We start from the raw sequence: 57,671 nt of genomic DNA on the forward strand, positions 1-57,671 counted from the left end.
GCAGTTCTGCCACTTGGTGCGCGCGAAGTTGTTGTCGATGGCGACCTCGAAAAACCACGTGATCGCGACGACGGCGAGAGCGACCACGATGGAGATGGGCGAATCCCAGATGAAGAACATGCCCACCCACATGAGGAACAGGACGCTCTCGCACCAGTGCATGATCTCGATCTTGGCGAGCGTGCGGCCGGTCATCTCGGTCGTAATGCCCTTGAGCAGCTCCTGGTGCGCATGATGGCTGTAGGACAGGTCGAACGGGCTCTTGCGCAGCTTGATGGTCAGGATGAACAGCAGACCCAAGAAGATGGGGATGAGGGTGGTGACGATCGGCGCATCGATCTGGAACAGGCGCGCGATGTCGAACGACTGGGTCGCCGTGAAGAAGCCGACCGTCATGATCAGCAGCATGGGCTCATAGGACATGACCTGCAGGCACTCGCGATCGGCGCCGGCGTCGGCCCACGGGGAGCGCGAGGAGTACGCAGCGATGATCACGAACAGGGTGGCGAGCGTGACCAAGAAGACGCACATCAGCAGGTTGGAACCGGAGATGAACATGCCGCCGGCGAGGATGCAGAAGACGAGCGCGCAGGTGACGTACGCCTCGTCGATGGCGTTGACGCTCGTCTGCTCCTTGGACAGCAGCTTGCGCACGTCGTAGTAGGGCTGCAGCAGCTTCGGTCCCACACGCCCCTGCATGCGCGCGCTGACCTTGCGGTCAAGACCGTCGAGCAGGCAACCGACGATGGGCGCGCAGACGCCGAAGACGACCACGCCGACGAGGATGCCCACAAGGCCGGGACCGACCAGCAGCACCTCGCGCTCGACGAGGAACGCGCCGCCGGAGAGCAGGCCGGGATTGAAGATGAAGCAGGCGGCGAACGCCATGAGCAGCACCGACGTGCAGACGATCAGGCCGACGTTCGTGAGGATGCCCTCGGGGAAGATGTCGTTCAGATACCAGTTGCGCTTGGTCGAGCGCATCGTGCGGCCCATCGATCCCAGGTAGGTGCGCGAATCGGCGTCGATGCACGTGCCGGACAGATACACGTGCTGACGGGCCTTCGAGGAGCGACCCCACGGGGTCAGCAGCACGATGGCGATAAACAGGACGATAGCGACCATGATGAGCATGTTGTCGATATCGATGAGGCGCGGGACCTTGTTGTAGGTGAACTCGAGATAGGGCCCGATCACGTACTGGGAGATGATCGGCAGCAGCACGCAGCACATGACGAGCAGCGCGGAGATGAACCCAATGGCCGCCCACTCGGTCGCATGGACGCCGCCCTCGACGTTCTCGGCCTTCTGGGACACGCCGGCGAGCTTGCCGAGCCACTTGGCCCAGAAGAAGAACGTCGCGGCGGAGCCGAACGCGAGCAGGATCAAGAAGATGACGTTGCCCGTCTCGGCAAACGACACGAGCGTCGCCCACTTGGAGATGAGCATGCCGAAGGGGGCCACGAACATGCCCATGATGCCGAGCATCATGAAGCGGGTCAGATGCGGCAGGCGGCTGAACAGACCGTCCATATCCTCGATGTTGCGGCTGCCAATACGGTGCTCGACCGTGCCGACGCACAGGAACAGCACGGACTTGGACACCGTGTGGAAGATAATCAGGAAGATGGCGGCCCACACGGCCTCGGCGGTGCCCACGCCCGCGCAGGCGGAGATCAGGCCGAGGTTGGCGATCGTGGAGTAGGCGAGCACGCGCTTGGCGTTGCTCTGGGAGATCGCCAGAAACGAGCAGAGCACGAACGTGATGCCGCCGATGCCGACGACCATGGCCGACGCGGCCGGATAGATCAGGTAGAGCGGGGCGAGCTTCACGAGCAGGAAGACGCCCGCCTTGACCATGGTGGACGAATGCAGAAGCGCGCTCGTGGGGGTCGGCGCGACCATGGCGCCGAGCAGCCACTTGTGGAACGGCATCTGGGCGGCCTTGGTGAGGCCGGCGACCGAGAGCAGCATGAGCGGCAGGATCATCAGGTCGGGCTGCTCGCCCGCCGCGAACTCGATAAGGCCGTTGATGGACAGCGGGATATGGACCACGTGCATGATCACGAGCGCGATATGGAACGCGATGCCGCCGACCATGTTGAGGTTGATCTGAAGCAGGGCGCTCTTCTTGGCCTCGTCGGTTTGCGTGAACCCGATCATGAGGAAGGAGCACACCGTCGTGATCTCCCAGCCGGCGACCAGCCAGTCCATGTTGTCGGACGTCACGATGATGAACATCGCGGACAGGAACAGGAACATCAGGGCGATGAACTGGTGGCGGCGATCGGACACGGGGGTGCCCAAGCGCTTGGCCGCCTCCTCCTCATGATGCTGGAAGTCCTTCATGTAGCCCAGCGCGTAGACGCAGATCGCGCTGCCGACCAGGCCGACAATGAGGACCATGATCACCGACAGGGTGTCGATGTACATGGGCTCGGGCATGGCGTCTTCGGGGTGGATGGCCATGGAGCCGCACCAGACGGAGATGACGAGCTGGACGGTCGCGAGCACCAGCGCGATGGCGTTACGCGAGCGAACCGCGAACACGAACACGAATCCGCACAAAAACAGGTCCGTCGCCGTCGCCAGGTAGTTACCGATAAGCGACGTTTCGCTGGAAAACGCGAAGGTGGTCGGGTTTCCCATGAAGGTGACGGCGGTGATGATGCTTGCGATGCCGATGATCACCGCGGAGCCGATCACGAGCGGATCGCGAACCGTGTCGGTGCGCAGAAACATCAGCGCGATCGCCACGACAAGGGGAAACGCGATCAAAAAGCCCAGTAAAGCCATAAGCACCCCTCTTCATATAAAGCTTTTCAATCCCATTAACGGTAACACTCGGTGCACATTTTCGCCACATCTTGTCCACAGGAGGAGACGCGCGGGGAAGCAGCGGCGAGAGCCCGACAGAGCATCGCATGCCCCGAACGAAAAGCGCCCCGCCCGCAGAAGCGGACGGGGCGCGATGCAGGCCGAAGCTCTACTCCTGAGCGGCCTCGATCATCTTGCAGACGGTGTCCTGAAGCTCGGCCAGGTTCTCCTCGGAAGGAATCCACTGCTGAGCCACGACGGGCACGGGCAGCTGGAATTTGGCGTTCTCCAGCTCGGCGTACACCTGCTTGGGGCCGAGCGGCGCCCAACCGTAGGAGCCGAACGCCAGGCCGATGCGCATGCTGTTGTTGGGCGACAGGCCGCGCATGTAGGTGAGGAAGCCCGCCACGGTCGGCATCATGTTGGAGTTCAGGGTCGGCGAGCCCACGGCGACGTACTTGGCATCGCACATCTCGAGGATGATGTCGGAGACATGCATGTGCTTGACGTCGATGAGCTCGGCGGGGATGCCCTCCTTGATGAAGGCGTCGGTGATCTCGCGCGCCATGGCCTCGGTGGAGTGCCACATGGAATCGAACACCACGACGGCCTTGTCCTGCATCTGATACGTGGTCCAGGCCTCGTACTTGTCGAGGATGTCGGCGATGTGGCTGCGCCAGATCACGCCGTGGCTCGGGCAGATCATGTTGAGGTCGAGCGTCTTCACGACGTCGAGGGCCTTCTTCGCCTGCATGCCATAGGGCCACACGATGTTCGCGTAGTACTTCTTGGCCTGCTTGTAGACCTCGCACAGATCGTTCTCGTCATCGAAGCGCTTGGTCGAGGCGAAGTGCTGGCCGAAGGCGTCGTTGGAGAACAGAATCTTGTCCACGTCGGAGTAGGTGACCATGTTGTCGGGCCAGTGGACCATGGGCGTGGTCACGAAGGTCAGCGTGCGCTTGCCGATGGAAAGCGTCTCGCCGGACTTGACCGGGGTGGCCTCGATGCCGAAGTGGGCGCGGACCTCGTTCACGCCGGCGCCGGCGGATGCGTAGATGGTCGCGTTGGGGGCGATCTTGTGGATGGCGGGCAGCGAACCGGAGTGGTCCATCTCGACATGGTTGGTGATCACGACATCGATCTTGGAGGGGTCGACGACCTGCGAGATGCGCTGCAGGAACTCATCGGTAAACGTTGCCTTGGCGGTATCGATGAGCGTGATCTTCTCATCCATGATGAGGTACGCGTTGTACGTGATGCCCTTCTCGGTGGTGTATCCGTGGAACGAGCGCTCGTTCCAGTCGATGCCACCGACCCACCAGATATCGGGAGAGATCTCGATTGCGTTGAGCATGCGGCTTCCTTTCACCTGTGCTCGCAGATACCGATAGGTACCTGCAGTTCTTTAAGAATCTGCTACATGATAGCACGCAGATATGCGACAAAAGGGAGCGAGCGGATTCGCCTGCGAGCGAAACGCTGAATAATTCACTCCGCGCCAGGCGCCCGCCACGGGGACGCACGGCGCGGAGTGAATTGGCTGGCGTTTCCCTAGGACTTGGGATGCTTGGGCTTGCGGCCGCGCGGCTTGTTCACCAGCGCCTCGGGACCGCCGTCGCGATACTGGCGGCACCACGTCTTGACCGACGACTCGCTCGGGACCCCGTGCTTGATCATGACCTCGCGCACGGACATGCCCTGCTCGATACGGTCGCGAACGACCGAGAGCTTGAGCTCATAGGGGTACACACGGTGCGTGGACCCGGCATTCATGACAGCCGCCTGTCCGCCCACGGCATACGAACGAGCCCACTGGCGCGCGGTCGCCTCGGGAATACCCAGCTCGACCGCAAGGGCGCGATGCCCCACTCCGGTGGCCAAAATCCGGGCCGCACGCTTGCGGATCTTTGCGTCATACTTTCTGGCTTGCGTGTTCTCGGTCATGTCCCACCTTGATCTGATGACGTACCATAATCTGCCCACAATACAGCAGTTTTGATGGTAGCACGGAAATAGTTTGTCACCACGCTATTTACAAAAGGCAATGATGACTCCTTATCTGATGCCCACCTAGGTACGGTACTATACCGTTCTCCATCGCACTGCCATATATTCCAACCAACATACTAGGAAACTGCACGAATGCACGCGCCCAATCCCCGTCGCGTCATCGGAAGGCTGATATAAGACGAGGGGACGGATGATGCGTCCGCCCCCTCGTCGTCAACGTCTTGTCCGCGCCAGAGCTTACCTACCCTGTGCGCGAGACTCCTCGTAGAACTCGATCAGGTGCTTCTGCACGTCGTAGGGAACCTGCTCGTAACCGGCGGGCTCCATGGTGAAATCACCGGTGCCGCGCGTCAGCGAGCGCAGGCGGGTCGCGTAATCGACGAGCTCGGCGTACGGGACGGTCGCGGTGACCACGGTGTTGCCGCGATCATCGGTATCCATGCCGGTGACGCGGCCGCGGCTGGCGGACACGTCGCCCATCACGGCGCCGGCATAGCTCTCGGGGATGGTCACGGTGATGTTCTCCATGGGCTCGAGCACCACCGGGTCGGCCTCGGCGCAGGCCTTCTTGAGCGCGATGCGCGCGGCGGCGCGGAACGCCATCTCGTTGGAGTCGACCGGATGATAGGAGCCGTCGTAGCACGCCACGCGGATGCCCGTCAGCGGATAGCCGGCGATGACGCCTTCCTTCATGGTCTCCTGGACGCCCTTGTCGACCGCGGGGATGAGGGCGCGCGGGATGCGGCCGCCCACGACCTCGTCGACGAACTCGTAGTCGCCGTCGGCCAGCGGCTCGACGCGCAGGTAGCAATCGCCGAACTGGCCCGCGCCGCCGGTCTGCTTCTTGTGGCGGCCCTGGGCGCTCGCCACGCGGCGGATGGTCTCGCGGTACGGAATGCGGATGGGGACGATGTGCGCCTCGACCTTGGTGCGCTCCTCGAGGCGGTTGAGCAGGACGGACACCTGGGCCTCGCCCACCGCGGAGATGATGGTCTGGCCGGTCTCCTCGTCGCGCTCGATCTTCATGGTCGGGTCCGCCTCGCACGCCTTGTCGATGAACGTGAAGAGCTTGTCTTCCTCGCTGCGGTTCACGGCCTCGATGGCGATGCGATACTGGCTGTTCGGGAACTTGAACGCAGCGGCCTCGATCTTGCCGGACACCGACAGCGTGTCGCCGGTATCGGCGGAGATCTTGGTGGTGACGATGATGTCGCCCGCCTCTGCCTTGCCGACCTCGTTCATGTCGCGGCCGCACATGACGTACAGGTGCGCCAGGCGCTCGCTCTTGCGGGTGCGGGCATTCACGAGCTCGATGCCGGGGGTGAGCGTGCCGGTCAGAACCTTGAGGAAGGAGATGCGGCCCTGCTGGGCGTCGTTCAGGGTCTTGAACACGAAGGCCACGGGGCGATCGTCCTCAGAGGAGATCTTGAGGGTGTCGCCGTCCATGAGCGGCATCTCGCCGTAATCGGTCGGCGTCGGGAAGTAGGTGGCGATATCGTCCATGACGGAATGGACGCCGAGCTCCTTGGTGCAGGAGCCGACGAACACCGGGACGAACAGGCGCTGGGCGATCGCCTTGGAAAGCAGGCTCTCGACCTCTTCCTGGGTAAGCGGCTCGCCGTCGAGATACTTCATCATGAGCTCATCGTCGGCCTCGGCGACGGCCTCGCACAGCTGCTCGCGCGCGGCCTCGGCGGCGGGCAGGTACTCCTCGGGGATGTCGAACTCGGTCTGCGTGGTGCCCTCGCAGTGGCGCGCCTTCATGCGCACAACGTCGATGACGCCCTCGAACGCCTCGCCCGTGCCCCACGGGAGGGTGACGGCGCCCAGGCGCATGCCGAAGCGCTCGCGCAGCTGCTCCATGCAGGCGTCGTAATCCGCCGTTTCCTTATCGATGCGGTTGATGAAGACGGCGCGCGCCAGGCGCAGGTCCTCGGCGGCGTACCACAGCTTAACGGTCGTGGGCTGCGGCCCCTCGGAGGCGTCGACCACGAACAGCGCCGTCTCGCTGACGGCCATGGCCGCATACGCGTCGCCGATGAAGTCGGGGTAGCAGGGCGCATCGAGCACGTTGATGCGCGTGCCCTTCCAGTCGATGGGGGCGATGGAGGTGGAAATGGAGACGCCGCGCTTTACTTCCTCGGCGTCGTAATCCAGCGTGGGCTTGGTGCCCGCGTGACCGCCCAGACGGGTGGTCTTGCCTGAAAGATGCAGCATCGATTCTGCCAGGGAGGTCTTTCCTACTCCTCCCTGGCCAACCAAGACGACGTTCCTCACATTGTTCGTCTGAGGTGCACCCATGATGACCATCCTTTCTTCGGCACGCGTGGCGCCGACGAGCAGCGAGGCGGCATATCGCCCCGCATTTCAGCCGTATGGCTTGAGACTACCCCGGAGAGCTCCGGTCATAACTGACGTATCGCCAGACGGCGCACTGCAGCGCGCTAAAGGGTTGAAAGGGTGAGGAGACATGTGCCTTATCGTCTTCCCGCAAAAAACGTCGCGACGGATTTTGCGGGAAGACGGAGCCCGTTGTGCATAACGGCCAAATCGATATAGCTGTTTACCTGCGATGTTTTCATTATGCTTTATCAGCTGTGAATATTTCTTGCGCGCTTCCCGCAAAATCCGTTACTTCGTAATATATCGACAAAAATACTTTCTACATATATACAATATTGAGTGCTAATGATACTCTATTTGCTATGAAAGACTGGATACTGCATGGCATATCGGCTCTTGAATTCCTACGCACACCACCGTGCATCAGAGAGCTTGAATTTCCTCCCGAGGTGCTGGAGTCGCTGAATCGCGCTTCGCCTTCATATCGAGAACGCTTGAATACCCCACAGCTCATCTTGGAGATCCGCCACGAAATCTTCCGCTCGCTTAAAGGGGTCTCGATTCCCGTTCACGTGCTAACCGACGGAATCCCACGCGGCGCGTCGCCCTATGCCGTATGGCATACCAGGTCGAATGATATCTCCGACGATGATCTTGAGCAGATTTCCGACAACCTCTACGCCACCTCACCGCGGGTGGCGCTCCTCCATATGGCTCGCGACTGCACGCCCGTGCAATTGGCTATGGTCATGATGGAGTGCTGCGGACTCTACGCCACCTGTCCTGGCACGTCTCGCATGCAGCGCGCCATAAGCCTGCTCGACACTACATGCGGGCTGCCCGACACGACGCGACAACTCGCGGCGTTCTACGGACTCGACGGGAAACCGCTTGCGTTCACCGACAACCACGGCGCCCCCTTGCCTTGGAGCCCCTGCAGAACGCGCGACGGCACCATCTCCAATCTCTGGAAACGACCGCCGCTGTGCAGCATCGAAGAGCTTGCGGAGTTTTCCAAATCGCTGGGACCGGTGCACGGGGCAAAGACCTTCAGGCGCGCACTCGAGATGGTCGTCGCGGGTGCCGCCTCTCCGCTGGAGGCCCAGGCCGCTCTCCTCATGGGCATCAACAGGAAGCTTGGGCTCGAGGGGCTTCCACCGTTTCAGCTCAATCGTCGTGTCAAGCTATCGCCCTCTTCGGCATCGGCGTGGGGATCGCCCATCTGCGTCGTCGACATCGGATGGTTCGACGAGGGGAGCCACACACCAAGTCTGTGCTGCGAGGTGGAGGGAGCGGCATTCCACGGCATCGCGCTCGAAGATAGCAAAGGGACGCAACGGGACGACTCAGCGCGCAAAACGGCTCTGCGCAGCATGGATATCGCCGTTGAAACCATCACACACTCCCAGATCAAGAACATCGAGCGATGGGACGTGCTGATGGACGTGCTCTACCGGCATCTCGGCATCGAACGCCCGGAGCGCACCAAAAGGTTTATGGAGCAGCGGGTAAAGCTTCGCAAAGACCTGTTTGGGAGGCCTCGGCTCTGAGCGCTCATATGAAATCGGTGCCTGTCCCCGTTTTCTTTTGGGAAAACGGGGACAGGCACCGATTTCTCACCTACAATCGAGGCGCATTGTTATTTGGCCAGATGGATGGTGCGGAGACGCACGGGCGCAGGCGAGATGCCGAACGCCCAGGGGAACGGGGTGAAAAACCCCAGCTGTACCAGCAACCGTGAGTTCAGCTGCCGCGAGCATATCGTCGTAGATCGGGCGACGAGACGCGGTGTGGGAACGAGCCGGATCGCCTCTCCATCGGTATGGGCCCTGGGGAGAAAGGCATGTATCATGCTCGAAAACCTGTCTCGCGCACTGTCCGCACTTTCGCGCCGCACCGTTGCAATCGGTGCGCTGACCTGCGCGCTTGCCGTTGCCTGCCTGGGCGGCTGCACGCAGACCACCGCCAGTGATGGCGGCTCGGGCGCAAGCGACGCCGCCGTCGTCGCCGACACGGGATCTGCCGCGGCGCCCGCTGCCGACGACGCCCAGATCGCCGTGCAGGTGGTCGTCGACTCGAGCGCGGCCGACGGCAGCGTGACCTATGACGACACCGTTGAACTGGACGAAGGTGCCACCGTGCTCGACGCGATCAAGGCAACCGGCCTTGAGCTGGACATCCAGGACTCCGACTACGGTTCGTTCGTGAACGGGATCGGAGGGCTCGCCTCGTTCGACTTCGGCGATTCGAGCGGTTGGGGCTATGACCTCAACGGCGAGACGGTGATGGATTCCGCCGACGTGGCAACCGTATCGGATGGCGATGTCCTCACCTGGACCTACCTCGTCTAGTCGCCACCATACGCGCCCGCGCCGACCTTGCAGACTGCGGTCGGCGCGGGCGTTTTTTGCAAGAGGCATCCTGATGCACGTTCGATACAATCCTTTTTCCGATTTCCATCCTGCGGTGGTCGTCGTCTACCTCGTCTGCGCCGCCGGCTTTGCCATGGCTGCCTCGCAACCGGTCTATGCAGCGCTCTCGTATGCAGGCGCGGGCGCATGCGCCTGCTGCGTGCGCGGAATACGCGCCGGATTGCGCCAGATCGGCTGGACGATCCCCGTGGTAGGGGTGGTCGCCGTGGCGAACCTCCTGTTTGTAGGCCGCGGAGCCCACGTTCTGTTTTCGCTATTCGGCCGCGCGTTCACCGCGGAGGCCCTGTTTTTCGGCGTGTGCACGGGCATCATGCTCGCTTCCGTCCTGCTGTGGATGACCACATGCCTCGCCTGCATCGATAGCTCCGCGGCAACCGAGATGCTCGGCGGCATCGCACCGACCGTCGCCCTGATGGTCACGCAGGCCATGCGCTTGATCCCCCAACTCGTTTCGCGCGGGCGCACCGTGGAGGCCGTCGCACAGGCGACGCCCGCGATCGCTCCGCGCACGACGCGCGAACGGGCGACCGGCCACCTGCGCACCAGCTCGGTCCTCATGGGCTGGGCGCTGGAGGACAGCCTGGTACGCGCCGATGCCGTGCGCGCGCGTGGATACGCCTGCGGGGCGCGCCGCACGGTCTACCGCCAGTCGCGCGTCCGAAAGGCCGATGCCGGGCTGATCGGGGCCATGTGCGCGCTCGCGGCGGTCAACGTGCCGCTCGTCGCCATCGCCTGTTCCCAATACGCGTTCTACCCCACCCCTCCCCAACTCGTGTTGTGGTGGGGATATGCCCCGTTCGCCGCACTCATGCTGGTGCCCGTCGCACTGTCGATACGGGGGTGGTGGCTATGGCGAACGCTCTGAGCGCCCGCGCGGTGCGAATCTGCGATCTCACCTTCGCCTACCCTGAACATGAACCGGTCCTCGAGCACATATCCCTCGAGGTGGATGCCGGCGCGTTCTGCCTTGTGAACGGACCCACCGGATGCGGGAAGACCACGCTTCTGCGTCTGCTCAAACCCGAATTGGCGCCCGAGGGGATCAAAACGGGCACCATCGAGGTACTCGGCGAGCAGGCGACGGATTCTCGACGATCGGCGACCGATATCGGCTTCATCATGCAGGATCCCGCAGCTCAGATCGTGTGCGACACCGTCTGGCACGAGATCGCGTTCGGGCTGGAAAACATCGGCATGGCGCAAAGCGAGATGCGCAGGCGCGTGGCGGAGGTCGCGCACTTCTTCGGCATCGAGCCGCTTATGCACACATCGACCGACGAGCTCTCCGGGGGACAGCAGCAGCTGGTGAACCTTGCCGGGGTGCTCGCGCTGCAGCCACGGCTGCTCGTGCTCGACGAGCCGACCGCGAGCCTCGATCCCGATGCCCGTCGGCAGTTTTTGTACCTGCTCAGTCGGGTGCACCGGGAACTCGGCATCACCGTCATCATGTCGACCCATCTGCCCGAGGAGGCCGAGCATCTGGCGACCCAGACGTTCGCGATCGGGCCCGTGCCGCCCGCCGTCCCGCGCGCCGAGCTCGACCGTCGGCTTGCCGTTCGCTGGAGCACCTTCCGTCGGGGCCTGCCGGTCCTGTCGGCGCACGACCTGTTCGTCCGCTACGACCGCGATGCCCCCTGGACACTGCGGGGCCTCGACCTCACCGTCTGTCAGGGCGGCGTGCACGCCATCGTCGGCGGCAACGGCTGCGGCAAGTCGACCCTGCTCAAATCGCTCGTCGGCATCTTGCGACCCCAGCGTGGGCATGTGGGGAACACCTGTCATGAAACCCAAAGCTACCTGCCGCAGGACCCGAAGGCGCTTCTGGTGTGCAACACCGTCGCCGACGAACTCGACGAATGGCGCGAGCGGGCGGGATATAGCGCCGACGACATCGCGCGCATGATCGAGCGCATGGGGCTTTCCGGCCTTGAGGCCCATCACCCCTTCGACCTCTCCGGAGGGCAGCAGCAAAAGCTCGCCCTCGCAAAGGTGCTGCTCACCAGGCCCCGCCTGCTCGTGCTTGACGAGCCCACCACGGGACTCGACGCGAGCGGGGCGGCCGAGATCGTCACCATCCTGCGCGGCATCGCCGAGCGTGGCTGCACCGTTTTGCTCGTGACGCACGACCTGGATGTCGCCTACGCCGTCGCCGACGAGGTGTCGCTCATGTTCGACGGGCAGATCGCCTGCACCGAGCCTGCACGGGAGTTCTTCGGCCACAGCCTCATGTATCGCCCCCACGAGCGCGCGCGGCTGTTCGGCATGCTGCTGCAACGCGAGGAGGCACCGATGGAAGCGGTCGATCAGCCTCCCTCAGATGTGCGCACCTCCGTTGAAGAGGCCCCGCTCGAGCAGCCCCGACCCCGCAGGCTGAAGGGAAATGTAGCGATTGAGGCAATCGCCCTGGCCGCCGTGCCGGCCGTGCTCGTCATTGCGGGCTTGTGCGGGTTCAGGCAGACCGCCCTGCTGTCGTTTACCGTGGTGCTCGCCGCGCTCGGCATCTTTTTCGCCTCATACGAGATGGGCGAGATGCACATGCGCGAGATCATGCCCACCGTGGTGCTCGCCGCGCTCGCCGCCGCCGGCCGCGTGCTGTTCGCCGCGGTGCCGAGCGTGAAGCCGATAAGCGCCGTCGCGATCATCGCCGGCGTCTGCCTGGGAAGGCGTTCGGGCTTTATGGTTGGAGCACTTGCCGCCCTGACCTCGAATTTCTTTTTCGGACAGGGCGCGTGGACCCCATGGCAGATGTACGCTTGGGGACTCGTGGGCTATGGCGCGGGCGCGCTTGCGCAGATCGGCGTGTTCGGGCATCCGGACGCGAGCGGGCAGGAACGCAAGGGCATGCCGGCGCTGCTCATCTACGGATTCGTGGCCTCGGTGCTCTATGGGTGGATTCTCAACGCGTGGTCGATCATCGGCTACCTGCACACCGGGCTCGGTTTCAACCTGCTCGCGGTCTACGCCGCCTCGTTCCCCTTCGACGCCGCCCACGGAATCGCCACCGTCGCGTTCCTCGGCGCCCTTTACCTGCCCTGGCGCCGCAAACTCGCCCGCATCGTGCGCAGGTACGGCATAGAGCGCGGCGAAAACCGCTGACCGGGCTTGCGCAAAAAGGCGGCCCGCCATCCGACGGGCCGCCTTGCAGCACCTATGCCTTTGCTCCCGAGGCCGGCACGGTCACCTCGGGCATGAGCTCCTCGCTCATGACGGTCAGGATCTCCCCCATCTTCGTCAGGTCCTCCTCGGAGAACCGCTGACGGATGCGATCCATGACATCGTGGATATACGAGGAGCTGATGCGATAGTAGTCCAGGTACTTCTGCGTGGGGCGCAGATGGTACTCGCGCCCATCGCTTTCCGATTGGACCTTCTCGACATACCCCTTGCGGATAAGGCTCCCGATCTTGTAGGCCGCGTTCGAAGACGAGATGCGCATGAACTCGGCGAACTCGTGCACCGTCGGTGAACCGAGCGCGTAGATCGCTTCCATGGCGAACGCCTCGACCGTCGTCAGGCTCGCCTCGCGATCCTGAAAGCGCGAGAAGGTCTCCTGGTAGAAATGGAGCTTGAACTTGTTATATATGCTCTCAAACATCTCTTCCAACTCTTGATGCTCCCTGCGCGCTGACATGGCGCACTAGGCCTCGTCGGCGGAACCGAGGGCGAGCGTCAGCGTGGCGCTGCAGGCGACCTCGCCATCGACACGGGCCTCCGCCTCGACGAACGCGAACGAACGGCGCGTCTTGACGATGCGGCTCTCGAGCTCGAGCACGTCACCGGGACGCACCTGCTTGCGGAACTTCGCATCCTTGATGGACGCGAAGAAGCCGAGCTTGCCGCGGTTCTCGGGAAGCGACAGCATGGCGACGGCCGCGACCTGCGCGAGTGCCTCGACGATCAGCACGCCGGGCAGGACATGGTACTGCGGGAAGTGGCCGCAAAACACCGGGCTCATATTGCTCACGCACAGGCGACCGCGGGCCCAGGAGCCCTCCTCACCATCGGTGATGCGATCGACGAGCGCAAAGGGATAGCGATGCGGCAGGATCTCCGCGATCTGGTTGGAATCAAGCTGCATGGGAATGCTCCTTTTGATTCAGGGGAGAACGGAGGGTGAACTTTTAGGGACTGTCCCTAAAAGTTCACTAGCCTGCCCACTTCTTGAGCAGGACGCAGGCATTGTGGCCGCCGAAACCAAGCGAGTTGGACAGCGCGTACTCGAAATCGGCCGCACGGCCCTCGTTCGGCACGTAGTCGAGATCGCACTCAGGGTCGGCCTCGACGTAGCCGATGGTGGGCGGCAGGAACTGATCGCGCAGGGCGAGCGCGGTGAAGATGGCCTCCACGGCGCCGGCCGCACCGAGCATATGACCGGTCATTGACTTGGTGGAGGAGACGGCCATGTGGTAGGCGTGATCGCCGAACACGGTCTTGATCGCCGCGGTCTCGCCCTTGTCGTTGAGCGGGGTGGAGGTGCCGTGCGCATTGATGTAGCCCACGGCCTCCGGGGCCACGCCGCCGGCATCGGCCAATGCCTGCTCCATGGCGCGTGCGCCGCCCTCGCCGTTCGGCGCGGGAGCGGTGATGTGGTAGGCGTCGCAGGTCACGCCGTAGCCGACGATCTCGGCGATGATGTTCGCGCCGCGGGCCTGAGCGTGCTCGAGCTCCTCGAGCACCAGCATGCCGGCGCCCTCGCCCATGACGAACCCGCTGCGACGGGCGTCGAAGGGCACGGAGGCGCAGGTGGGGTCGTCGCCGACGTGCAGGGCGCGCATGGTGGTGAAGCCGCCGATGGAAAGCGGGGTGATGGCCGCCTCGGTGCCGCCGGTGAGCATGATGTCCGCATAGCCGTCACGGATATGGCGGAAGGCGTCGCCCACGGCGTTGGAGCCGCCGGCGCACGCGGTCACGGGGCAGGTGCACATTCCCTTGAAGCCGAACTCGATGGCCACCTCGCCGGCCGCCATGTTGGAGATGCCCATGGGGATGTAGAACGGGGAGCAGCGGTCGAATCCGCGCTTGAGGCAGCTGGTCTGCTGGGTCTCGGTCTCGCGGACGCCACCGATGCCGGAGGACACGATCACGCCGGCGCGGGTGAGGTCCTCGGAATCCAGGTCGAGACCGCTCTGCGCGATGGCCTCGCGCGCCGACACGATCGCGAGCTGCGTGAAGCGGGACTTGTGCTTGGCCTCGGGAGCGGAGAAATGCTCCTTGGGCTCGAAGCCCTTCACCTCTGCCGCGATCTTGACCTTCTGGGCGCTCGCATCGAACTGCGTGATGGGCGCGATGCCCAGCTTGCCGGCGCGAGCTGCGTCCCAGCTCTCAGTCGCGGTGTTACCGATGGGCGTCAGGGCTCCCATACCGGTGATAACAACCCTGCGTTTGGACATATGAAAGCTCCTTTCGGGAGATGAATTCGAACAATTGGAGGCGGGTCACTTTTGGTCGAGATACCCGCGATGCGCTGTCCCAGGTGCGCCAGGTTGTCCTGAAAGAGGAGGGCATAGACCTTAGAGTCATGACCGACGATTGAAGGGCAAGATGGCGCGCCTGGGTCAGCGAGCCTACATGGCCATGCCGCCGTCGACGGCCAGCACCTGGCCGGTGATGTAGGCCGCGTCATCGGAAACCAGGAAGGCGACGGCACGCGCCACGTCCTCGGGCTTGCCGGCGCGGGCGGCGGGAATCATGGAGCACATGGCCTGCTGGGCGGCCTCGGGCATAGCCGCGGTCATATCGGTCTCGATGTAGCCGGGAGCGACGGCGTTCACGCGGATGCCCGCGGCGGCCACCTCGCGCGCGACGGACTTGGTCATACCGATGAGGCCGGCCTTGCTGGCGGCATAATTTGCCTGCCCCGCGTTGCCCATGATGCCGACGACGCTCGCCATGTTGACGATGCTGCCGCTCTTGGCGCGCATCATGGGGCGCAGCACGGCCTTGGTCATGAGGAAGGCGCCCTTGAGGTTGGTGGCGATCACAGCATCGAAATCCTCCTCGCTCATGCGGGCGGCGAGCTTATCGCGCGTGATGCCGGCGTTGTTGACGAGGATGTCCACGCCTCCGAGCTCGCGCGCGGCCTCCACCAGCTCCTTTGCGGAGTCGGCGCTGGTCACGTCGCCCTTCACGGAGCGAGCGGCCACGCCCTCCGCCTCGACGAGCTTCACGGTCTCGTCGGCAGCGGCCGCGTTGCCGGCGTAGGAGAACACGACGTTGGCGCCGCGACGGGCGAGCTCGATGCAGATGGCGCGTCCGATACCGCGGCTGCCGCCGGTCACGATGGCGGTCTTACCGGTCAAATCCATGGGTAGTTCCTCCTTGGAACAAAACGTTAGGCGGTTTGGGGACGATAGGCCCCGCAGCAGGTCGCCGGGACCGAGCGCGCTGCCGCGCGGACGGACCCGGCTCCTCGCCCTACTCGGCGGTCAGCTTGGCGAGATCCTCGACGGTCTCGACGGGAGTGCAGGAGAGCTCCTTGGCGGTCTTGCGAACCAAGCCGGAGAGCACCTTGCCCGGGCCGATCTCGATGATGCGATCGACACCCAGGTCGGCCAGACGGCAGATGGTGTCCTCCATGCGGACGGAGGACTGCACTTGGCGCTCGAGCAGGCTGACGATGGTATCGCCTTCGCCCATCTCACGCCCCAGCGTGTTGAACAGCACGGGCACGCGCATCTCGCCCAGCTCCAGGCCGGAGAGGCGCTCGCGCAGGGCATCGCCGGCGGGCTTGAGCAGCGAGGTGTGGAACGGGCCGCTCACCTTGAGCGGGATGCAACGGCGGGCGCCGGCCTCCTTGGCGGCGGCAGCGGCGGCCTCGACCGGCTCACGGTCGCCCGCGATGACGATCTGGCCGGGGCAGTTGTAGTTGGAGACCTCGACGGTCAGGCCCTCGGCGACGGCCGCAGCGGCAGTCTCGACCACGGACTCCACGGTCTGGCGGTCAAGGCCGAGGATGGAGATCATAGCGGTGTCGCGCCCGGCGGCGGCGCTGGCCATGGCCGCTCCGCGGAAGGCAGCGAGCTTCACGGCCTCGACGGGATCGAACACGCCCGCGGCGGCAAGTGCGGAGTACTCGCCCAGCGACAGGCCGGCGACGTAGTCGGGCGTGAGGCCGAGCTCGGCCAGCACCGCAGTCATGCCGCAGGCGAAAGCGACCATGCACGGCTGGGTGTACTCGGTCTGGTTCAGCTGGTCGTCGGGACCCTCGAACATGAGCGTCTTGAGATCGAAGTCGACGGCCTCGTCCGCGGCGTCGATCATGGCGGCGAACGTCGGATAGGCCTCGTACAGGTCACGGCCCATGCCCGCGTGCTGCGAGCCCTGGCCGGCATACAGAAACGCGGTCGTCATTATGCGCTCAACCCCTCGATCGTTGCCTTGCAGCCGGCAACCATATCCTCGAGAATCGCGCGAACCGGACGGACCTCGTGCACCATGCCGGCGATCTGGCCGCACATGAAGCTACCGGTGTCCACGTCGCCATCGAGGACGGCGCGACGCAGGGAGCCGAGGGTCAGCGCCTCGAGCTCGTCGCGCTTGGTGCCCTCCTGCTCGAGCTCCAGATACTTCTTGGTCATCTTGTTCTTGAGGCAGCGAACGGGAGCGCCGGCGGGACGGCCGGTCACCACGGTGTCGTTGACGCCCGCCTTGACGACCTTCTCCTTGTAGTTCGCGTGGATGGGGCACTCCTCGCTCGCAAGCAGGCAGGTGCCCACCTGCACGCCGCACGCGCCCAGCGCATAGGCGGCCGCCATGCCGCGACCGTCGGCGATACCGCCGGCGGCGATCACGGGCAGATCGACCGCGTCGACCACAGCGGGGACGAGCGCCATCGTGGTCGCCTCGCCCACATGGCCGCCGGACTCGGTGCCCTCGGCGATGATGCCGTCGATGTCCAGGCGCGCCAGGCGCTTGGCGAGAATCGGGGCGGCGACCACGGGGAAGATGCGGATGCCCGCTTCCTTCCAGGCGGCAACGTACTTAGCGGGGTTGCCCGCGCCGGTGGTGACGACCTTCACGCCCTCCTCGACGACAACCTGCGCGCACTCGTCGATATGCGGGTTCATGAGCATGAGGTTAACGCCGAAGGGCTTGTCCGTGAGCTCCTTCGCGCGGCGGATCTGAGCGCGCAGGCTCTCGCCGTCCAAGCCGCCGCCGGCCACAAGACCGAGGGCGCCGGCATTGGAGCACGCGGCAGCGAACTCGCCGGTGGCGATATTCGCCATGCCGCCCTGGATGATGGGGAACTCGGTCCCCAAGATCTCGTTGAGCTTCTTCATGTATCTCTTCCTTTCGAAGGTCAGTTGCGTCTATCGATCTGATGCCCGGCGCTACGCCAGCTCGGCGAGGGCGCCGGCCCAGGTGAGACCCGCGCCGAATCCGGCCATGAGCACGCGGTTGCCGGGCACGATCTTGCCGGCGCGCACGAGCTCATCGAGCAGGATCGGCACGCTGCCGGCCGACGTGTTGCCCATATGGTCGATATTCCCCTCGCACTTCGCGGGGTCGAGGCCGAGCTTTTTGACCGAATAGTCCACGATGCGCTTGTTGGCCTGGTGGTACACGAAGCGGTCGACCTCGTCTGCCGTGATGCCGGCGGCGTCGAGCACCTCTTTGGTGGCGCGCGGCATCACCTCGGTGGCGAAGCGGATAACGGCTCGGCCGTCCATATGCAAATACGACGGCTCGTCGCACCCCACGCCCGGCGCGTACAGGGACGCATCGTCGCCGCGCGAGCCCCAGACCGCATACAGCTGCGGGTAGCCCTCGCGGCACTCGAGCACCGCCGCGCCGGCGCCGTCGCCGAACAGCACGCACGTCGTGCGGTCCGTGAAATCCATGACGCGCGACAGCGTATCGATGCCGACCACGAGCGCATAGGGGCGCTTGGCGCCCGGAAGCAGGCACTCGGCGACGTGCAGGCCGTACACGAATCCCGCGCAGGCCGCGTTCAGGTCGAAGCACAGCGTGTCCTCGGGCATGCCCAGATCGGCCTGCAGCACGCACGCCGCCGACGGGGTGCAGGTGTCGGCGGTGAACGTGGCGACGAGGCACACGCCGACCTGGTCGGCGGTAAGACCGGCGGCCTCGAGCGCGCGGGACGCCGCATCGCGCACGAGCGAGCGGTGGGTCTCCCCCGCCTCCGCGTCGCAATAGTGACGCGATCGGATGCCGGTACGCGAGCTGATCCATTCGTCCGACGTATCGACGATCTTCGCCATGTCGTCGTTGGTCATCACGCGCGACGGCACCGCCGATCCGGTTCCGACGATCTTCACTCCGCTCATACGCGACCCCTCTTCACGGCCGTCGTGCCCACGGCACGGAACTTGCGATACCGGTCGTTGGCGAGCGCGGTGGGGCTCATCTTGGAAAGCTCCTCGAGCTCGCGCGAAAGCTGCGTGTCGAGCACCTGGAACAGCGCCTGCGGGTTCTCGTGGGCGCCGCCGGCGGGCTCGGGGATGATTCCGTCGATAACGCCGAGCTCGAGCAGGTCGTCAGCCGTGAGCTTCATGACCTCGCAGGCCTCGTCGGCACGGCTCGCGTCCTTCCAGAGGATCGATGCGAAGCCCTCGGGCGACAGCACCGAATACACGGCGTTCTCGAGCATGATGACGCGGTTGCCCACGGCGAGCGCCAGCGCGCCGCCGGAGCCGCCCTCGCCGCAGATGACGCTGATCACGGGGACCGTCAGCGAGCTCATAAGCTCGATGGAGCGCGCGATGGCCTCACCCTGACCGTGCGCCTCGGCCTCAAGACCCGGATAGGCGCCGGAGGTGTCGACGAACGTGAAGATGGGGCGGCCGAACTTCTGCGCCTGGAGCATGATGCGCTGCGCCTTGCGATAGCCCTCGGGAGACGCCATGCCGAAATTGAACGCGATGCGGTCCTCGATCTCGGTGCCCTTGCGGTTACCGAGAATCGTGACCGGGCGGCCGTGGAAGCGCGCGATACCGCCCATGATGCTGCGGTCGTCGGTGGCGGCACGGTCGCCGCGCTGCTCGAAGAAGTCCGTGAACAGGGCGTCGACGATCTCGGCCACGCCCGGACGGCCGGGATGGCGCGCGATGGCCACGCGCTGGGCTGCGGTGAGCACGTCGACCGGGACAAGGTTATCCGACATGTTCGGCACCCCCCTTCTTGTGGAGAGAAAGCAGACGGATGAGCGTGGTGCGCATGCGGGCACGCGGCACGACGGCATCCAGGAATCCGTGCTCGACCTGGAACTCGGCGCTCTGGAAGCCCTCGGGAAGCTTCTCGCCGATGGTCTGCTCGATCACGCGCGGACCGGCGAAACCGATGAGCGCACCGGGCTCGGCGAGCATGATGTCGCCCAGGCTGGCAAAGCTCGCGGTCACGCCACCCGTGGTGGGATGGGTCATAACCGAGATATACAGGCCGCCGCGGTCGGAGAAGCGCTGGATTGCCGCGGAGGTCTTCGCCATCTGCATCAGCGAGATGATGCCCTCCTGCATGCGGGCGCCGCCGCTGGCGGAGAAGATGATCAGCGGAAGGTGCTGCTTGGTCGCGCGCTCGATGAGCCGCGTCAGGCGCTCGCCGACCACAGCCCCCATGCTCGCCATGAGGAAACGCGTGTCGAGCGCGGCGATGGCGACGCGGATGCCGCCGATCTTGCCGATACCCGTGACAACCGCGTCGCCGGTATGCGTCTTGGCGCGCAGAGTGGAAAGCTTGTCGGGATAGCCCGGGAAATCGAGCGGATCGGTCGAGACGAGCGAGGCGTCGAGCTCGCGGAACTGACCGTCGTCGACGACCATGCGGATACGGTCGCGCGCGGGAATGCCGAAATGATGGCCGCAGTATGGGCAGACGAACTGATTCGCCGCCAGGTCGCTATCCGCGAGCGCGCGCCCGCAGCTGGGGCACGTCTTCTCCTCAACCGTCGGGGCGCTGCCCTGCTCGCGCATCTTCTTGAGCGCTATGAGCCGGTTGCGGCGCTCGGCAAGAATTCCTGCCATGCGTTACGCCTCCTCTTGCACGTCGGCGGCGTTGGTCCACGCGAGCAACGTGTCCAGGTTCTCGTCGATAAACGACGTGTTGTACGTCGCGCGGATGAAGCCGGGGTGGTACATGATCTGATGAAGGACGTCGATGTTGGTCTTGGGACCGTCGATAACGAACTCCTCCAGGCAGCGACGCATGCGGCGAATGGCCTCCAGACGCGTCGGCGCCCAGACGATGAGCTTGGCCGCCAGCGAGTCGTAGTAGGGCGGCAGCTCGCAGCCGGCATACAGGCCGGTGTCGACGCGCACGCCGTAACCGCCGGGCAGGTGCACGAAGTCGACGAGGCCCGGCGAGGGCATAAAGCCGTGAGCCGGATCCTCGGCGTTGATGCGGCATTCGATCGCATGCCCGCGCAGGTTGATATCGTCCTGCGTGAAGGACAGCGAGAGGCCCGAGGCCACGCGCAGCTGCTCGCGCACCAGGTCGATGCCGGTCACGCACTCGGTGATGGGATGCTCGACCTGAATGCGCGTGTTCATCTCGATGAAGTAGAACTCGCCGGAGGGATCGAGCACGAACTCGATGGTGCCCGCGTTCACGTACCCCGCGGCGCGGGCCGCCTTGACCGCCGCCTCGCCCATGCGCTCGCGCAGCTCGGGCGTGAGCACGCGCGAAGGGGTCTCCTCGATCATCTTCTGACCGCGACGCTGGATGGAGCAGTCGCGCTCGCCCAGCTGCACGACGTTGCCGCAGCTGTCGGCCATAATCTGGAACTCGATGTGGTGGGGGTTCAGCACGAGCTTCTCGAGGTACATCTCGTCATCGTTGAAGCAGGCGCGCGACTCGGCACGGGCCTCCTCGAACAGGTCCTCGAACTGATCCGGGTCGAACACCTTGCGCATGCCGCGACCGCCACCGCCGGCAGCGGCCTTGATGAGCACAGGGTAGCCGATCTCGTCGGCGATGCGCTTGGCCTCCGCCGCGTCGGCGACCGAACCGTCGGAGCCGGGCACGACCGGCACGCCGGCGTTCTTCATGAGCTCGCGCGCGGCGGCCTTGTTGCCCATCATGCGGATGACGTCGCCCGACGGGCCGATCCACGTGATGCCGTTCTTCTCGCACTCGTCGGCGAACTCCGCGTTCTCGGAAAGGAAGCCGTATCCAGGGTGGATGGCGTCGCAGTGCGCGGCCTTGGCCACCGTGAGAATGGCGTCGGTGTTGAGGTAGCTTTGGGCCGACGAGGCGGGACCGATGCAGTAGGAATGCTCGGCGAGCTGCACGTGCAGAGCCTCGCGATCGGCCTCGGAATAGACGACCACCGGCTCGATGTCGAGCTCGCGGCACGCGCGGAACACGCGCACGGCGATCTCGCCTCGGTTGGCGATGAGGATTCGCTTGAACATAGGCCCGCTTCCCTTACGCCTCGTGGTAGCGGATCAGCGGGGCGCCGAAGGACACGAGCTCGCCGTCGGTCGCCATGATCTCGTCGATCACGCAGTCGACCGGAGCGGTGACCTCGCTCATCATCTTCATGGCCTCGAGCAAGCAAACCGTATCGCCCTTCTTGACGCGGTCGCCGGGCTGGACATAGGGGTCCTTATCGGGCGACGGGGCGACGTAAAACGTACCGACGAGCGGAGCGGTGATGCAGGGACCGTCCGCCGCCGCGGGCTCCTCGGACGCAGGCGCGGGCGCAGCGGGTGCCACGGAAGCGGCAGGGGCAGCAGGCGCGACCGGAGCGGCAGCGGGGGCGGCAGCGATCGTCGCGGGCGCCGGCACGCAGCCGGGCTTTTCGAGCTCGATGGTGGTGTCGCCGCTCGTGATCTTCATGCGGCCGATGCCGCTCGTGTCAAAACGACCCATGAGGTCGATGATGTCCTGAGTTTTCATAGCCATGTGCATGGACCTCCTTTGTTCGGGAAACACTGGTCGTTTGCCTCCGGGGAGCGGCGCCCGTCTGCGGCGCCGGCTCGGAACCAATCGATCAGCGCATCCCGCGAAGCATAAATAAAACCGGGCAGAGCGCACGGCCCTGCCCGGTTCTTGGCTCGGATTTGTTACTGAGCCTTGTTCTCCAGGTAGTCGGCCAGATCGCCAACGGTCTTGAACTGGTCGAGCTCGGCGTCGTCGATCTCGCAGTCGAAGGCCTCCTCGAGAGCCATGACGAGCTCCATAGCGGCCAGGGAGTCAGCGCCCAGGTCCTCCTCGAGCTTGGCCTCGCGGGTGACCTTCTCAAGGTCGCAACCGACGGTCTCGGAGATGACCTCGCGCATCTTCTCGAAATCCATGACAACTCCTTCCCGAGCGCGCCATTCGTCTGCGCTCGAATCCGAAACGCACGCAGCGCGCACGCCCCTGTCTGCAAAACTCGCTAAAGCATTTTAGTTAAAAATTTTGAGATGTTGACGACGCAACATCTCTACGCAGGAACTGCACAATCCGGCATTGTGGCTGGTAAATATTGGTAAACGAATCGTAAGGAGGTATACGGAAAGGCCGCGTACGGGACAGCTCCCGCACGCGGCCCTGAAACCCTTGCGTTGCGATGGGGTTCTATTCGGTGCGCAGCGCCGTGACCGGGTCCTTCTTCGCGGCCATGCGGCTGGGAGCCACGCCGGCGACGAGCGAGAGCACGACCGAGATGAGCACCAGCGCGACACCGGCGCCGACGGGCACCGCCGCGAGATCGGCCACGCCCGCCACCTGCTCGATGATCATGTTGGCGGGGATGTCCAGCAGGACCGTGACCGCGATGCCCAGCACGCCGGAGACGAATCCGATGATGAACGTCTCTGCCGTGAAGATGCGGCTCACGTCGCGCTTGCTCGCGCCGATAGCGCGCAGGATACCGATCTCCTTGGTGCGCTCGAGCACGGAGATGTAGGTGATGATGCCGATCATGATCGAGCTCACCACCAGCGAGATCGCTACGAACGCGATGAGGATGTAGGTGATGGCGTTCACGATATCGGTCACGCTCGACATCAGCGTCCCCACGATATCGGTGTACTGGATCTCGGTCCCCTCGCCCGATGCGGCGATGTCGTCGTTGTACTCGGCGATGAGGTTGTCGACGTACTCTTTGGCCTCGAAGTCGTTGGGGTAGATGTTGATGGAGTACGGATCGTCCAGGTCCGCGACGCCGAGCTTCTCCAGATTGCCGTCATAGGTCGCGTTGTCGGTCTGTTGGGACATCTGGCGCGAGAAGGCGGAGACGATCTCCTCGTCCGACAGGCCCTCGCTCCTCAGCTGGTCGACGTAGGCCTGCAGCTGAGCACCCTGCTCGGCGGGCATTTGGGAGATCAGGGCCTCGATGCCCTCCATGGTGAGCTCGTCGGTCGAAGAATCCTGGAAGGGCATGCCGGTGAAGATGTCCGTCGAGGGATTGCCCTGCTGGGCCTCCACGACGGCGCTGTCGTTAACGAGGCCGACCATGTGCTCCATGAGCTCAGGTGTATACAGGACGGCGCCCCAGTTGCTACCCGAATCGTTGTCCTCCGAAGGGCGCACGATGCCCACGACGCGCACCTCTTCGGCGCTGTTGACCACATCGGTCATGTAGGCGTCGTCATCCTCCATATCAAGCCAGGTGCCGTCGTCCTGCTCTGCGTACTTGGAGCTCTCGGGCACGAGCTTGAACGCGAGATCCATGAGCTCGTCATAGGTGTAGCTCGTCTGCTCGACCTCCTCGACACGCTTGCCGGCGATGACGTCGGCCATCATGCCGCGCAGGTCGGACTGATCGAGCAGCCCGAGCGCGTAGAGCGTGTAGTCCGAGATGCGGTCGTTACGGTCGACGTAGATGACGACCTCGTTCCAGCTCTCGGGCATGCGGCCGGCAACGATGTCGTAGTCGCGATCCCACAGCTCGCGGTTGGGGAGCAGCGCCGTCCATACGTCATAGCTCGAACCGCTCGTCCCCGACATGGAGCTCATCATCTCGGTCTGTGTCGAGCCGGAAGTCGAGAAGCCGAGCGAGTCCATCACGGTCGCGGGGTTGACCTGCACCGGGCCATCCGACGTATCGGACTTGTAGACGTTGAGCGGAGTGTCGTAGCTGTACTCTATCGCGGTCACGTAATCGTTGATGTCACCGGGGTTGGAGTCGAGCCACTTCTTGATGGCCTCCATGTCGTTCTCGTTGGCACCGTCGGCGACGCTGGTCACCATATCGGTCACCAGGTCTTTCGACTCGACCTCGCCCGATGTGTTCTCGGATGCCGCCTCTCCGGCGGTCCCCATCATGGACGTCATCATGCTCGCGATGTCGATCGAGGTCTCCTGGATCGTGAGCGGGTAGTCGCCCATCGTCGATTCCTCGGTCTCGGCGATATAGTTCTGCGCTCCATCCGACAGCGACAGAATCAGCGCGATGCCGATGATGCCGATCGACCCCGCGAACGCCGTGAGAAACGTGCGCCCCTTCTTGGTCATGAGGTTGTTGAACGACAGCATGATGGCCGATAGATAGCTCATGCCCCGCTTGCCCTTGCGCGCATCGGCGACGGCGTGCTCTTGGATCTGTTCTTCGGTGAGGTACTCGACCTGGGAGTCGACGGGATTGGAATCGCTTATCAGAACGCCGTCTGAGATGCGAACGATGCGATCCGAATACTCCTCGGCAAGCTGAGGGTTATGGGTCACCATGATGACCAGGCGATCGCGCGACAGACGCTTCAGGATCTCCATGACCTCGACGGAGGTGTCGGTATCGAGCGCGCCCGTCGGCTCGTCTGCCAGGATGATCTCGGGATCGTTGACGATGGCGCGCGCGATGGCGACGCGCTGCATCTGACCGCCGGAGAGCTGGTTGGGGCGCTTGTGCATATGCTCAGCCAAGCCGACCTGTGCCAAAGCCTCCTCGGCGCGCTGCCGGCGCTCCGCCTTGGGTGCACCCGAGAGCAGCAGCGCCATCTCCACGTTCGCGATGACGTTCTGATGGGGGATCAGGTTGTAGCTCTGGAAGACGAAGCCCACGGAATGGTTTCGATACGTGTCCCAGTCGCGATCAAGGTAGCTTTTGGTCGATCGTCCGTTGATGACGAGGTCGCCGCGGGTGTACTGGTCGAGTCCGCCGATGATGTTGAGCAACGTGGTCTTGCCGCAGCCGGACTGGCCGAGGATACTCACGAATTCCTGGTCACGGAAGGTAACCGATATGCCCTTCAGCGCATGGACGACGGAATCACCTGCCGGATAGTCCTTGGTAATGCCTTTGAGTTCGAGCACCGAATCTCCTTTGGGATATGTGGATCGGCGAAAGGCCGCCTCGAGTTCCGAATGCAGATATCCTACCCACTCGATGCGGCAGCATACGAAAAAGAATGGGGCCACGGCAGCAAAGTGGCCACATCGGACACATGGGGCAGGGGCCGGATGCGAATGGCGCTGGAATCAAGGGTAGTATGCCGGAAAACCCGGCATACCACCCTTGATGTAATGTTTTTCTATAATTATTATTTATTTAAATATGTTGCTCAAGCAAAAAAGGACTTTTGGGTACATCATTCATGGGTCCGTAAGTAGATGGCCTGATAGATATCTTTATGTATATTCTTAACAGTATTGAATATGATCTACCTATAGGTCTACACAGAGGGTCTCAAAATATGTACCCAAAAGTCCCGTTTTCGTTTTGGCCTCCCCTCTCATCGGCACCTCGCACCCCTTGAGACGTGTTCATTTTGCTGAAGGCGGGCGCGGACCGCTTTCATGCAGCACAATGGTTCTGTTTTGACCCACACCCAGCGCTCGATTGGATCGTTTATGCCAAAGCCCTCCGCCCCGCTCAAGCAAAAGCGCGTCACAGCCGACGGGCCGTGCCCGGTTATGCGTTCGTGCGGCGGCTGCACCTGGCTTGGCATGCCCTATCGCAAGCAGCTTGCCCGCAAGCAGCAGGCCACCGAGGAGCTCTTCGCCCCGCTCATCGCACGCCATCAGTGGGATGTCTCCATCGATCCCGTGCGAGGCATGGGCGGTTGCGCCGGTGAGGGGTCGCTTCCAGCTCCGCGCGCATTCCGCTACAAAGCGGTCACCCCGTTTGCACCCAGCCAGCACGGAGGGGTGCGCTGCGGGTTTTTCGCACGGGGCACCCACCGCATCGTGCACGTTCCGGACTGCATCGTCGAGGCGCCTGACGCCCGGCATATCCTCAACGCGGTGGCGCACGCAGCAGAATCCTGCCGCATCCCCGCCTACAACGAGGACACCCACCGCGGCCTGCTGCGCTACGCCGTCCTCCGCATGGGATGGCGCACCGACGAGGCCATGCTGACGCTCGTGACGAGTCAGCGACAGCTGCCACGCTATCGAGCGTTCATCGAGGCCCTTCAGCGTATCGACGGGCGCATCACCACGATCGCCCAAAACGTCAACCCTCGCGTCACCAACGCGATCCTGGGCAACGACACGCACATCCTTTTCGGACGCACCCACCTGCGCGATCAGCTGCTCGGATGCACCTTCGACATCTCCCCCACCGCGTTCTACCAGACGAACCCCGCACAGACGGAGGTGCTCTATCAGCTCGCCATCGAAGGCATGGGGCTTGAAGAGGGGGACGTTCTGATGGACGCCTACTGCGGCAGCGGCACCATCGGCCTGTGCGCCGCGCAGGCAGCATCGGATGCAGGGGTCAACGTTCAGATCATCGGCGTCGAGCGCAACGCCGCCGGCATCGCCGATGCAAAGCGCAACGCGCAGCTGAACAGCCTTGAGCAGCGCGCGCGATTCATCAACGATGACGCCACCTCGTATATGAAGCGCGCCGCCGAGCGAGGCGAGCGCGTCGACGTGCTGTGCTTCGACCCGCCGCGAGCGGGCTCTACGCCCGCATGCCTCGACGCGGCGTGCGCGATGGCTCCCCGCCGCATCGTCTACGTCAGCTGCAACCCTCAGACACAGGTGCGCGACATCGAGCATCTCGCACGCGGGGGATATCGTCTAACGCGTCTGACGCCCGTTGACATGTTCCCCCACACTGAGCATGTGGAGACGGTCGCGATTTTGAACAGGGTATTATAAAATAAGTTGATAATGATACTGATATTATAGTATTATTATATTTTTGATATGATAACACTAAAACTAGATATATATGCTGCACCTAGAGCCACATTTTCTTCCAAGAAGTGTAGTATCATTTTGTTGTTGAAAAAGGCATCGTTCGTGTAGTAGTCGGGTGCTACGCATATGAACTTCTTATTCGTTGGAGCCTGTGACACGGCGGGTAGCTCCATCGCCACGCGCATGTACCGTGAGGGCCATCACATCGCATGGCTCACGGATGAACCCACGCTGCCGCTCTGGGGAGACAAGATCCATGGAAAGGTCTTTCGCAGCAGCATCACCCCAAAAACGTGCAAGCAAATCCTCGAAGGAGAGGCAGCCGACTACCTCATTTTTCTGACCGCCCCTTGGCGTGAAAAGACAAGTAGGAGCAAGAACGCATACGGATCGCTCCTGAGCACCCTGAACGTCGTGCTGAGGACAGCCGCGGCGGCCAAAACGAAGCGAATCTGCCTCCTTTCGAGCGACCAGCTGGCTGACGACCATCTCCTCAATCCCGAACTTGAAGAGCTGCGTGCAGCCGAACGCATGGCAGCCTCGTTCAGCAAACAGAACAACATGAGCCTGCTCATTTTGCGCATGGGCCTCTTGTTCAGCGATGACATCACAACTGCCACGCTTGTTGAACAGCTGATACACGACATGACAGAAGACGATGTCCCTCGCATCCCCTTCACCGCCGATTCCGAGCTTGACCTGCTGTGCGCATCTGATTTAGCAGAGGCGTTCCTTCGACTCGTAAACCTCAACACCATGGGAACGCACACCGTGTTGACCGGGTCCCCTGTAACCGCGCGCACGCTCTGCACATCGGTCGCACACGTCGCTCATTACAGCGGGGAGATTGAATACGGAGGCACACAATACCTTTGCGACGAACGGCCTTCAGACGAGATACGCCTCCTCACCGGCTGGATGCCTTTCTATCTGTTCACCGAGAAAGGCGAGTTGTTTCTACAAAAGAGCCTCTCTCGCAAGACTGTGGTTCAAGAAGAGGAAGAAAGACGCACCTGGTTGCAGGTGCTCCGAAGCCATTCGTTTGCCTGGGCAACCATCCAGAACTTTTTGCTCTTCGCCGTCGCCGCAACAACTTCAGCGCTAACCGAAGATTGGAGCGACCTGCGATACGTCGACGTCCGCCTTCTCTATGTGGTGATCATCGCCATCACCTTCGGCATGCGGCAAGGACTGATAGCTACGGCGCTCGCCTGCTGCAGCTACGCCGTGAGCCTACTGCACTCAGGAATCGACTTGTCGTATCTGCTCTACAACGTCGGCACGTGGATTCCGTTCATCATTTTCGGTGTAGCTGGTGCGTTCGGAGGCTATTGGAGCGATAAGAAAAACGATGAATACGATACGCTTCAAAGAGAGAAAGATGAGCTTAATCAACGCTATGACCTGCTTAAGCGGCTGTATCGAGAGGTTGTGTCGCTCAAAAACCAGCTGCAGAAGCAAATCGTTGTTTCCAAAGAGAGCTTCACTCGCATGTACTCCATCATGTCGGAATTGGATTCCACCGATCAGCGCATGCTCATGGCACGCACCGTGCGCGTAGCAGAGCAAGTCATGAATTGCGAGGGCGCGGCATTCTACATCCTCGCAGGGAAGCGCCATCAGTGGGCTCGCCTATCGGTTTGCTCAGCAGCATGGTCTCCCAATCTCCAGCGAAGCAAAGACCTTACCTCCATGCCAACACTGTACACCAGAATCATGGATGGAAAGATTTTCGTAAACACCGATCTTATGGCCGGATACCCATCCATGGCCATGCCGGTTATGCAAGGCAGCACGCCAAAGGCACTGGTCACCATCTACAACATTCCTTTGGAAAACTTCACGACCGACTATGAGAACCGTTTCCAAACACTCGTGCAGATGATTCAAGACTACCTGGTCAAAGCACTTGAGTACGAGCGAAAAAATCGCGACAGGCTCTTTCTGCCCGGCACGCGCATCTATAACGCAAAGGCGTTCTCTAAGGAGCTGGAAACCCTACGCACCATCGACAAAGAATTCGGCTGCCCGTTTTCCCTGGGCCGCCTGAATTGTACCGACGGGGCGACCAGCCTTAAGGCGCTCTATAAACGAGCTGAACCGCTTCTGCGCAGCACCGATCTCATCGGCGTCGGACCAGACGGCAGCGCACATGCCCTGTTCTTATATGTCGACGACTCCGCCCGTGCCCAACTGAGCGCGCGTCTCGCATCCAAAGGCCTCTCGGTAACGTGGGAGGACTAGGTTATGGACATGATCTTATGCATACTTCTGGCAATACATGTCATTCTCTCCCTCGTCTACCCATGGGACTGGTTCCAGACCTATGGCCGAATTCAAGAAGCCATCGTTCGCATGGTGATCAGCCTCTTCCTCCCACTTGTGGGAGTTGTCACCATGAAACTCGTTGACTACTTCTATGAGCAGAACCCATACGCCCAGATGGATGAACTCTATTTGGGTCGAGGAGAATTGACTGACGAACTGCAGCTTCTTCGCGCCGTCGATTCGCAGCAAGCCGCCAAAACCGCCCCAGGCGTAGACGTGCTCCAGCTGGAAAACTATGACGAGCGTCGCCGAATGGTTATGAACACGCTGCGTCAATCCGATACCGCCGACTACATGGACGTACTGCGCCGAGCACTTGTCAACGAGGATCGTGAGACGTCCCATTATGCCAGCGTCGTGATCATGGACCTTCAGGAGCGCATGCAGAGACAGCTCGTCGCCGTTGAGCGGCGTCTTCGCGAGGATCCCGACAACCCTGATGCGCTTTATGCACTTGAAGAGGAGCTATACAGCATTATCCGCAGCGAGGTCATTGACGAAAACAGCCTGCCGCGATATTACAACCGCTATATTCAGGTTTCCGATGAGCTCTTAGCACAGGCTTCGCCAAGTGCTGAGTGCTTCCATCGACGCATCAAAGTCGATCTCAAGACGCACGATAGCACCCATGCCAAAGAGACCGCCGAGCGGTTCCTTACGAGCAATCCGGACAGCGAAGATGCGGTTGTGGACATGATCAATGTGTGTGTCCAACTCAATGATCGCGCCGGACTGGACAGACTCCTTGACAACCTTGGCAGCATGCCCGTAGTGCTCACTGAACGTTCCCTGCAATACATCAGGTATTTGAGGAGGTAGATGAATATGGAAAAATACTATCGCAAGATCTACCTCTATATCTTCGGAGCTATCGCTATCGCCGTGGTGCTGTTTGCCATGAATAGTGGGCTGCTCATCAGGTCTGACGAGCAGAGCGTATCGTTTCAGCGCTCCGAACCCGTGGATACGCTATCCCAAGCGGATATGGAAGCCTCAACCACCTCCGCATTGGTGCTCTATGATCCCGGTGACGAAAACTCCAAAAAATACCAAACCAACCTGGAACGCGTGTTTGGTTGGCTCCGTATCGACGCGAAATACCTCTCCGCTGAGCGCAAGGACTCCGTCTCGTACCAAGACTACGACATGGTGATGGTTGCGTTTTCCGATTGGGAGGGATTGATCGGTCAGGACTGCACGCGTCTTCTGCATTACGTCAACGACGGAGGCAAGCTGTTCCTTGGTTTGCTTCCAGATGATCCGGGCGGCGTATATCAGACCCTTTACCGGCACATGGGCATCATAGATTATGGCAACTATCAGCAATCAGACGGCATTCGATTCACTAACGAGCTGATACCGGGATCTACAAGCCAAACGTTCAAAGATGCCGACATATTCGGAGATGCCGTGCTCGGCGTTCAGGTGGAAGACAGCTGCCCCGTCTACGCCACGGCGCTCGTGGGCGATCGAGAAATCCCCCTGGTATGGCGCAGCGATTCGGGAGAAGGAGAAATACTCACCTATAACGCCACGGCAATCGTAGGCGACAGCTGGACAGGCTTTGCCGCGGGCTGCATTGCAACCCTGCTCGGCAACTACATGTATCCGGTCATCAACACCAAGACGGTGTTCATCGACGACTTTCCGTCGCCGCAGTACAACACCCAAAGCGATGTCATAGAGGAAGGCTACAACAGAACCGTGCAGGAGTTCTTCCGAGATATCTGGTGGCCGGATATGCAAAACGCCGCCCAACAATACAACTACGATTATGTTGGGTTGTTCATCGCGACCTACGACGACGTCGTCGATCCGGACGACTTCTTCTACCAGAAAGACACGGTGGAACAGTACTTCGGCAACAGCTTGCTCGACAACAACTTTGAAATCGGCGCGCACGGCTACAACCATCAGTCCCTTGCCCTCGATGGCGAGGTGCCCGCCGACCTCGGATACAATGCCTGGGATAACGAAGGCGATATGGAGGCCAGCCTGACCGAGCTGCTCGACATCACCGCAGATCTGTTTCCCGATGTCAAACTCTACACGTACGTGCCACCCTCCAACTACCTAGGATCCGACGGCCGCGAAGCCGTGGCACATGCCCTACCTGATCTGCAGGTGATATCCGGCGTGTACACAAGCGAAGGCGAGGAAGGCAGCGTCTACAAACAAGATTTCGAGATCGCGTCGGACGGCATCGTCGAATTCCCCCGGATAACCTCCGGAACACTGGATGACCCCTACGATCGTTTCACTTCCCTCAGCGTTGGAGGACTCTACGGGGTCTTCAGCCACTTCATTCATCCCGACGACATTTTGGACGAAGAGCGCGGGCAGGGCCTTTCATGGGAAGAGCTCTACCGACAGTACTGCACCCGTCTGCAATACATCAATGATTGCCTTTCGAGCCTGCAGCCGGCAACCGCAGTGGAGGCGGCACAGGCGCTGCGCATCGCTGAGGAGCTTGATGTCTCATATGCCGAGACCGACGGCAGGATCGAAGGCCAGTGCAACGGATACACCGGTACAAGCTACTGCTATTTCCGTAGCGACAAGAAGGCGGTCACCGACAACGACAACTGCAGCGTCAAACCCGTCAGCGATGTTGCCGGTGAGAAGTGGTATGTCGTGGAGATCTATGAGCCCACGTTCTCCTTTAAGCTGGAGGGCTGAGATATGAGAATCTGCCTGATAGCCGAGGGGTGCTATCCATATGTAGCCGGCGGTGTTTCTTCGTGGGTGCAAATGCTCATCCAAGGCATGCCGGAACACACGTTCATCATCTACACGATCGGGGCGAACGAATCCCAACGCGGACAGTTCAAATACACACTGCCCTCCAACGTGGAACATGTCGAAGAAAACTTCCTCGACCAATATATGGATGCCAAGATACGAAAGCCGGCGCGCTATGATCTTCAATCGAAAGAGCATGAAGCGCTGCTGGACCTCATCACCACCAGCAAACCGAATTGGAATACCTTATTCGACATGTTCTCATGTAACGGCCCCTACCAAGCAAATGAGTTCCTCGCAAGCGATGCCTTTTTGGACGTCGTGATGGACGCATGCCAAGACACCTTCAGGATGACTCCGTTTAACCAGGCGTTTTGGACCATCCGGTCGATGCTGCTGCCCGTCTTGAACATCCTGCGCTGCCCCGCCCCCGAAGCCGATGTGTACCATACGGTTTCGACCGGTTATGCTGGCCTGCTGGGTGCACTGTTCCAAAAGCAGACCGAAAAGCCGCTCATCATCACCGAGCACGGCATCTACAGCCGTGAACGGGAAGAGGAGATTCTCAAGGCGACATGGGTCGACATCTATTTCAAGAAAACCTGGATCGACTTTTTCTTGGGCATGGCGGGTGCCGCTTATAGCAGGGCGACCACCATCGTTTCGCTGTTTCAGCATGCTCGCGATCTGCAGATTGAATACGGCGCCGATGCGAATCGCTGCCGGGTCATTCCGAACGGCATCAAATTGCAACGTTTTGAAGATATCGATCCCCTTCCCCTCGAACGCAAGGGCCTGGTAATCGGCGCCGTCATTCGCGTCGTTCCCATCAAGGACCTCAAAACCATGATCAACGCATTCGCTTTGGTGCTTGAAAGGCGCCCCGATGCAGTCCTCTACATGATTGGCCCTACCGACGAGAATCCCGAATACTATCAGGAATGCCTAGAGCTCATCGAAAACCTGCATGTTCGCAATATTGCATTTGTTGGTCGCGTCGATGTGGCACAGTGGTACGGCGAGCTTGACCTGATGCTTCTGAGCAGCATCAGCGAGGGCCAACCCTTGGCAGTACTCGAAGCCATGGCAAGCCGTCGCCCCATCGTCGCAACAGATGTTGGATCCTGCCGGGAGCTTTTGGAAGGCGTTGACGATGGCATCGGCCCAGCAGGAATCATCGTTCCCGTCATGAGTCCGAACATTATGTCCCAGACCATACTGCAGCTTGCAGAAGATCGTCTCTTGATGCGACAGATGGGTGAAAACGGTCATGCCCGCGTAAGTCGTTACTACCGAGAGGAAGACTTCTTGACTACCTACAGACAGCTCTACCGGGAGGTGAGCGGTCCATGGCGGGCGTCGGATTCGAACTGAAAAAGCTTTTCCGCCGAAAAGGCGGCTATATCAACACGCTCAAAGCCTATGCAACCACCGCAGTGGTTACCGAAGGCCCCATGGTGTTGTGCATCGTGATGCTATTTGCCATCCGCACCCTGCTGCGGATGTGGAACACCAGCTTTTCTGACCAAGAGGTCTACCTGATCACCACGACCTACATCATGGTGTTCTCCCTTATCCTGTCAAATTCCCTGCTGATGTTTATCAGCCGGTTCATCTCGGATTGCATCTACGAAGACAACAAGGACCAGATTCTCCCCTCTTTTTTCTGCACCATTGCCTACCTGCTCGTGTTGGGTGGCATCATAGCGGTCATCTATCTTGCGCTGCTCGACACCCCCTTCCTGCACAAGGTGCTGAATTTCCTCCACTTTGAAGTGATGCTCATTCTTTGGACCCAGATGGCATATCTCTCCGCCATCAAGAAGTACCTCAAGGTGTTAACTGGATTCTTGATTGCAGCGCTGCTCGCCATCGGCGGCAGCATCGTGTTGATGCTTGTCGGTATAAACCCCTTGACCGCAGCATTTCTGGCATCGACCGCAGGGTTCGTCTTGATGATGATCCTCTACATGCAGGAGCTCATCACGTTTTATCCGATGGGCCCGTTGAGCCTTGTGACGCTCTTCCCCTATCTGGATAAATACAAGAGCCTGATACTCACGGGATTCTTTTCCGCCCTCGGGTTGTTTGGGCACAACTTCGTATATTGGTGCAGCGAGTATCGAACTCATGTGATTCCGCATATGATCTACTGCATGAAATATGATGTTGCCTGCTTCTGGGCAAGTCTTACGATCATACCTTTCCTGGTGATCTTCGTGGTGGCGCTCGAGGTGAACTTCTACAAAGCGTACCGAACCTATTTCGACACCATCCTTTACGGAGGAACGCTTACAGACATCCGAACCGAAAACCAGAACCTAAGACGAACCGCTTTTCGCGAACTGGCGCACGTCTTCGAGCTTCAGTTTTTCGTCGAGCTGCTGTGCATCACGTTTCTGGGCAACTTTTTACAAAACTCTGCATTTGACCTCGAGATGCTCTCTATCTTTCGCTACCTGTGCGTGGGGTACTGCTTCTACGTGCTTGTCAAAAGCCTCGTGACCATGCTCCTGTACTTCGATGACCGCAAAGGCGCCGCCGTGTTGAGCGGATCGTTCGCAGGGTTGAGTATCCTCTGCTCCATTCTCGTTCTACCGGCAGGCATCGAGTGGTACGGAACGGGCTTCCTGGTCGCCGGCGCACTGTGCGCCATCTTTGGACTCAAATATCTCCATAGGTATCTGGAGCGCCTTGAATACCAGGTGTTCTGCCGTCAGCCACTGTTCTACGAAGAGCCGCAGGGCATATTCAAGAACCTCGCTGACCTGGTGAACGAACAAGAACGCCAGATCAGCCTACTCCACCAGTACAAAGGCAGAAATGCTAAAGCAGATGCACCCGAGAGCGGACACGATGAAGAGGTGGTAATCGATGAGAAGGATTAAGTTGAAGCCGGCGTACCTGGCTGCAATGGCCGGCATCTTCCTGCTGCTGGCATTAGCGGCAGGCGCCTCAAGCCTTCGTCAATCCATCATACCCAATGAGGAAGCAGAGGATGTACCGGAGGCGATTGCCGAAGCCCAGAAGAACGCTCAGCAGAACGATCAGGGGTTCCAGATCGCGGAAACCGACGATATCGACAGCGGCCTGAACGAAGACAAAAGCGTCTACGCCGAGGATGACCCAGATTCTCTCGTCTACTTCTACGTGACCGTAAGGTACGGAAGTGAAGCGAAGGGTACGAATCACACCTTCAACGAGGTCAACAACGCAATTCGCTTTGTCGACGATGCTCATCTCGATAACGACGTGTATGCCGAAGCTTTGGTACAGGTGGGCAATGAATCCGGTCCCCAACCGGGCATGCTGGGCTATGGCGAAACCGAGAGCAACGCAACCATTCGCGTCCGTGGCAATTCTTCTACCGTCATGCCTCAGAAGAACTACAAGCTCTCCCTCAACGATGAAGCAGGAACCTGGAGGGGACAGAGTAATATCGCCCTCAATAAGCACGCTTTTGATGCCACGCGCATTCGCAACAAGCTGTATTTCGACTTGGCCAAAAACCTCTCGGATGTACCCAGCGAACGCACACAGTTCGCTCGCCTCTTCATCAAGGACGAAACCTCAGGAGCAACCGAGTTCGTCGACTACGGCCTGTTCACCCAAGTTGAGGTCCCCACAAAAAAATACCTCGCGAATCACGGCCTCGACCGCGCTGGATACCTGTATAAAGTCATCAGCTTCAATTACGAGCCCAACGACCTGGTCAAGAATTTCGACGCTGAAGACTTTGATCGAGGGGCCATGGATACGGTCATTAGCTGTCGGGGGCGGGAAGACAACGCCCGTCTGTTGGAGATGGTCGATGCCGTTAACGACATGGCCCTCGACATCAACGACATACTCGATACCTACTTCGATCGGGACAACTACATGCAGTGGCTCGCGTTTAACCTGCTGATGGGCAATCGCGACACCACGATGCAAAACTACTATCTTTATAGCCCCTTGAACGGCACAAAATGGTATTTCATCCCCTGGGACGGCGATACGAGCCTAATGAGAGCTGAATACCAAATGGAGGGAAATTCGCAAATCTCGGATTGGGAATGGGGTATCGCCAACTACTGGAGAATTATACTTCACCAGCGCGTCCTTAAAAACGATCGCTGCCGCAAAGAGCTTGCAGAAACCGTAGAACAGATGCACAAATGGCTCAACAAGGAAACCGTCGATCAGATGGTTGACGGCTACTACGAAACCGTGAAGCCCTACATCTATGCCATGCCCGATTATCTCAACCTTCAGCACAACCAGGCGGAGGTCGAGCACCTTATCTCTGTGATGGGTGATGAGGTTGAAGAGAACTATGACAACATCATGGACAGCATGGACGACCCCATGCCGTTTTGGCTCTTCGAAGCCGAGCGCGTTGATGACCAGGTGCGCCTGAGCTGGGAGGCTGCTTACGATTTCGAGGGTGCGTCGTTTACCTACGACATCACGGTAAGTCGGTATCCCGACATGCGCGACCCCTTGTTCAGCCAGCAGGGATTGATAGCAACCGAGGCGACCATACCGCAAAGCACTTTGGAGTCCGGAGAGTTCTACTGGCGTGTCATCGCCACGCGCGAGGACGGGCAGACGGTCAACGCCATGAATCAGATAGAAGTGAACGATCTCTACTATCCCGGCGTCTACAGCTTCACACTGCAATAGGAGTCATCCCATATGAAGGCATACCGCTATGAGCAGAAGTACGTGCTGCATGAGGCTCAATACTTGCCGTTGCGGCAAGCGGTCAGAACTCTTATGGACCGAGATCGCCATGCAGGCCCTGGCGGAGAATACATGATTCGCAGTTTGTACTTCGATGATATGTATCAGACCGCATATCGAGATAAGCTTGCCGGCGTATATGCGCGCAAAAAGTATCGCGTTCGCATCTACAACTGCCAAACCACCAGCATCAACCTCGAGTGCAAATACAAACAAGGGTCCTATATCAACAAGGAAGCCGTCGCGTTGTCACTCGACGAGTATCGGCGCATCCTCGATGGCGATTGTCGATTTCTGCTAGAAAAGAACTCCAGAATGGCCCATGAGTTTTATCTCGACTGGCGCAATCGGCTGTTGCGCCCCGTGGTTATTGTGGACTATGAACGCGAGCCGTATGTGCTAGAAGCAGGCACGGTACGCGTCACCTTCGACAAGAACCTACGTGCTGTATCCCCACATGAAGATATCTTTGATGCTGGGGCCGCAGCGCGCAGCGTCCTGTTTCCGGGACAACTCATAATGGAGATCAAATTCACGGGATACCTGCCCGAGCGCGTCCGACGCATCTTCCATATGCGCAATACGACGCAGACATCAGCCTCCAAATTTTGCATGTGCATTGACCGCCTAAACGGCAACGCACCCATCCCCGTGATGCTTTAGACAGAGAAGGGACACGATACCATGGACCAAGCAACGACTACATTTGGGGATCTGTTCAAAAACTCATTCCTCAGCATGTTTCCGGAAACAGTCGACCCGTGGCAACTTGTTACCGTGCTCGCGGTCTCTCTGCTTCTCGGCCTGGGCATATTCGCCATATATCGCAAGTGCTTCATAGGTGTAGTCTACGATCACTCCTTTGCAATTTCCCTTGTTGTCATGACCATATTGACTGCCGTGATTATCGTTACCATCAGCTCCAATGTGATGTTGAGTCTCGGCATGGTCGGCGCATTGAGCATTGTCCGCTACCGTACGGCAGTGAAAAGCCCCTTGGACCTCATGTTCCTCTTCTGGACCATCACCACGGGAATCGCCGTCGGCGCAACATACTACTATGTCGGCGTGGTGGCTTTTCTCTTCGTGTCCGCCGTCTTCTTCATCCTGAAGAGCGCCCGCGGGAGTGACAACACCTACATGCTTGTCGTCGAATGCGCCGCAGACCTGCCGATCGAAGAGGAGATACGGCGTTCACTCGAGCAGTATCAAACGAAAGTACGATCGAAAGTCGTTCGAAATGAACGTACGGAACTGACCGTCGAGGTCATTATGAAAGATGACAACATGAACGTGGTCAACACCATCAGCGAGATCGAGGGCGTCGGAGATGTGACCATGGTTCAGTACCGCGGCAGCTACGAGGCTTGATCCGAGGCGGCTTCCCGCCGCTCTTGCGCCAGCCATGCGATGTAGACGCTGGGGTAATGGCCGTTCAGCATGGTGGTTGGGTCTACGTGCTCTGCCAGTATCGCGAAGGCGTGGGCAACACCGGCTGGTGTTTTAAGCTCCTCGATAGAGGCGATGCGCTCTGAAAGGTCATCGATGAGGGCGCACGCCTTCAGGTCGGCATCGACATCGACCGGGCATGAGGAGCCAACAATATCGGCAAACGATGAGCTCATCTGTTCATAGCGCTCCGCAAAGGATTCGTCTTCGCTCGACGGCAAGCTTGCGTCAACACCATAGCGTTCGTAGCCCCATGCCTCCAGAGGAAGATACGTCATGATGTCGGCCGGGTTGAGCACGTTGAAAATCGACGCGTACCGACCGCCGCGAGCATCGGCGTCGGTGGTCGTCCCCGGCGTTGCGAAGGTGTAGGTAAACACCTCGTCGCCCGCGTGAAGCGGAACGATGGCGTTATCGCTAACCGCAGTAGACAAGCTGTCGCAGGCCCAGGCCCCAACCAGGTTGGCGATCGCACCGCCACGGCTATGCCCCACCACGAGTAGCTTCACCGAACGTCCTCTGCCGTGTGCGCGGCGGATGCGACCGGAAAGCTCATCGCAAATCTCCTGCGCCGCCTCGGTGTAGCCAGGGTTGTCCTCCTCCGCTCCCGCCGCACGGTCCGCACCAGACGACCGCACCACGGCATCTGCGATGGCGCGGTCGGCCTCTTGGGCATGCTCGTCCTGCTCAAACAGAATCTGCAGGTTGCTAAGCCATTCCGACCCATAGCTACCGCGTACGGACACCAAGATCAGCTCTGCATCATATGCGCCATCCGCACTCGCTATAGGCTTTGATGCGATGGCATATGCCGCCGAGTCCGCTGTCTGCGTGACCAGCGATAAGACTTCATCGACCACTTCGCTGCGATAACGATACGACTCGGTGGAAACGTCCTCGAACCCCAGGGATGCGAGGGCGAGCTCCATATACGCCGGCTGATCAGATCCCTGCTGGTAGTAACCCGACTCTGCATACGCCAGCGATGCCAGCACCGATGAGGCAAACGCAAGATCGGGGTTGTAGCGTGTGGGATCGGAAAAGAACCACGCATCGTCCCAGGGTATCGTAACGCCGAACTCCCCCGTTCCAGGAGCTTGAAGGTCGGTCAGGTGCACAGTTTGCAAAAAGGAACCCTCACGAGGCAACTCGGCTGCCTGGGCCACCCGAGGAGCGGCAACCGCACCCGTATCTCTTTGCTGCTGATGATGGCGAACGTAGAGTATGGTGACGCATGCCATGACCACGAGCGCGATCAAGATGATCGCGGCAATCGACGTTCGCGCAAGCGCACGTCCTGTCGCGCAAAGCACCCGGTGTCGCATGGCCCCTCCCTCCCGAGCGGCAACTCACGTCTAGCATACCAAGCAGTCATGACGGGCTCATGGGGAGAGCCTTACGTTTTCCTAAGGAAGCGCCGATTGTTGAGAGGTTGTGGATGGGTCGGTTGGGGACGGGTTCGTTTCAACCCATTGATGGGTTGAAACGAACCCGTCCCCAACCGACCCATTTCCCTTAAAGGGAAACGGGTGCGCCCAGGGTGTAGTACACGTGCTCGCCGGCACAGCGACGGCAATATGTATGCCCATCGCGCTCGATGGCGCGATTGTCGTGAATCAAGTCGCCACATACCTCGCAGTACTGTTTCCTGCGGGGCCGTCCCGGCAGATCGAATTCGTCGAAATCCGTCAACGAGACCTCATGGGCGTAAAACAGCTCGTCATCGGTAAGCTCCGCAAAGAACGCGAGCATCTCCTGCTTGTCGCGCGGAGCATGCGGGACATCCGGGCGCTCGGCGATGCGGATGGCACGATCGCTTCCCAGGTCGTAGAACGTGGCCGCCATGATGCCGTAGTCAGCCCATTTGAGGCGGCGCCTGCCCAGATGGCAGTTGGCAACCGATATGACGGCATCCGCAAGGCACCGGTCGCATTCCACAAAGGCAACGAGGTCGCGATATGAATACGGATCCTCGATGCCGAAATGCTCGAGCGCAATACGTGCCATACGCGTTCCGATGATCTGACCCGCACACATGTGGCCATGGAACGCTATCGCGCGCTGCAGGTCTTCCTCAAATGTCCGCTCGGACATATGCCGACTCCTCACCCCGGGGTTCCCACGGGGCCATGCTATTCGTAATCAGCCAAATCCGCAAGCTCGCACAGATTGCAGATCCCGGCGCGTTCAAGCGCCTCCAGCAATGTCCGACGGTCGCGATTCATGATGAGTTCCTGCGGGAACCCGATTCCCTCGAGCATATCCTGGGCATGCTGGAACTGCCCGATCGCGGGCGAAAGGTGGGCATCACTCGACACGATGATCCCTACGCCCATCTCGGCACACCGCTGGGCGATGCGCGAGCAGACGCTATGGAACCAGCCGCGCGAGTCGATCTCAAGGCTGTGCTCGTTGATCTCGATCAGCTTGTTCTTCTCCTTGGCGACCGTCAGCACCTCGTCATAGTCAAACGGAACGCCCGAGCGCCCGGTATGCCCAAGCACGAAGACCTGTGGATTCTCCAGCGCCTTCACATACATATTCGTCGTGCGAGCGATGGGGGCACCCTTGGTGAAATCGCCGTTGTGGACGCTTGCAATCAGATAGTCCATGCCCGATGTCACGCGGTCGAACAGCGAGCCGTCGCTCGCATAGGGACGACCCACGATAGTGTTCGGCACATCGATATCCTGGCCGAACAGGTCCCCATCGAGGGAGACGATATCGACCTCGAGGCCGCGCAGGACCACCACGCCATCCCACACGCGAGGCCAGCAACCCTGGTTCAGGAAATACTGGAAGTTGCGGAGATGCTGATCGGGGAAGAGCATCGAGCTGAAGTGATCGCTCGAGCCGAGCAGCTCCATGCCGCGTTCGCGACAGACCGCGACGTTCTCCCCGATGGTCGAATAGGCGTGACGCGAGAAGATCGTATGCGTGTGGATATCGCAGGCGATGTGGTATGACATCCTCAGCTCCTTACCGCTCGCGGCGATAGTCGTCGGCCAACTGCTTCCAGGCGGGAAGCGAGTTCACAATGACATCGTAGTCGATGCAATAGCCCAAGCGGAACCAGCCAGGCACACCGAAGCTGTTCGAGGGCACCGGAAGCAGCTCGTAGCGCTTCGCACGCTCGCAGAATGCCTCCGCATCGTCCTCGAGCGCCTTGACCCATAGGTAGAAGGCGCCGTCGGGCTCAACATAGGTATACCCGTATGAAGAGAGCGCCTGCGTGAGCACTTCGCGGTTGCGAGCATAGGCGGCGACGTCAGACGGCTCGTCAACGCAGTCGGCAACCACGCGCTGGAACAGCGCGGGGGCGCACACGAATCCGAGAGTCCGGGCCGCGCCGGCGATGGCCGGCATGACACGAGAGGCGTTCGGGCAGGTATTGGGCACGAGCACCCAGCCCACGCGCTCGCCGGGAAGCGACAGGGACTTTGAATAGGAGTAGCACACAACGGTGTTCTCGTATATCGAGGGAACCCATGGCACCTCGACGCCATAGACGATCTCACGGTACGGCTCGTCGGAAATCAGGTAGATCGGCTCATCGCGATCGGCATTCGCGGCGCTCAGCACGGCAGCGAGCGCGTCCAGTGTCTCCCGCGTATAGACGGCGCCGGTCGGATTGTTGGGCGAATCGATAATCACCGCCGCGGTGCGCGGCGTGATGGCCGCCGCGACGGCTTGGGCATCCACCTGGAACGTACCTTGGTCCGCCAGCACCTCCACGCACGTCGCCCCTGCCTTTTCAATCCACACGGCATATTCGGGAAAATACGGGGCGATCACGATGACCTCTTCACCAGGGTTCGTGAGCGCATGGATCGTCATGGACACCGAGGCTGCGGCGCCGACGGTCATAAACACATCGCCCATACCGTACGAGGTCCCGAACCTGCGGTTCAGCGATTCGGCCACTGCGGTACGAACCTCCGGAAGGCCGGGAGCGGGCGTATACCCATGGAGCTGATCGCTCGGCAGCTGCAGGGAACGCTCGATGGAAGCGCGCACTGCCGCAGGAGCCGGCACGCTGGGGTTGCCGAGTGAGTAGTCGAACACCTTGTCGGCACCGATCTGCGCCTTGCGCTCGAGACCGTACGAGAAGATCTCGCGGATGACCGAGCTCTCGGCGCCGCGTGCAAACATCGTGTCGTTAACCATATCTACCTCCTTGGCTACGTTTAGCTGCATTGTACGCGCATGATGGGGTCAGATCGGCGAGATCGGAGCTGGTCGAATCGTGTTAACGGACCGCATGCATCAGAAAACTCCTGGTGGCTCCCCGCAGCCGACCCATAGAAAAAGGGCCCCGGCAGGGGCCCTTCGTCATTCATCCGTCTGATCCGACGCCTCCGGCGCTTCGTCCGATTGCTCGGAAGCAAGCGCTTCTTGGGCAAACGCGGCGGCCTCGGCGGCGATCTCCTCGTCGGACTGCTTGGGAACGCGCGCCTTACGTGCGTCGTGGGACTCCTCGTCGGCCTCGCCATGGGCCTCGAGATACTCATCCCACGTGTTGTCGAGCAGCGCCGTCACGGCGTCGCCCTCAACCGTCTCGCGCTCAAGCAGCACGCGCTTCATAAGCTCGAGCTGCTCGCGGCGCTCGTTCAGGATCTTGTAGGCGCGCTCGTGGGCCTCGCGCATGATACGCTGGACTTCGGTATCGATGCGACGAGCCGTCTCCTCGGAATAATCCTGGTGATCAGCGTAGTCGCGACCCAAGAAGACCTGATGCTGAGCCTCGCCGAACACCTGCGTACCGAGCTCCTCGCTCATACCCAGGCGAGTCACCATCTCGCGCGCCATCTTCGTCGCGCGCTCGAGGTCGTTGGAGGCACCGCTCGTGATGTCCTCGCACATGATCTCTTCGGCCACGCGACCACCCAAAAAGACCGCGAGTTCGTCGAGCATCTCGTTTTTGGTCTTGAGGTAGTGGTCCTCGGTCGGAAGCTGCATGGTATAGCCAAGTGCCTGGCCGCGCGGGATGATCGTGATCTTGTGGACCGGATCGGAGTGCTCCAAGACATGGCCCACCAGCGCGTGGCCGCTCTCGTGATAGGCGATCGTGGTGCGCTCGGTCACGCTCATGACGCGCGCCTTGCGCTCCGGACCGGCAATCACGCGCTCCATCGACTCCTCGACCTCGGCCATCGAAATCGTCGAGCGGTGACGACGCGCCGCAAGAAGCGCGGACTCGTTCAGAAGGTTCGCCAAATCGGCGCCGGTGAACCCGACGGTGAGCTTGGCGAGCTTGTCGAAGCGCACGTCATCGGCAAGCGGCTTGTTGGCCGCATGCACGCGCAGGATCTGCTCTCGGCCCTTGACGTCGGGACGGTCGACGGTGATCTGGCGATCGAAACGGCCGGGACGCAGCAGGGCGGGATCGAGGATGTCGGGGCGGTTCGTGGCGGCAATCAGGATAACGCTCTCGGAATCCTCGAAGCCGTCCATCTCGACCAGCAGCTGGTTCAGCGTCTGCTCGCGCTCATCATGGCCTCCGCCCAAGCCGGCGCCGCGCTGGCGACCGACCGCGTCAATCTCGTCGATGAAGATGATCGACGGGGCCTGGCTTTTCGCCTCCTTGAACAGGTCGCGCACGCGCGAGGCTCCCACGCCGACGAACATCTCGACGAAGTCGGAACCGGAAATGGAGAAGAACGGCACGCCGGCCTCTCCGGCGACCGCCTTGGCAAGCAGCGTCTTACCGGTACCCGGAGGGCCCACCAGCAGCACGCCACGCGGAATCTTGGCGCCCAGCTTGCGGAAGCGCTCGGGGTCGGCCAAGAAGTCGCGAACCTCCTTGAGCTCCTCGACCGCTTCATCGATACCGGCGACATCACCGAACTTGACCTTAGGGCGTGTGGACTCGTTGGTCTTGGCGTTGGTCTTGCCGAACTGCATGGCCTTGTTGTTGGCGCCGAGCATCTGCCTCATGAAGTAGAACATGACGAAGACGAGCAGGATGGTGGGCAGCACGTTGACAATAAGGTTCGCCAGGAAATTGGGGTCGGACGTGTCGACATCGTACTCGACGCCGTCTTCCCCACCGTATTCGGCCATGAGCTCGTTCAGCGTATCGGAGCCCACATACGTGGCGGTATACGGCACCAGCTCGGAATCCTGACCGATGTCAGAGGCGTCTTGCCAAAACGCGCCCGATACGCTTCCATCGGCGACCGTGTAGGTGGCCGTGTCGACGCGCCCTTCCTTGACTGCCGTCACAAAATCGCTGGTGGTGAGCTGCACCGCGCCCGTCGAGCGGTTGAAGAAGCCGCCCATGTTCATGAACAGGTACGCAACCAGCATGCAGGCGAGCAGAAAGTACAGCCAGCCGATGCGCGAGGGGGGCCTGTGGTTACCGCCCGGCGTGCGACCGCTTTTGCGGAGATCGTCGAGCGAGCCGAACAGGCCGTCGTCGTCGCGACGATTCTTGTCGTCATCGCCGCCATCGGCCATGACGACGACCCCGTTGTTCTCGGCGGTATCGTTCCAAAACGTCATCTACGAATAAACCTCCGGTTTGAGTACGCCCACGTAGGGCAGATTGCGGTACCGCTCGGCAAAGTCCAGGCCGTAGCCGACCAGGAAGCCTTCGGGGCAGCGGGCACCGATGTACTTGGGTTCGATAGCAGCCTGCTTGCCCTCGATGTCCCTCAGCAGGAAGGCAGCCACTTCCAGCGAAGCGGGATGACGGCTCGACAGGTTCTTCATCAGGTAGCGCAGCGTGAGCCCGGAGTCGAGGATGTCCTCGACGATCAGCACGTCGCGACCCTTGATATCGATATCGAGATCCTTGACGATGCGCACGATGCCCGACGACTTGGCACCGTCGCCATAGCTCGACACCGCCATGAAGTCGATCGCGAGCGGGCACTCGACGGCACGCATCAGATCGCCCATGAAGACCACGGCGCCGCGCAGAACCGCAATGAGAACCAGGTCCTTCCCCTGGTAATCGCGGGTGATCTCCGCGCCCATGCGCTTGACGATATCAGCGATCTCCTCCTGGCTGAGCAAAAGACGATCGACGTCGGGATGCAGCGATTCCATGGCAGACCTTTCTGTTGCGTGTATCCGCTGGATACACCCTACCCATCCATACGTGCACCGGTCTCAGCGACGGCGCGAATGACTAATTTTATCAAGAGCTTGCTTGCGGCCGTGCACTTGAACCGCTCATCAAGGCGAATACCACCAACCCACACAATGGCTCCGCCCGGAGATGTCCTCACGACGGGGACGCTCGCGCGCTCTGCCACCGGAACATGCGCCGCGCCGAGGATGTCAGAGACCTTCTTCGAACGACCGTGCATGCCCAGCGGACACATGATATCACCGGGAGCAGGGGCATCCACCCACAGGCGCGCGTTTAAAACCTCAGCCGGAAGAGCCGGCGAGGCCTCGAGCAGACGGGTCAGGTCGCGCTCTGCATAGCCGAGCGCCGCGGCATCGACGCATACGGTCCGCCCTGTCTGCGACTCGTCGGAAGCCTCGGACAGCTCGCGCGCGAATGCCACCGGATCCGCTCCATGGGGCACCTCGACGACGCTCGTCTCGAGCACCGCCTGGCTTGCCAGCGGCATGGTGCCCGGAACCGGCACCCATCCGGCGACGATGCTCTCGCGGGCGGCCGCGGTGCGCAGGGCGAGCGTGCCGAATTCCATGCGCGCATCGACGCTTCCCGGAAGCGAGAGCGAACCGGCTCCCGCGGCGACGCACGAAAGAACCGCCTCGACGTGGCGCATCTCGAGTCGCTCCTCGGGCGCCACGAAGCGATAGGCGAGCCGAATCATGCGGCGCGCGATGGCGATCTCGGCCGATGCCAGACGGTCCGCATCGATGACGATGAGCCCCTCCTGCTCGCGACGGACGCACGCGCGCAGCGAACGGGCTGCGAGCTGGGACATGAACGCATCCTCCTCGCCCAGGATGTCGCACGTGGCACCGATCGTCCGCTCGAGATTTGCGTTGCGCTCCGACGCCAGCGGCACCACGCGGTGCCGCACGAAGTTGCGCAGGTACGACGTGTCCTTGTTGGTCTCGTCCTCGCGCCACGTCATGCCCGCGACCTCGAGATAGCGGCACAGCTCCCCATGCGTCATGTCGATCAGAGGCCGAACGATGATGTTGCGTCGACGAGGAATGCTCGACAACCCCGCAGGCCCCGAGCCCTTGATGGCGTTCATGAAAAACGTCTCGGTGCGGTCTGAGGCCGTATGGGCCGTCACGATGCGGGCGGACGTGCGCGGGGTGTTCGTCTGGGCGCACAGCTCGCGCACGTAGCGGCGCGCCGCCGCATAGCGAGCCTCGCGAGCGGCCGCCTCGAGATTTTGGCCGCCGAGATCGGAAAACGATGCGTGTTCAACGCAGACGGGAACGCCGAAATGCGCGCACAGGTCGCGCACGAACCGCTCGTCTTCATCGGAGGCGGCGCCCCGCAGGTGATGGTTGATGTGGAGCACGTGGATGCGCTCGCGTGCGATACGCGCCAGACCGCGACCGTCGCGCAAATCGAGCTTTGATGTGCAGCCCATGACCAGAAGGGCGGTTGAGTCCGCGCCGCCTGATACCATGAGCACCACAGGAGAGGCCTGCTCTGGTGCGGCCCCGCTCAGGCGCTGAGACGATGTTGGGTGAAGCCGGGCAAAGTGCTGTGCGACGGTGGGCATGGAACCTCCTTGGAACGCATACATTGTAGCCATTGGAGAAGTCGTGGAATCGAACGGCAACGGATACGGTGCGCTGCACCTTCACATCTTGGGGAGCGGATCCAAGGGCAACTGCGCCCTTGTCGAGGGTCCGCAGGGGCTCATCATGATCGACGACGGGTTTTCACGCCGCGAGGTGCTCAAGCGCATGCATGAGCTCGGTCTTTCCGAACACGACGTGCGGGCGCTGCTGCTCACCCACGAACACACCGACCATGTCAGCGGCATCAGCGTATGGTGCCGGGCGTTCGATATCGAACTCTACGCGAGCGTGGGGACACCGGAGGCGCGCGCCTATCTCGCCGTCCTCCCCTTCTGCGAGTTCGTCCCGGGGCTGCGCTTTGACGTTGCCGGGGTGAGCGTTCAGACCTTCCCCACGTCTCACGATGTGGTGAACCCCGTTGGCTTTCGCTTCGAGTGCTCTGGGGACTCGATCGGATACGCCACGGACACCGGCGTGCTCACCGACGAGGCGCGCGACGCGCTGGCGGATGCGCGCATCCTCGCCCTCGAGAGCAACCACGACGTGCCCATGCTCCGCTGCGGCTCGTATCCGCGGTACCTGCAGGATCGCATCATGTCCGCAGCCGGCCACCTCTCGAACGAGCAGGCCTCGACTGCTGCCGCAGAACTCGTCGGTGCGCGCACCGAGCATCTCGTCGCCATGCATATCTCGCAGGAGAACAACCGCCCGAGTCTTGCCGTGCGATCGTTTGCCGAGGCGCTGGGCGCCGACCTCGACAACGAGCTGGGATCTTCGGCGACGCTGACGCGCGACAGCGACTATTCCGACCTGCACATCTGCGCCGCGGGCCAGAACAGGCCCATCTCGATCCTTTGACGATCCGTTTTACGATGCATCGACCGCAAAAAGGCTCGGAGCCGTAAAGCTCCGAGCCTTTGCCGAGTCAAATGTGCGGGCGCGTGCAGCCAGATGCTTGCTGCGCTAGTCGATGGCGATCTTGGTGACGTTGCTCTTCTCGACGATCTTGGGGACAGTCACGGTCAGGATGCCGTCTGCATAGCGGGCGGACAGCCCCTCGCATGCGGCGTCCTTCAGATACACGCCGCGCGTCGCGCTGTAGGACGTGAACTCCTTCTGCAGGTAGTTCTTGCCCTTGTCTTCTTCCTTATCCTCAACCTTCACGGAGATGGAAAGGCGACCCTCGTTGAGCTCGACGTCGATATCGTCCTTGTTGACGCCCGTCAGATACGCCTTGACCTCATAACCGTCGCCCGTATCCTCGACGTCGATGGGGAACGCCTTGCTCGCCAGCGGCGTGGAGGCGAGATCCATCATGTCATCGAACGCATCGAACAGCGAAGTCGTGGGACGAAGACCGAAAACCGAACGATAGGGAACCATGCTTGCCATATCAATCACTCCTTAGTGATGAGCCGCACCCCTCTTTGGGGCGAGGACTTCTTTTGTCGCTCTTGTTTATTCCCGTGACCCGGCAAGCTATTCATGCCAACACAGATTTTTTAAGCGTCACAGTATCATCAAATCTAAGTCATACTGACTAAGATTTAGCAAAGGAACCGTGTTGCGCATCTGAGGATATTCTTAAATGTGGAACCGCGGCCGCAGCTCACCCGTACAATATGGACAGCATCACCAACGGTTTGAAGGCTCACCATGGACGAACACACGGGCAATATTCCCATCCCATCGCATCAGAACGATCATGCTGGTGCCGAGGCCCCGCAGCCCGTTTTCCATCGCGCGGTGCGCCATATCACGCAGGAGCCGATCGACGACGTAGAGCCCGAATACGTCACGCGCCAACGCTACCAAACGCTTGAGGAGGCGCGTTCGCGCAGGGTGCACATGGGAACAGCCAGCAACGATGCCGACTATCTGCCCGCAACGCACGGAGCGGCGCGGTCGGGCTCTGCACTCCCCCGTCAGCTTAAGGAGAAGACCGGCCCCAAGGGTTCCCGCAAGCTTCATTACGAGCGCTACCTCGAGACGCCGAAGCCGGGAAAAACCATCTTCACCTCGCGACGTGAGCGCAAGCAGCGTCGCGCGCACCTCATCATCGGCATCATCGCGCTGCTCGCGGCGATCCTCGCCGTCGTGTGGTTCTTCTTCCTTCGATAGCGGGTCAATATGACAGAGACGACAGGCGGACAACCCTCCTATATCTACGCTGACAACGCCGCGACGACACCCCTGTCCAAGCGGGCCCTTGACGAGATGATGCCCTATCTGACCACGAGCTTCGGCAACCCCGGCGGGATACATCGCGTTGCCAAGGAAGCGGCTTGCGCCCTCGGCGAGGCCCGGGCGCGCATCGCGCGGCAACTTGGAGCCGCGGCAGAAGAAATCTATTTCACGAGCGGCGGATCCGAATCCGATATGTGGGCCATTCAGGGCGCGACTCTCAGATATCGAGACCGATATGGGGCCGAGGCGCCCGCGTGCCTCATTACCAGCTCAATCGAACATCATGCCGTTTTGCATGCATGTCGAGCGATGGAGCGCTTCGGTGCGCGCACAACCGTGCTACCCGTCGACAGACAGGGACATGTGCGCCCTGACGATTTGATAATCGCCCTTGAAGCGGCGCGGACAGAAGCGCGGCGGGCGGGCTGCGAGGCTCCGGGATGTGCTCTTGTTTCGATCATGCTCGCGAACAACGAGATCGGAACCATCGAGGATGTCCCCGAGCTGGCCCGCATCGCCCATGAATACGGCGCCCCCTTTCACACCGATGCCGTTCAAGCCGTAGGCCACATCCCCGTCGATGTGCACGAGCTCGGAATTGACGCGCTCTCGCTCTCGGCTCACAAATTCCATGGCCCGCGCGGCATCGGAGCCCTCTACCTCAAGGATGGCTTCTCCATTCCGGCACTCATTGAAGGCGGGGGCCAGGAGCGCGGCGAGCGGTCGGGCACCGAAAACCTGGCCGGCATCGTCGGCATGACCGCAGCGCTCGAGGAGTGCCGCGACGGACTTGGCGAGCGCATGGGCCGAATTACCTCTTTGCGCGACCGATTGGTCTCCAAGCTCCAGGACGCCGTCCCTGACATCTACTACACGGGAGATCCGGTCAGGCGCCTGCCCTCCATCGCGTCGTTCGCCATTCACGACGTGGACGGCGAGCTGCTCGTTGTCCTGCTGGACCGTTCCGGCGTTGCGGCAGCGACGGGCTCCGCATGCTCAACGGGCTCAACCGAACCGTCTCACGTTATAAGCGCGATTGGGATAACGGACCGTCGGTGGTCCCATGGATCGCTTCGCCTGTCGCTCGCCGATGATATCCGGGCTGAGGACATCGACATGCTCTGCGAGCGTGTGACGCGCTGCATTGAGCGAGCGCGACGCATCTCGGGCACGATGTAGTCCCCTCCCCTACCTCCATACTCCCAACCATCGCTTCTGACCTCGATACAAAAAGCGGGACGCTGATAGCGCCCCGCTTTTATCGGCATATGGTGCCAACCGATTAGGAAAGCAACTCGCGACCGGCAGCCTCGATGGCATCGATCTGCGCATCGGCAGCCGCGGCGTCGGCGCCCTTGGCGAAGATGTAGAGCTTAATCTTGGGCTCGGTGCCGGAAGGACGGACGATAGCCTTGTCTCCGCCCTCGAGATCGAACTCGATAACATTCGCGCTCGGCAGGCCGTTCACGCCCTCCTTGTAATCGACAACGCCCTCGACCTTGGAACCCGCGATCTCCGCAGGGGGATTCTCGCGCAGGTCGGCCATGATGCCGGCCATCTTGGCCGCACCGTCAGCACCCGGATAGCTCAAAGAGATCGTCTTGTTGTGGTAGTACCCGTACTTCTCGTACAGATCGCGCATCGCCTGAACCAGGTTCTTGCCCTGCAGCTTGTAGTACTGGGCCATCTGGCAGATGAGCATGGAGGCGTTGACCGCGTCCTTGTCGCGCACGTGGTCGCCCGACAGATAGCCGTAGCTCTCCTCGAAGCCGAAGATGAAGCGGTCGACCTGGCCCGCGTCGGACAGGCCGGTGATGATGTCGCCGATGTACTTGAAGCCGGTGAGGCAGCGGCGCAGCTCAAAGCCGTACTCCTCGGCCAGCGCGTCGACCATGGCAGAGGACACGATGGTGGTCACCGCCACCTTGTCCTTGAGGTCCTCACCGCGCGCGGCACGCATCTTGCAGATGTAGTCGAGCAGCAAGACGCCCATCTCGTTGCCAGTCAGCAGCGTATAGTCGTCGCCATCCGCGCAAGCGACGCCGACGCGATCGGCATCGGGGTCGGTGGCAAGCAGCAGGTCGGGCTGAACCTCGCGGCACAGATCGATGCCCTTCTGCATGGCCTCGCGGATCTCGGGGTTGGGATACGGGCAGGTCGGGAAGTTGCCGTCGGGATCCTTCTGCTCGGGCACGACGGTGATATCGGTGATACCGACCTTGTTGAGGACCGTGGTCACGGGGATCAGGCCGGTGCCGTTCAGCGGGGTGTACACGAGCTTGAGCGGGGTGTTCTTGGACTGCTCCTCGGTCAGGTTGCAGACGGACTTGTCCACCACGGCGTCGTAGTAGGCATCGAGCACCGAATCATCGATCCACTTCACGAGCCCCTTTTCGACCGCCTCGTCAAAGTCCATGGTCTTGACGTCGGTGAACGGATTGGTGGCCTCCATGGCTGCGGAAATGGCATCGGCAGCCTCCGACGTGATCTGACATCCGTCGGGACCGTAGGCCTTGTAGCCGTTATACGGGGCGGGATTGTGGCTCGCGGTCATGCAGATGCCACCCGAGCACTCAAGATAGCGCGTGGCCCAGGACAGCGTGGGGACCGGCGAGATGCGCGGATATACGTAGGCGGTCACGCCGTTGGCGGCGAGAATGGCCGCCGTGGTCTTCACGAACAGCTCGCCGTTATTACGGCTGTCGCGAGCGATGGCAACCGTCGGGTTCTCGAAATTCTTGACAAGGTAGTCGGCAAAGCCTTGCGTGGCGCGACCGACCGTATAGATGTTCATGCGGTTCGTGCCGGCACCCAGCGTGCCGCGCAGACCGGCGGTACCAAACGCCAGGTCCTGGAAAAACGCATCGGTAATCGCATTCTCGTCGCCGGACTCTTTCATCTGCTTCAGCTCAGCCAGCAGCTCTTCATCCTTGACGTTGGCGATCCATGTGTCGAGAAGCTCATGTACGTCTGCCATAGCCTATACCTTTCCTTGCCATGTAAACGGTTTAATGACCTCGGGTACCGAGGGGGCTGGCTTATGCACGGACCCACTCGAATCGTACCCCATCTAGGTAAAGTTTTTGACTTTATACCGCTCGACGGCCGATTTGTCCGGTGGGCGCAATACCTTCTCCCCGTCTCCCCTACACCTGTCTGCGCCATATCGGACAGGTGGCTCCGACGTTGAATATCGACCCACGCCTACACCACACCGTATCCGCTCCAGAGTGAGAACCATCAATCGATTCCCATCGAACCATTCGCTCTGCTGCAAAGCTTTGCGGTGCATTTGCTTGTGCGGTGAATTCTCCAAATTATCTATTCGCTTCCAGCTGCTCTACCTGGCAAATTAGCAATGATCTCGTTACTGGATCAATACCACAACTCATTCAACCACGCTGCATCAATCGATTCGCGGACTCAGTCTTTGAATCGATTGTCACCTTGTACACCACTTGACTCGATTCCATGCGACGTACAGACGGTAGCATCTTGGTATTCCCTTGAATGAGCCGACTCGTTGAACGTGTTGCGCCGGCATTCGTCATTGACTGTATTGACCCCTCGACACCTCTTCATCGCGATTCACTCATATGACTGAATCTGCATCCCCTTCCCCATGAGGCCATGCAACGATTCGCGATAGTGGTTTGACGCGTTTGACCGAATACCTCGTCTGAGCAACCGCCATGCGCACTAATGCGATAGGACCACAATGACCGAACCGCCAACACATCATGCGGCAGATGCGTTATTCGGTCATCAACCGAATCAGGTTATCCGATATGCCGGCTGTCAGCCAATCAGGCATCGCATCGCTTCGACCCGTTCGGAGCGATCTTGCTTGTCTGATGAATCACACCGGCTCTATGCTCCGCCGTCCGATTCTCTCTGCGTCTTCAAATGAAACTGCTTGTGACCTGTCTAACCAGATTCATGCCGATGCTATCCATATGCTTATGGTTTGTCATTTCTCCAATCGAACCAACGATTCACCGTCAGTGCGTCTTGGACCGATCGTAAACGTACCCGATCGCTCGCCCAGCCCATTCCTCCGATCCAGGCGAAGTAGGCAAGGGGCAGAGCAACTCAGTCTTCGGGGCGATCTCGCGAAACGATGTAAGGTGCGCTCCCCTAACGCAGATATCAGCCCGGACCAAACAACGTGGAGCGGACCGCGGCGCAATGTACGACTCACTTGATGAATCGAATGTGCGACCGATGATCGGATCGATTCACATCGCTTCACCCAAGTCAAGCAATTCGATTCTCTATCGAATCTCACGCTATAATGATTCGATGCATTGATGACGGCATGACTCAGTCATGTTTGAATAGGGGAGTAGTTAGGAACGAATCGTGCCAACTATTAAAGAGATTGCGGAAGCTACGGGCCGTGGAAAATCAACCGTCATGCGCGCCGTGAAGGAGCTCGGGCTCAGAGAGTCAGGTCACGCCAACCCCGACGGAGCGCGAGGGGCACTGATCATCGATGCCGAAGGTGCTTCCATGCTGGCAGACTTTCTGACCAAGAACGTCGAGGCGAAGCAAGCGGCGGGGGAGGGGGAGACCGAGTCCTCAAATCAGCCGCATATCGATGTGGAGGCCATCGTATCGGTGTACCGTGAGCGCATCGACGACCTTAAGGCCCAGATAGACAACCTTAACGCCCAGCTCGCCATCAAAGACAACCAGATCAAAGAGCTGACCTGCGCCCTCGATAATGCCCAAGATGCGGCCAAGGAGGCCCAGACCGAAACCCGCAGAGCGCACGATCAGGTCGTTTTGATGGCAAGCGCTGGAGTATGGGAGCGTCTAACGGGATTTAAGGGCCTATTAGGCCCTGGTTCGGACATGGACAGCCAGTAGGTCATTTTAGGGGCTCTAGACGCGATCTCAGAGCCCCATTTTCTGTAGACCCATCTAGTATCGCCAGTCGCCTTTGGGAGTGCACGCGCCACGAGGCCCTCAGATATGAAAAAACCTCGCCGTGGCGAGGTCGACAGAATCATGGGGGAGGTTAGGGGAATCCGCGATTACTGCGCAATCGCTCAGCGCTGCGGCGCTCACGCGCCTTGCGCCGGCTCCCGACAAACGCTCGCGCGCTTACTCGGGATCCGGCCCCGAACGGGGTTCGATCCCCGTGCACGGCCCCCAGATATGAAAAAACCTCGCCGTAGCGAGGTCGACAAATTCGTGGTGGAGGTTAGGGGGATCGAACCCCTGACCTCAGGCTTGCAAAGCCCGCGCTCTCCCAGCTGAGCTAAACCCCCACTTAAGTAATAAACACCCCAGCGGCGACTCGGCTCTCGCTGGGGTGTTTATTGCGAAAGAAAGTGGTGGACCTGACAAGATTCGAACTTGTGACCTCCCGGTTATCAGCCGGACGCTCTAACCAACTGAGCTACAGGTCCATCGCGCGAAAAGAATATTAGCGCGCTTGGGGTTCGCGCGTCAACAACTTTTTTGAAAAAATTTCCGAGCATGTGAAAAGGGGAGGTATACGCACACAACGTCACTGTTTTGGGTAGTATTACTATCCAGTTCATACCATGTACGCCAGAGAACAGCATTATTGGAGGTGCCATAATGATTCGCGTTGATATCGAGACTATTATTATGGCCGCTGGCCCCGTACCATCCATCATCGTGCTCCGCGAGCGCGGTGCCGAGGGTGCATCCGATGCCCCGCTGCGCGCGCTCTCTATTCAGACAGGTTCGTACGAGGCCGCTGCGGTCGGACGCGGCGTCGATGGAACAGAGGGCTCTCGGCCTATCACCCATGATCTCATGGTCGACGTCATCAAATCCCTGGGCGGCAAACTCGAACGTGTGGAGATCGACCGTGTCGACGCACCCATCTTCTACGCATCGGTGGTTCTTGAGAACGCCGACGGGGAAGAGCGCCATATCGATGCACGCCCGAGCGACGCGCTCGCCCTTGCGGTTCGCACCAACGCTCCGATCTACGTCGAAGACGACGTCATGAACCGCGCCGGAAACATCTCGTACCGCACCGAGGAGAACGAGGAAGAGGAGCTCGAACGCTTCGACAAGTTCGCGCGCTCCGTCTCTCCGGACGACTTCTAATCACGCGTCCCAAATGCTGAACCAAGGCCCTGACTGAGTCAGACTCAGTCAGGGCCTTGACTTACGCGGATCACGGAGCCACCGAGACGCAGCCTGTTCGCCAAACAGCCACTCACCCGACCAGACGGTCCACGAGCATCGCGAAGCCGTAGCCAATGGCTGCCGCAAGCACCATCATCCCGACAAAACGGATCGTTTTCATCCATACGGGAATCAGGCGCTCGCGACGGCTCTTTTCGGTATCGCGGTCAACTGGCTCACCGTACCAATACGACAAGATCTCGCGATACGTGACCAGATCATGGCTCTTTTTGTTTCGCTCAACCTGCACGGCGGCGCACAGCGCGACGCACCACAGCACCAGCGCGAGCACGAAGGTCGGCACCGCATACGCAAGATCCCAGTCCCACACGACCGTCTGCACCACCAGCCACGCCATGGCGGCAATCATGAGCAGCAAGAACACCACCATCACCCAAGCCATCTGCTTCATGGTGCGCACGCCTGAATCGATCGTCTTCGTCATGGTCATCACGTCCTCCTTGATCAGGCTGTCGACGGTCACGTCGAAGATTTCGGAGAGAAGCAGCAGGCTCTGCACGTCGGGGTAGGTCTTATCGTTCTCCCACGAACTGATCGTCTGGCGCGACACGTAGATGCGCCCCGCAAGATCTTCTTGCGACATACCCGCACGCGCGCGCAGCGACTTGATGCGGTTCCCGATCTCCATGCTCCCTCGTTTTCCTCGTCGGACCCCTTCACCTCGAAGGCTCTCATGACTGGGGGCATCGTACCATCAAAGGATCCCGACATCGTGCCGGCAAGCGGCCCACCGCACCGTCAAATGTTCTTGACGCAGTTCTGACCTGCGGAAACGCGGCTTCACACCATATATGGCGCAGCATGACTCAGTCGCGGCGACGCGGATGGCGCGCGCCCGACACCCACGAACGGCAGCATCAACGCAAAAGGCGGACCGGAGAAGTAACTCCTCCAGTCCGCCCTGTCACAGACGCTATGCGATGGCGCCGATGCTACTCGTCCATCAGATCCTCGAGCGCCTCGTCGCCGCTTCCGATATCGACATGATCGTCGCTCGGCGCCTCCAGAGCGCCCGCAGCGGCCAGATCAAGCGATTCCTGCCCCTCGGCCACCGCAGGGGCCTTAGGCTTCTTCTTAGCGCTCGTCATGCGCGCCACGGCGCACACGCGGTCGCCGTCGGCCACCGTCATCATCTTGACGCCCTGCGTGGCGCGACCGGTCTTGGAAATCTCCTCGGTCTTCACGCGGATAACCGTCGCGCCCTCGGTGATGATGAACAGCTCGTGCTGCGGGCCGACCGTCTTCATGGCAGCCAGATTGCCCTTCTTGTCGGTCATCTGGATGGTGTAGACGCCCTGACCGCCACGGTTCTGCTCGGGGTAGTCGGCAATCGGCGTGCGCTTGCCGAAGCCGCGCTCCGTGATGACGAACAGGTCGCCGCGGCCGTTGGAGATCTCCATGCCGAGCACCGAGGTCTCGCCCTTCATCGTGATGCCGCGCACGCCGCTCGTGTCGCGACCCGTGGCGCGCACCTGCTCCTCGGAGAACATGATCGCCTTGCCGGCCGTGGTGGCGAGGATGACCTTGTCGCCCTCGCGAACGCGGCGCACGTCGAGCAGGTGGTCGCCGTTCTTGAGGTTGATGGCGATGATGCCGTCGCGGCGGCTGCGGTCATAGGCGCTCATCACGGTCTTCTTGACCATGCCGCTCGCGGTGGCGAACATAAGGTACTCGTTGTCGGGGAACTCGCGACAGGAGATGACGCTCGCGATCTTCTCG

At 60.9% G+C, this 57,671-nt stretch carries 46 protein-coding genes, 2 tRNA genes and 1 riboswitch (2 of these 49 cut by a window edge); of the genes, 18 read left to right on the top strand and 30 right to left on the bottom strand.

The annotated features are described in order from the left end of the window. The 4 genes from B5F74_RS05830 to B5F74_RS05845 all read right to left on the bottom strand — a co-directional run. Positions 1–2,796: the 5' portion of a proton-conducting transporter membrane subunit gene (locus B5F74_RS05830; RefSeq protein WP_204212465.1), read on the bottom strand. It extends 78 nt beyond the left edge of the window; the window shows 2,796 of its 2,874 coding nt (coding positions 1–2,796); it begins with the start codon at positions 2,794–2,796; its stop codon lies beyond the left edge, outside the window. Positions 2,797–2,986: 190 nt separating this feature from the next. Beyond that, positions 2,987–4,171, bottom strand: coding sequence for an FprA family A-type flavoprotein (locus B5F74_RS05835; protein ID WP_066831290.1), 1,185 nt, complete (start codon positions 4,169–4,171; stop codon positions 2,987–2,989). A gap of 197 nt (positions 4,172–4,368) precedes the next feature. After that, complete coding sequence (locus B5F74_RS05840) at positions 4,369–4,761, bottom strand: helix-turn-helix domain-containing protein (RefSeq protein WP_066831288.1); 393 nt, start codon at positions 4,759–4,761, stop codon at positions 4,369–4,371. Between the two features lie 303 nt (positions 4,762–5,064). Beyond that, the gene (locus B5F74_RS05845; RefSeq protein WP_087200998.1) at positions 5,065–7,128 is read right to left on the bottom strand and encodes an elongation factor G; all 2,064 of its coding nucleotides are present in this window, start codon (positions 7,126–7,128) and stop codon (positions 5,065–5,067) included. 404 nt (positions 7,129–7,532) lie between these two features. On the opposite strand from B5F74_RS05845, the gene B5F74_RS05850 reads away from it, so the two are divergent. The 4 genes from B5F74_RS05850 to B5F74_RS12605 all read left to right on the top strand — a co-directional run bounded on the left by B5F74_RS05850 (position 7,533) and on the right by B5F74_RS12605 (position 12,698). Further along, the gene (locus B5F74_RS05850) at positions 7,533–8,720 is read left to right on the top strand and encodes a hypothetical protein (protein ID WP_143753807.1); all 1,188 of its coding nucleotides are present in this window, start codon (positions 7,533–7,535) and stop codon (positions 8,718–8,720) included. Between the two features lie 85 nt (positions 8,721–8,805). Continuing rightward, positions 8,806–9,004: riboswitch (cobalamin riboswitch) on the top strand. Between the two features lie 16 nt (positions 9,005–9,020). Continuing rightward, positions 9,021–9,521, top strand: a complete 501-nt coding sequence (locus B5F74_RS05855; RefSeq protein ID WP_087200820.1) for a DUF4430 domain-containing protein — start codon at positions 9,021–9,023, stop codon at positions 9,519–9,521. A 73-nt stretch (positions 9,522–9,594) separates the two neighbouring features. Beyond that, positions 9,595–10,467, top strand: coding sequence for an energy-coupling factor transporter transmembrane component T (locus tag B5F74_RS05860; protein WP_087200822.1), 873 nt, complete (start codon positions 9,595–9,597; stop codon positions 10,465–10,467). Further along, positions 10,452–12,698, top strand: coding sequence for an ATP-binding cassette domain-containing protein (locus B5F74_RS12605; protein ID WP_239283376.1), 2,247 nt, complete (start codon positions 10,452–10,454; stop codon positions 12,696–12,698). The genes B5F74_RS05860 and B5F74_RS12605 overlap by 16 nt, the downstream gene beginning before the upstream one ends. Before the next feature lie 52 nt (positions 12,699–12,750). Here the strand turns inward: B5F74_RS12605 and B5F74_RS05875 are convergent, their stop codons facing one another. The 13 genes from B5F74_RS05875 to B5F74_RS05935 all read right to left on the bottom strand — a co-directional run bounded on the left by B5F74_RS05875 (position 12,751) and on the right by B5F74_RS05935 (position 25,796). Continuing rightward, entirely contained in the window at positions 12,751–13,197 is a 447-nt protein-coding gene (locus tag B5F74_RS05875; protein WP_239283384.1) for a winged helix DNA-binding protein, read from the bottom strand. Between the two features lie 42 nt (positions 13,198–13,239). Beyond that, on the bottom strand, positions 13,240–13,680 hold the full coding sequence (gene fabZ, locus B5F74_RS05880; protein ID WP_087200825.1) for a 3-hydroxyacyl-ACP dehydratase FabZ: 441 nt from the start codon (positions 13,678–13,680) through the stop codon (positions 13,240–13,242). A 67-nt stretch (positions 13,681–13,747) separates the two neighbouring features. After that, entirely contained in the window at positions 13,748–14,992 is a 1,245-nt protein-coding gene (gene fabF, locus B5F74_RS05885; RefSeq protein ID WP_087200827.1) for a beta-ketoacyl-ACP synthase II, read from the bottom strand. Positions 14,993–15,166: 174 nt separating this feature from the next. Then, the gene (fabG, locus tag B5F74_RS05890) at positions 15,167–15,907 is read right to left on the bottom strand and encodes a 3-oxoacyl-[acyl-carrier-protein] reductase (protein ID WP_066830416.1); all 741 of its coding nucleotides are present in this window, start codon (positions 15,905–15,907) and stop codon (positions 15,167–15,169) included. 109 nt (positions 15,908–16,016) lie between these two features. Next, positions 16,017–16,952, bottom strand: a complete 936-nt coding sequence (gene fabD / locus B5F74_RS05895) for an ACP S-malonyltransferase (RefSeq protein ID WP_087200829.1) — start codon at positions 16,950–16,952, stop codon at positions 16,017–16,019. Then, positions 16,952–17,881, bottom strand: a complete 930-nt coding sequence (locus B5F74_RS05900; RefSeq protein ID WP_066830423.1) for a nitronate monooxygenase — start codon at positions 17,879–17,881, stop codon at positions 16,952–16,954. Before B5F74_RS05900 ends, fabD begins: the two co-directional genes overlap by 1 nt. A gap of 51 nt (positions 17,882–17,932) precedes the next feature. Next, positions 17,933–18,889, bottom strand: a complete 957-nt coding sequence (locus tag B5F74_RS05905; RefSeq protein ID WP_087200831.1) for a beta-ketoacyl-ACP synthase III — start codon at positions 18,887–18,889, stop codon at positions 17,933–17,935. Next, a complete protein-coding gene (locus B5F74_RS05910) occupies positions 18,886–19,725 on the bottom strand; it encodes an acetyl-CoA carboxylase carboxyltransferase subunit alpha (protein WP_066830429.1) in 840 nt (279 codons plus the stop codon). The genes B5F74_RS05905 and B5F74_RS05910 overlap by 4 nt, the downstream gene beginning before the upstream one ends. Then, positions 19,715–20,581: an acetyl-CoA carboxylase, carboxyltransferase subunit beta gene (gene accD / locus B5F74_RS05915; protein ID WP_066830432.1), complete on the bottom strand. Its 867-nt coding sequence runs from the start codon at positions 20,579–20,581 to the stop codon at positions 19,715–19,717. Before accD ends, B5F74_RS05910 begins: the two co-directional genes overlap by 11 nt. Positions 20,582–20,584: 3 nt before the next feature. Continuing rightward, positions 20,585–21,970: an acetyl-CoA carboxylase biotin carboxylase subunit gene (gene accC, locus B5F74_RS05920; protein ID WP_087200833.1), complete on the bottom strand. Its 1,386-nt coding sequence runs from the start codon at positions 21,968–21,970 to the stop codon at positions 20,585–20,587. A gap of 13 nt (positions 21,971–21,983) precedes the next feature. Next, positions 21,984–22,463, bottom strand: a complete 480-nt coding sequence (gene accB, locus B5F74_RS05925) for an acetyl-CoA carboxylase biotin carboxyl carrier protein (protein WP_239283377.1) — start codon at positions 22,461–22,463, stop codon at positions 21,984–21,986. A gap of 161 nt (positions 22,464–22,624) precedes the next feature. After that, a complete protein-coding gene (gene acpP / locus B5F74_RS05930) occupies positions 22,625–22,855 on the bottom strand; it encodes an acyl carrier protein (protein WP_066830438.1) in 231 nt (76 codons plus the stop codon). A 265-nt stretch (positions 22,856–23,120) separates the two neighbouring features. Further along, positions 23,121–25,796 (bottom strand): ABC transporter ATP-binding protein/permease, encoded by a 2,676-nt coding sequence (locus tag B5F74_RS05935; RefSeq protein ID WP_087200836.1) that lies wholly within the window; start codon positions 25,794–25,796, stop codon positions 23,121–23,123. Between the two features lie 537 nt (positions 25,797–26,333). Between B5F74_RS05935 and rlmD the strand changes: the two genes are divergently transcribed. The 9 genes from rlmD (at position 26,334) to B5F74_RS05980 (ending at position 38,798) form a co-directional block, all read left to right on the top strand. Next, positions 26,334–27,590, top strand: coding sequence for a 23S rRNA (uracil(1939)-C(5))-methyltransferase RlmD (rlmD, locus tag B5F74_RS05940; protein WP_087200837.1), 1,257 nt, complete (start codon positions 26,334–26,336; stop codon positions 27,588–27,590). Between the two features lie 168 nt (positions 27,591–27,758). Beyond that, entirely contained in the window at positions 27,759–29,876 is a 2,118-nt protein-coding gene (locus B5F74_RS05945; RefSeq protein WP_087200839.1) for an NAD-dependent epimerase/dehydratase family protein, read from the top strand. Between the two features lie 3 nt (positions 29,877–29,879). After that, positions 29,880–30,779 carry a hypothetical protein gene (locus B5F74_RS05950; RefSeq protein ID WP_087200841.1) on the top strand — a complete coding sequence of 300 codons (900 nt, stop codon included), beginning with the start codon at positions 29,880–29,882 and terminating at the stop codon, positions 30,777–30,779. Beyond that, on the top strand, positions 30,780–32,639 hold the full coding sequence (locus B5F74_RS05955; protein ID WP_087200842.1) for a DUF2194 domain-containing protein: 1,860 nt from the start codon (positions 30,780–30,782) through the stop codon (positions 32,637–32,639). Positions 32,640–32,642: 3 nt separating this feature from the next. Then, the gene (pelF, locus tag B5F74_RS05960; protein ID WP_087200844.1) at positions 32,643–34,076 is read left to right on the top strand and encodes a GT4 family glycosyltransferase PelF; all 1,434 of its coding nucleotides are present in this window, start codon (positions 32,643–32,645) and stop codon (positions 34,074–34,076) included. Beyond that, positions 34,052–35,590, top strand: a complete 1,539-nt coding sequence (gene pelG / locus B5F74_RS05965; RefSeq protein ID WP_087200845.1) for an exopolysaccharide Pel transporter PelG — start codon at positions 34,052–34,054, stop codon at positions 35,588–35,590. The genes pelF and pelG overlap by 25 nt, the downstream gene beginning before the upstream one ends. Next, entirely contained in the window at positions 35,577–37,367 is a 1,791-nt protein-coding gene (locus tag B5F74_RS05970) for a CotH kinase family protein (protein ID WP_087200847.1), read from the top strand. The genes pelG and B5F74_RS05970 overlap by 14 nt, the downstream gene beginning before the upstream one ends. A gap of 12 nt (positions 37,368–37,379) precedes the next feature. Then, positions 37,380–38,090 (top strand): polyphosphate polymerase domain-containing protein, encoded by a 711-nt coding sequence (locus tag B5F74_RS05975; RefSeq protein ID WP_087200849.1) that lies wholly within the window; start codon positions 37,380–37,382, stop codon positions 38,088–38,090. Positions 38,091–38,111: 21 nt separating this feature from the next. Next, complete coding sequence (locus tag B5F74_RS05980; protein WP_087200851.1) at positions 38,112–38,798, top strand: DUF4956 domain-containing protein; 687 nt, start codon at positions 38,112–38,114, stop codon at positions 38,796–38,798. On the opposite strand, the gene B5F74_RS05985 is transcribed toward B5F74_RS05980, so the two are convergent. From B5F74_RS05985 to tilS, 7 genes are all read right to left on the bottom strand, one after another. Continuing rightward, entirely contained in the window at positions 38,786–40,201 is a 1,416-nt protein-coding gene (locus tag B5F74_RS05985; protein ID WP_087200853.1) for a hypothetical protein, read from the bottom strand. The genes B5F74_RS05980 and B5F74_RS05985 overlap by 13 nt on opposite strands. A 190-nt stretch (positions 40,202–40,391) precedes the next feature. Next, positions 40,392–40,970: an FmdE family protein gene (locus B5F74_RS05990; RefSeq protein ID WP_087200855.1), complete on the bottom strand. Its 579-nt coding sequence runs from the start codon at positions 40,968–40,970 to the stop codon at positions 40,392–40,394. A 38-nt stretch (positions 40,971–41,008) separates the two neighbouring features. After that, positions 41,009–41,845 carry a phosphatase gene (locus tag B5F74_RS05995; protein ID WP_087200856.1) on the bottom strand — a complete coding sequence of 279 codons (837 nt, stop codon included), beginning with the start codon at positions 41,843–41,845 and terminating at the stop codon, positions 41,009–41,011. A 10-nt stretch (positions 41,846–41,855) separates the two neighbouring features. After that, the gene (locus tag B5F74_RS06000) at positions 41,856–43,043 is read right to left on the bottom strand and encodes a pyridoxal phosphate-dependent aminotransferase (protein WP_087200858.1); all 1,188 of its coding nucleotides are present in this window, start codon (positions 43,041–43,043) and stop codon (positions 41,856–41,858) included. Positions 43,044–43,208: 165 nt separating this feature from the next. After that, on the bottom strand, positions 43,209–45,380 hold the full coding sequence (gene ftsH, locus B5F74_RS06005) for an ATP-dependent zinc metalloprotease FtsH (protein WP_087200859.1): 2,172 nt from the start codon (positions 45,378–45,380) through the stop codon (positions 43,209–43,211). Continuing rightward, the gene (hpt, locus tag B5F74_RS06010) at positions 45,381–45,929 is read right to left on the bottom strand and encodes a hypoxanthine phosphoribosyltransferase (protein WP_066831032.1); all 549 of its coding nucleotides are present in this window, start codon (positions 45,927–45,929) and stop codon (positions 45,381–45,383) included. A gap of 38 nt (positions 45,930–45,967) precedes the next feature. Further along, on the bottom strand, positions 45,968–47,548 hold the full coding sequence (tilS, locus tag B5F74_RS06015) for a tRNA lysidine(34) synthetase TilS (protein ID WP_204212467.1): 1,581 nt from the start codon (positions 47,546–47,548) through the stop codon (positions 45,968–45,970). 43 nt (positions 47,549–47,591) lie between these two features. Here tilS and B5F74_RS06020 point away from each other — a divergent pair, with 43 nt between their 5' ends. After that, positions 47,592–48,428, top strand: coding sequence for an MBL fold metallo-hydrolase (locus tag B5F74_RS06020; protein WP_239283378.1), 837 nt, complete (start codon positions 47,592–47,594; stop codon positions 48,426–48,428). A gap of 105 nt (positions 48,429–48,533) precedes the next feature. Here B5F74_RS06020 and B5F74_RS06025 read toward each other — a convergent pair whose 3' ends face one another. Further along, positions 48,534–48,962: an Hsp20 family protein gene (locus B5F74_RS06025; protein ID WP_087200864.1), complete on the bottom strand. Its 429-nt coding sequence runs from the start codon at positions 48,960–48,962 to the stop codon at positions 48,534–48,536. A gap of 264 nt (positions 48,963–49,226) precedes the next feature. Between B5F74_RS06025 and B5F74_RS06030 the strand changes: the two genes are divergently transcribed. Further along, complete coding sequence (locus tag B5F74_RS06030; RefSeq protein ID WP_087200866.1) at positions 49,227–49,691, top strand: hypothetical protein; 465 nt, start codon at positions 49,227–49,229, stop codon at positions 49,689–49,691. A 9-nt stretch (positions 49,692–49,700) separates the two neighbouring features. Beyond that, positions 49,701–50,936, top strand: a complete 1,236-nt coding sequence (locus tag B5F74_RS06035; RefSeq protein ID WP_087200868.1) for a cysteine desulfurase family protein — start codon at positions 49,701–49,703, stop codon at positions 50,934–50,936. A 103-nt stretch (positions 50,937–51,039) separates the two neighbouring features. Here B5F74_RS06035 and B5F74_RS06040 read toward each other — a convergent pair whose 3' ends face one another. After that, on the bottom strand, positions 51,040–52,734 hold the full coding sequence (locus B5F74_RS06040; RefSeq protein ID WP_087200870.1) for a phospho-sugar mutase: 1,695 nt from the start codon (positions 52,732–52,734) through the stop codon (positions 51,040–51,042). A gap of 1,385 nt (positions 52,735–54,119) precedes the next feature. Here B5F74_RS06040 and B5F74_RS06045 point away from each other — a divergent pair. After that, complete coding sequence (locus B5F74_RS06045) at positions 54,120–54,629, top strand: hypothetical protein (RefSeq protein WP_066830758.1); 510 nt, start codon at positions 54,120–54,122, stop codon at positions 54,627–54,629. Positions 54,630–54,957: 328 nt separating this feature from the next. Here B5F74_RS06045 and B5F74_RS06050 read toward each other — a convergent pair. Together B5F74_RS06050 and B5F74_RS06055 are read right to left on the bottom strand one after the other, a co-directional pair. Next, positions 54,958–55,033: transfer RNA gene (locus tag B5F74_RS06050), tRNA-Ala, on the bottom strand. Between the two features lie 64 nt (positions 55,034–55,097). Further along, positions 55,098–55,174 (bottom strand) — tRNA-Ile (locus B5F74_RS06055). A gap of 175 nt (positions 55,175–55,349) precedes the next feature. Between B5F74_RS06055 and B5F74_RS06060 the strand changes: the two genes are divergently transcribed. Then, a complete protein-coding gene (locus B5F74_RS06060) occupies positions 55,350–55,850 on the top strand; it encodes a bifunctional nuclease family protein (RefSeq protein WP_066830756.1) in 501 nt (166 codons plus the stop codon). A 112-nt stretch (positions 55,851–55,962) separates the two neighbouring features. Here B5F74_RS06060 and B5F74_RS06065 read toward each other — a convergent pair whose 3' ends face one another. Both B5F74_RS06065 and gyrA read right to left on the bottom strand, forming a co-directional pair. Further along, positions 55,963–56,580 carry a helix-turn-helix transcriptional regulator gene (locus B5F74_RS06065; protein ID WP_087200874.1) on the bottom strand — a complete coding sequence of 206 codons (618 nt, stop codon included), beginning with the start codon at positions 56,578–56,580 and terminating at the stop codon, positions 55,963–55,965. Positions 56,581–56,884: 304 nt separating this feature from the next. Continuing rightward, positions 56,885–57,671 carry the end of a DNA gyrase subunit A gene (gyrA, locus tag B5F74_RS06070; RefSeq protein WP_087201006.1) on the bottom strand. 1,982 nt of this gene lie beyond the right edge of the window, so only the last 787 of its 2,769 coding nucleotides appear in the window; the start codon falls outside the window, past its right edge; its stop codon occupies positions 56,885–56,887.

It is taken from the genome of Collinsella sp. An271 (assembly GCF_002159695.1).
In the GTDB taxonomy this organism is placed as follows: Bacteria; Actinomycetota; Coriobacteriia; order Coriobacteriales; family Coriobacteriaceae; genus Collinsella; species Collinsella ihumii.

Bases quoted from the DNA above. Each gene is read 5' to 3' on its own strand.
- B5F74_RS05860 (WP_087200822.1), top strand. From the start codon at position 9,595: ATGCACGTTCGATACAATCCTTTTTCCGATTTCCATCCTGCGGTGGTC.
- pelG (WP_087200845.1), top strand. From the start codon at position 34,052: ATGGCGGGCGTCGGATTCGAACTGAAAAAGCTTTTCCGCCGAAAAGGC.
- accD (WP_066830432.1), bottom strand. From the start codon at position 20,581: ATGGCAGGAATTCTTGCCGAGCGCCGCAACCGGCTCATAGCGCTCAAG.
- B5F74_RS05955 (WP_087200842.1), top strand. From the start codon at position 30,780: ATGAATATGGAAAAATACTATCGCAAGATCTACCTCTATATCTTCGGA.
- B5F74_RS06060 (WP_066830756.1), top strand. From the start codon at position 55,350: ATGATTCGCGTTGATATCGAGACTATTATTATGGCCGCTGGCCCCGTA.
- B5F74_RS05975 (WP_087200849.1), top strand. From the start codon at position 37,380: ATGAAGGCATACCGCTATGAGCAGAAGTACGTGCTGCATGAGGCTCAA.
- B5F74_RS05905 (WP_087200831.1), bottom strand. From the start codon at position 18,889: ATGAGCGGAGTGAAGATCGTCGGAACCGGATCGGCGGTGCCGTCGCGC.
- pelF (WP_087200844.1), top strand. From the start codon at position 32,643: ATGAGAATCTGCCTGATAGCCGAGGGGTGCTATCCATATGTAGCCGGC.
- B5F74_RS05910 (WP_066830429.1), bottom strand. From the start codon at position 19,725: ATGTCGGATAACCTTGTCCCGGTCGACGTGCTCACCGCAGCCCAGCGC.
- rlmD (WP_087200837.1), top strand. From the start codon at position 26,334: ATGCCAAAGCCCTCCGCCCCGCTCAAGCAAAAGCGCGTCACAGCCGAC.
- B5F74_RS06030 (WP_087200866.1), top strand. From the start codon at position 49,227: ATGGACGAACACACGGGCAATATTCCCATCCCATCGCATCAGAACGAT.
- ftsH (WP_087200859.1), bottom strand. From the start codon at position 45,380: ATGACGTTTTGGAACGATACCGCCGAGAACAACGGGGTCGTCGTCATG.
- fabF (WP_087200827.1), bottom strand. From the start codon at position 14,992: ATGTCCAAACGCAGGGTTGTTATCACCGGTATGGGAGCCCTGACGCCC.
- B5F74_RS05985 (WP_087200853.1), bottom strand. From the start codon at position 40,201: ATGCGACACCGGGTGCTTTGCGCGACAGGACGTGCGCTTGCGCGAACG.
- B5F74_RS05980 (WP_087200851.1), top strand. From the start codon at position 38,112: ATGGACCAAGCAACGACTACATTTGGGGATCTGTTCAAAAACTCATTC.
- B5F74_RS05840 (WP_066831288.1), bottom strand. From the start codon at position 4,761: ATGACCGAGAACACGCAAGCCAGAAAGTATGACGCAAAGATCCGCAAG.
- B5F74_RS05950 (WP_087200841.1), top strand. From the start codon at position 29,880: ATGGACATGATCTTATGCATACTTCTGGCAATACATGTCATTCTCTCC.
- B5F74_RS06035 (WP_087200868.1), top strand. From the start codon at position 49,701: ATGACAGAGACGACAGGCGGACAACCCTCCTATATCTACGCTGACAAC.
- B5F74_RS05845 (WP_087200998.1), bottom strand. From the start codon at position 7,128: ATGGGTGCACCTCAGACGAACAATGTGAGGAACGTCGTCTTGGTTGGC.
- B5F74_RS06025 (WP_087200864.1), bottom strand. From the start codon at position 48,962: ATGGCAAGCATGGTTCCCTATCGTTCGGTTTTCGGTCTTCGTCCCACG.
- B5F74_RS12605 (WP_239283376.1), top strand. From the start codon at position 10,452: ATGGCGAACGCTCTGAGCGCCCGCGCGGTGCGAATCTGCGATCTCACC.
- fabZ (WP_087200825.1), bottom strand. From the start codon at position 13,680: ATGCAGCTTGATTCCAACCAGATCGCGGAGATCCTGCCGCATCGCTAT.
- B5F74_RS06040 (WP_087200870.1), bottom strand. From the start codon at position 52,734: ATGGCAGACGTACATGAGCTTCTCGACACATGGATCGCCAACGTCAAG.
- B5F74_RS05945 (WP_087200839.1), top strand. From the start codon at position 27,759: ATGAACTTCTTATTCGTTGGAGCCTGTGACACGGCGGGTAGCTCCATC.
- B5F74_RS05855 (WP_087200820.1), top strand. From the start codon at position 9,021: ATGCTCGAAAACCTGTCTCGCGCACTGTCCGCACTTTCGCGCCGCACC.
- hpt (WP_066831032.1), bottom strand. From the start codon at position 45,929: ATGGAATCGCTGCATCCCGACGTCGATCGTCTTTTGCTCAGCCAGGAG.
- B5F74_RS06000 (WP_087200858.1), bottom strand. From the start codon at position 43,043: ATGGTTAACGACACGATGTTTGCACGCGGCGCCGAGAGCTCGGTCATC.
- fabG (WP_066830416.1), bottom strand. From the start codon at position 15,907: ATGGATTTGACCGGTAAGACCGCCATCGTGACCGGCGGCAGCCGCGGT.
- B5F74_RS05900 (WP_066830423.1), bottom strand. From the start codon at position 17,881: ATGAAGAAGCTCAACGAGATCTTGGGGACCGAGTTCCCCATCATCCAG.
- B5F74_RS05990 (WP_087200855.1), bottom strand. From the start codon at position 40,970: ATGTCCGAGCGGACATTTGAGGAAGACCTGCAGCGCGCGATAGCGTTC.
- B5F74_RS05970 (WP_087200847.1), top strand. From the start codon at position 35,577: ATGAGAAGGATTAAGTTGAAGCCGGCGTACCTGGCTGCAATGGCCGGC.
- B5F74_RS06065 (WP_087200874.1), bottom strand. From the start codon at position 56,580: ATGGAGATCGGGAACCGCATCAAGTCGCTGCGCGCGCGTGCGGGTATG.
- B5F74_RS05835 (WP_066831290.1), bottom strand. From the start codon at position 4,171: ATGCTCAACGCAATCGAGATCTCTCCCGATATCTGGTGGGTCGGTGGC.
- tilS (WP_204212467.1), bottom strand. From the start codon at position 47,548: ATGCCCACCGTCGCACAGCACTTTGCCCGGCTTCACCCAACATCGTCT.
- B5F74_RS05995 (WP_087200856.1), bottom strand. From the start codon at position 41,845: ATGTCATACCACATCGCCTGCGATATCCACACGCATACGATCTTCTCG.
- fabD (WP_087200829.1), bottom strand. From the start codon at position 16,952: ATGACGACCGCGTTTCTGTATGCCGGCCAGGGCTCGCAGCACGCGGGC.
- accB (WP_239283377.1), bottom strand. From the start codon at position 22,463: ATGGCTATGAAAACTCAGGACATCATCGACCTCATGGGTCGTTTTGAC.
- acpP (WP_066830438.1), bottom strand. From the start codon at position 22,855: ATGGATTTCGAGAAGATGCGCGAGGTCATCTCCGAGACCGTCGGTTGC.
- B5F74_RS05875 (WP_239283384.1), bottom strand. From the start codon at position 13,197: ATGTTTGAGAGCATATATAACAAGTTCAAGCTCCATTTCTACCAGGAG.
- accC (WP_087200833.1), bottom strand. From the start codon at position 21,970: ATGTTCAAGCGAATCCTCATCGCCAACCGAGGCGAGATCGCCGTGCGC.
- B5F74_RS05850 (WP_143753807.1), top strand. From the start codon at position 7,533: ATGAAAGACTGGATACTGCATGGCATATCGGCTCTTGAATTCCTACGC.